The sequence below is a fragment of the Aeromonas sp. genome (assembly GCF_051657805.1).
Lineage (GTDB): Bacteria > Pseudomonadota > Gammaproteobacteria > Enterobacterales > Aeromonadaceae > Aeromonas.
On the sequence record NZ_JBOFLJ010000003.1, the window covers coordinates 340,529 to 396,378 of the forward strand.

General features: G+C 62.9%; 56 protein-coding genes (2 of these 56 running past the window's edge). 8 read left to right on the forward strand and 48 right to left on the reverse strand.

Annotated features, from left to right (window positions below; genetic code table 11):
• Positions 1–677, forward strand: the end of a protein-coding gene (locus ACRCYW_RS01915; protein ID WP_438548487.1) for an ABC transporter substrate-binding protein. It extends 904 nt beyond the left edge of the window; the window shows 677 of its 1,581 coding nt (coding positions 905–1,581); the start codon falls outside the window, past its left edge; the stop codon is at positions 675–677.
• A 61-nt stretch (positions 678–738) separates the two neighbouring features.
• Here ACRCYW_RS01915 and ACRCYW_RS01920 read toward each other — a convergent pair whose 3' ends face one another.
• The 3 genes from ACRCYW_RS01920 to ACRCYW_RS01930 form a co-directional block, all read right to left on the reverse strand.
• Entirely contained in the window at positions 739–2,292 is a 1,554-nt protein-coding gene (locus ACRCYW_RS01920; protein ID WP_438548488.1) for a methyl-accepting chemotaxis protein, read from the reverse strand.
• 125 nt (positions 2,293–2,417) lie between these two features.
• Positions 2,418–4,094 carry a fatty acid--CoA ligase gene (locus ACRCYW_RS01925; protein ID WP_438548489.1) on the reverse strand — a complete coding sequence of 559 codons (1,677 nt, stop codon included), beginning with the start codon at positions 4,092–4,094 and terminating at the stop codon, positions 2,418–2,420.
• Positions 4,095–4,182: 88 nt separating this feature from the next.
• Complete coding sequence (locus ACRCYW_RS01930; protein ID WP_438548490.1) at positions 4,183–4,782, reverse strand: RBBP9/YdeN family alpha/beta hydrolase; 600 nt, start codon at positions 4,780–4,782, stop codon at positions 4,183–4,185.
• A 276-nt stretch (positions 4,783–5,058) separates the two neighbouring features.
• On the opposite strand from ACRCYW_RS01930, the gene ACRCYW_RS01935 reads away from it, so the two are divergent.
• A complete protein-coding gene (locus tag ACRCYW_RS01935) occupies positions 5,059–6,111 on the forward strand; it encodes an AraC family transcriptional regulator (RefSeq protein WP_438548491.1) in 1,053 nt (350 codons plus the stop codon).
• A 71-nt stretch (positions 6,112–6,182) separates the two neighbouring features.
• On the opposite strand, the gene ACRCYW_RS01940 is transcribed toward ACRCYW_RS01935, so the two are convergent.
• The 12 genes from ACRCYW_RS01940 to ACRCYW_RS01995 all read right to left on the reverse strand — a co-directional run bounded on the left by ACRCYW_RS01940 (position 6,183) and on the right by ACRCYW_RS01995 (position 22,045).
• A complete protein-coding gene (locus tag ACRCYW_RS01940) occupies positions 6,183–8,744 on the reverse strand; it encodes an efflux RND transporter permease subunit (protein ID WP_438548492.1) in 2,562 nt (853 codons plus the stop codon).
• Positions 8,745–8,835: 91 nt separating this feature from the next.
• Positions 8,836–9,912, reverse strand: a complete 1,077-nt coding sequence (locus ACRCYW_RS01945) for a WD40/YVTN/BNR-like repeat-containing protein (RefSeq protein ID WP_438548493.1) — start codon at positions 9,910–9,912, stop codon at positions 8,836–8,838.
• A gap of 96 nt (positions 9,913–10,008) precedes the next feature.
• Positions 10,009–11,367 carry a DUF1329 domain-containing protein gene (locus ACRCYW_RS01950; RefSeq protein WP_438548494.1) on the reverse strand — a complete coding sequence of 453 codons (1,359 nt, stop codon included), beginning with the start codon at positions 11,365–11,367 and terminating at the stop codon, positions 10,009–10,011.
• Between the two features lie 28 nt (positions 11,368–11,395).
• Positions 11,396–13,318, reverse strand: a complete 1,923-nt coding sequence (locus ACRCYW_RS01955; protein WP_438548495.1) for a DUF1302 domain-containing protein — start codon at positions 13,316–13,318, stop codon at positions 11,396–11,398.
• A 532-nt stretch (positions 13,319–13,850) separates the two neighbouring features.
• On the reverse strand, positions 13,851–14,480 hold the full coding sequence (locus tag ACRCYW_RS01960; protein ID WP_438548496.1) for a CoA transferase subunit B: 630 nt from the start codon (positions 14,478–14,480) through the stop codon (positions 13,851–13,853).
• 93 nt (positions 14,481–14,573) lie between these two features.
• Positions 14,574–15,275 (reverse strand): CoA transferase subunit A, encoded by a 702-nt coding sequence (locus tag ACRCYW_RS01965; RefSeq protein WP_438548497.1) that lies wholly within the window; start codon positions 15,273–15,275, stop codon positions 14,574–14,576.
• Positions 15,276–15,353: 78 nt separating this feature from the next.
• Complete coding sequence (locus ACRCYW_RS01970) at positions 15,354–16,373, reverse strand: YeiH family protein (RefSeq protein ID WP_438548498.1); 1,020 nt, start codon at positions 16,371–16,373, stop codon at positions 15,354–15,356.
• On the reverse strand, positions 16,361–17,365 hold the full coding sequence (locus tag ACRCYW_RS01975) for a DsbA family protein (protein ID WP_438548499.1): 1,005 nt from the start codon (positions 17,363–17,365) through the stop codon (positions 16,361–16,363). Before ACRCYW_RS01975 ends, ACRCYW_RS01970 begins: the two co-directional genes overlap by 13 nt.
• Complete coding sequence (locus ACRCYW_RS01980; RefSeq protein ID WP_438548500.1) at positions 17,362–18,693, reverse strand: MFS transporter; 1,332 nt, start codon at positions 18,691–18,693, stop codon at positions 17,362–17,364. Before ACRCYW_RS01980 ends, ACRCYW_RS01975 begins: the two co-directional genes overlap by 4 nt.
• Before the next feature lie 188 nt (positions 18,694–18,881).
• Entirely contained in the window at positions 18,882–19,934 is a 1,053-nt protein-coding gene (locus tag ACRCYW_RS01985) for a 3-keto-5-aminohexanoate cleavage protein (protein WP_438548501.1), read from the reverse strand.
• Positions 19,935–20,145: 211 nt separating this feature from the next.
• Positions 20,146–20,994 (reverse strand): TauD/TfdA dioxygenase family protein, encoded by an 849-nt coding sequence (locus tag ACRCYW_RS01990; RefSeq protein ID WP_438548502.1) that lies wholly within the window; start codon positions 20,992–20,994, stop codon positions 20,146–20,148.
• A gap of 70 nt (positions 20,995–21,064) precedes the next feature.
• Complete coding sequence (locus ACRCYW_RS01995) at positions 21,065–22,045, reverse strand: quinone oxidoreductase family protein (protein ID WP_438548503.1); 981 nt, start codon at positions 22,043–22,045, stop codon at positions 21,065–21,067.
• 365 nt (positions 22,046–22,410) lie between these two features.
• Here ACRCYW_RS01995 and prpB point away from each other — a divergent pair, with 365 nt between their 5' ends.
• The 4 genes from prpB to prpF all read left to right on the forward strand — a co-directional run bounded on the left by prpB (position 22,411) and on the right by prpF (position 28,460).
• Positions 22,411–23,295: a methylisocitrate lyase gene (prpB, locus tag ACRCYW_RS02000; RefSeq protein ID WP_438548504.1), complete on the forward strand. Its 885-nt coding sequence runs from the start codon at positions 22,411–22,413 to the stop codon at positions 23,293–23,295.
• Positions 23,296–23,359: 64 nt separating this feature from the next.
• Entirely contained in the window at positions 23,360–24,520 is a 1,161-nt protein-coding gene (prpC, locus tag ACRCYW_RS02005) for a bifunctional 2-methylcitrate synthase/citrate synthase (RefSeq protein WP_438548505.1), read from the forward strand.
• The gene (gene acnD / locus ACRCYW_RS02010) at positions 24,517–27,141 is read left to right on the forward strand and encodes a Fe/S-dependent 2-methylisocitrate dehydratase AcnD (protein WP_438548506.1); all 2,625 of its coding nucleotides are present in this window, start codon (positions 24,517–24,519) and stop codon (positions 27,139–27,141) included. The genes prpC and acnD overlap by 4 nt, the downstream gene beginning before the upstream one ends.
• 131 nt (positions 27,142–27,272) lie before the next feature.
• Positions 27,273–28,460, forward strand: a complete 1,188-nt coding sequence (gene prpF / locus ACRCYW_RS02015) for a 2-methylaconitate cis-trans isomerase PrpF (RefSeq protein ID WP_438548507.1) — start codon at positions 27,273–27,275, stop codon at positions 28,458–28,460.
• Positions 28,461–28,551: 91 nt separating this feature from the next.
• On the opposite strand, the gene ACRCYW_RS02020 is transcribed toward prpF, so the two are convergent.
• The 3 genes from ACRCYW_RS02020 to ACRCYW_RS02030 all read right to left on the reverse strand — a co-directional run bounded on the left by ACRCYW_RS02020 (position 28,552) and on the right by ACRCYW_RS02030 (position 31,321).
• On the reverse strand, positions 28,552–28,806 hold the full coding sequence (locus tag ACRCYW_RS02020; RefSeq protein WP_438548508.1) for a DUF6719 family protein: 255 nt from the start codon (positions 28,804–28,806) through the stop codon (positions 28,552–28,554).
• 269 nt (positions 28,807–29,075) lie between these two features.
• Positions 29,076–29,756 (reverse strand): N-acetylmannosamine-6-phosphate 2-epimerase, encoded by a 681-nt coding sequence (locus tag ACRCYW_RS02025; protein ID WP_438548509.1) that lies wholly within the window; start codon positions 29,754–29,756, stop codon positions 29,076–29,078.
• 8 nt (positions 29,757–29,764) lie between these two features.
• A complete protein-coding gene (locus ACRCYW_RS02030; RefSeq protein WP_438548510.1) occupies positions 29,765–31,321 on the reverse strand; it encodes a PTS transporter subunit EIIC in 1,557 nt (518 codons plus the stop codon).
• Positions 31,322–31,484: 163 nt separating this feature from the next.
• Between ACRCYW_RS02030 and ACRCYW_RS02035 the strand changes: the two genes are divergently transcribed.
• Positions 31,485–32,327: a MurR/RpiR family transcriptional regulator gene (locus ACRCYW_RS02035; protein WP_438548511.1), complete on the forward strand. Its 843-nt coding sequence runs from the start codon at positions 31,485–31,487 to the stop codon at positions 32,325–32,327.
• Positions 32,328–32,705: 378 nt separating this feature from the next.
• On the opposite strand, the gene ACRCYW_RS02040 is transcribed toward ACRCYW_RS02035, so the two are convergent.
• The 30 genes from ACRCYW_RS02040 to sctW form a co-directional block, all read right to left on the reverse strand.
• On the reverse strand, positions 32,706–33,104 hold the full coding sequence (locus tag ACRCYW_RS02040; RefSeq protein WP_438548512.1) for a hypothetical protein: 399 nt from the start codon (positions 33,102–33,104) through the stop codon (positions 32,706–32,708).
• Positions 33,105–33,106: 2 nt separating this feature from the next.
• The gene (locus ACRCYW_RS02045) at positions 33,107–35,113 is read right to left on the reverse strand and encodes a patatin-like phospholipase family protein (RefSeq protein ID WP_438548513.1); all 2,007 of its coding nucleotides are present in this window, start codon (positions 35,111–35,113) and stop codon (positions 33,107–33,109) included.
• A gap of 102 nt (positions 35,114–35,215) precedes the next feature.
• The gene (locus ACRCYW_RS02050) at positions 35,216–35,848 is read right to left on the reverse strand and encodes an HrpE/YscL family type III secretion apparatus protein (RefSeq protein ID WP_438548514.1); all 633 of its coding nucleotides are present in this window, start codon (positions 35,846–35,848) and stop codon (positions 35,216–35,218) included.
• Complete coding sequence (locus ACRCYW_RS02055; RefSeq protein WP_438548515.1) at positions 35,827–36,453, reverse strand: Yop proteins translocation protein K; 627 nt, start codon at positions 36,451–36,453, stop codon at positions 35,827–35,829. The genes ACRCYW_RS02050 and ACRCYW_RS02055 overlap by 22 nt, the downstream gene beginning before the upstream one ends.
• The gene (gene sctJ, locus ACRCYW_RS02060; protein WP_438548516.1) at positions 36,453–37,190 is read right to left on the reverse strand and encodes a type III secretion system inner membrane ring lipoprotein SctJ; all 738 of its coding nucleotides are present in this window, start codon (positions 37,188–37,190) and stop codon (positions 36,453–36,455) included. The genes ACRCYW_RS02055 and sctJ overlap by 1 nt, the downstream gene beginning before the upstream one ends.
• 6 nt (positions 37,191–37,196) lie before the next feature.
• Positions 37,197–37,535, reverse strand: a complete 339-nt coding sequence (gene sctI / locus ACRCYW_RS02065; protein WP_438548517.1) for a type III secretion system inner rod subunit SctI — start codon at positions 37,533–37,535, stop codon at positions 37,197–37,199.
• The gene (locus tag ACRCYW_RS02070; protein ID WP_438548518.1) at positions 37,535–38,089 is read right to left on the reverse strand and encodes a YopR family T3SS polymerization control protein; all 555 of its coding nucleotides are present in this window, start codon (positions 38,087–38,089) and stop codon (positions 37,535–37,537) included. The genes sctI and ACRCYW_RS02070 overlap by 1 nt, the downstream gene beginning before the upstream one ends.
• Positions 38,086–38,439 carry a YscG family type III secretion system chaperone gene (locus ACRCYW_RS02075; protein WP_438548519.1) on the reverse strand — a complete coding sequence of 118 codons (354 nt, stop codon included), beginning with the start codon at positions 38,437–38,439 and terminating at the stop codon, positions 38,086–38,088. Before ACRCYW_RS02075 ends, ACRCYW_RS02070 begins: the two co-directional genes overlap by 4 nt.
• Positions 38,439–38,702, reverse strand: a complete 264-nt coding sequence (gene sctF / locus ACRCYW_RS02080) for a type III secretion system needle filament subunit SctF (protein WP_438548520.1) — start codon at positions 38,700–38,702, stop codon at positions 38,439–38,441. The genes ACRCYW_RS02075 and sctF overlap by 1 nt, the downstream gene beginning before the upstream one ends.
• Positions 38,692–38,907 (reverse strand): EscE/YscE/SsaE family type III secretion system needle protein co-chaperone, encoded by a 216-nt coding sequence (locus ACRCYW_RS02085; RefSeq protein WP_438548521.1) that lies wholly within the window; start codon positions 38,905–38,907, stop codon positions 38,692–38,694. Before ACRCYW_RS02085 ends, sctF begins: the two co-directional genes overlap by 11 nt.
• Positions 38,870–40,171: a type III secretion system inner membrane ring subunit SctD gene (gene sctD / locus ACRCYW_RS02090; RefSeq protein WP_438548522.1), complete on the reverse strand. Its 1,302-nt coding sequence runs from the start codon at positions 40,169–40,171 to the stop codon at positions 38,870–38,872. Before sctD ends, ACRCYW_RS02085 begins: the two co-directional genes overlap by 38 nt.
• Complete coding sequence (gene sctC, locus ACRCYW_RS02095) at positions 40,168–42,045, reverse strand: type III secretion system outer membrane ring subunit SctC (protein WP_438548523.1); 1,878 nt, start codon at positions 42,043–42,045, stop codon at positions 40,168–40,170. Before sctC ends, sctD begins: the two co-directional genes overlap by 4 nt.
• Positions 42,018–42,443, reverse strand: coding sequence for a YscB family type III secretion system chaperone (locus ACRCYW_RS02100; protein ID WP_438548524.1), 426 nt, complete (start codon positions 42,441–42,443; stop codon positions 42,018–42,020). The genes sctC and ACRCYW_RS02100 overlap by 28 nt, the downstream gene beginning before the upstream one ends.
• Before the next feature lie 15 nt (positions 42,444–42,458).
• Positions 42,459–43,274: a T3SS regulon anti-activator ExsD domain-containing protein gene (locus ACRCYW_RS02105; protein WP_438548525.1), complete on the reverse strand. Its 816-nt coding sequence runs from the start codon at positions 43,272–43,274 to the stop codon at positions 42,459–42,461.
• Between the two features lie 119 nt (positions 43,275–43,393).
• Complete coding sequence (locus ACRCYW_RS02110; protein WP_438548526.1) at positions 43,394–44,209, reverse strand: helix-turn-helix transcriptional regulator; 816 nt, start codon at positions 44,207–44,209, stop codon at positions 43,394–43,396.
• Between the two features lie 332 nt (positions 44,210–44,541).
• Entirely contained in the window at positions 44,542–44,943 is a 402-nt protein-coding gene (locus ACRCYW_RS02115) for a YscW family type III secretion system pilotin (RefSeq protein WP_438548527.1), read from the reverse strand.
• A complete protein-coding gene (locus tag ACRCYW_RS02120; RefSeq protein WP_438548528.1) occupies positions 44,940–45,170 on the reverse strand; it encodes a T3SS regulon translocated regulator ExsE family protein in 231 nt (76 codons plus the stop codon). Before ACRCYW_RS02120 ends, ACRCYW_RS02115 begins: the two co-directional genes overlap by 4 nt.
• Positions 45,171–45,173: 3 nt before the next feature.
• Positions 45,174–45,617 (reverse strand): type III secretion system chaperone, encoded by a 444-nt coding sequence (locus tag ACRCYW_RS02125; protein ID WP_438548529.1) that lies wholly within the window; start codon positions 45,615–45,617, stop codon positions 45,174–45,176.
• Between the two features lie 129 nt (positions 45,618–45,746).
• A complete protein-coding gene (locus tag ACRCYW_RS02130; protein WP_438548530.1) occupies positions 45,747–46,634 on the reverse strand; it encodes a YopD family type III secretion system translocon subunit in 888 nt (295 codons plus the stop codon).
• 12 nt (positions 46,635–46,646) lie between these two features.
• Complete coding sequence (sctE, locus tag ACRCYW_RS02135; RefSeq protein WP_438548531.1) at positions 46,647–47,804, reverse strand: type III secretion system translocon subunit SctE; 1,158 nt, start codon at positions 47,802–47,804, stop codon at positions 46,647–46,649.
• Positions 47,782–48,279: a SycD/LcrH family type III secretion system chaperone gene (locus ACRCYW_RS02140; protein WP_438548532.1), complete on the reverse strand. Its 498-nt coding sequence runs from the start codon at positions 48,277–48,279 to the stop codon at positions 47,782–47,784. Before ACRCYW_RS02140 ends, sctE begins: the two co-directional genes overlap by 23 nt.
• Before the next feature lie 15 nt (positions 48,280–48,294).
• Complete coding sequence (locus ACRCYW_RS02145; RefSeq protein ID WP_438548533.1) at positions 48,295–49,317, reverse strand: virulence-associated V antigen; 1,023 nt, start codon at positions 49,315–49,317, stop codon at positions 48,295–48,297.
• Positions 49,318–49,326: 9 nt separating this feature from the next.
• Entirely contained in the window at positions 49,327–49,614 is a 288-nt protein-coding gene (locus ACRCYW_RS02150; protein WP_438548534.1) for an LcrG family type III secretion system chaperone, read from the reverse strand.
• 39 nt (positions 49,615–49,653) lie between these two features.
• The gene (locus ACRCYW_RS02155; RefSeq protein WP_438548535.1) at positions 49,654–50,094 is read right to left on the reverse strand and encodes an LcrR family type III secretion system chaperone; all 441 of its coding nucleotides are present in this window, start codon (positions 50,092–50,094) and stop codon (positions 49,654–49,656) included.
• Positions 50,091–52,253 carry a SctV family type III secretion system export apparatus subunit AscV gene (gene ascV / locus ACRCYW_RS02160; protein WP_438548536.1) on the reverse strand — a complete coding sequence of 721 codons (2,163 nt, stop codon included), beginning with the start codon at positions 52,251–52,253 and terminating at the stop codon, positions 50,091–50,093. Before ascV ends, ACRCYW_RS02155 begins: the two co-directional genes overlap by 4 nt.
• Positions 52,186–52,530, reverse strand: coding sequence for a type III secretion system chaperone AscY (ascY, locus tag ACRCYW_RS02165; protein ID WP_438548537.1), 345 nt, complete (start codon positions 52,528–52,530; stop codon positions 52,186–52,188). The genes ascV and ascY overlap by 68 nt, the downstream gene beginning before the upstream one ends.
• 2 nt (positions 52,531–52,532) lie before the next feature.
• Complete coding sequence (gene ascX / locus ACRCYW_RS02170) at positions 52,533–52,898, reverse strand: type III secretion system protein AscX (RefSeq protein ID WP_438548538.1); 366 nt, start codon at positions 52,896–52,898, stop codon at positions 52,533–52,535.
• The gene (gene acr2, locus ACRCYW_RS02175; RefSeq protein ID WP_438548539.1) at positions 52,895–53,266 is read right to left on the reverse strand and encodes a SycN family type III secretion system chaperone Acr2; all 372 of its coding nucleotides are present in this window, start codon (positions 53,264–53,266) and stop codon (positions 52,895–52,897) included. Before acr2 ends, ascX begins: the two co-directional genes overlap by 4 nt.
• Positions 53,263–53,544 carry a TyeA family type III secretion system gatekeeper subunit gene (locus ACRCYW_RS02180; RefSeq protein ID WP_438548540.1) on the reverse strand — a complete coding sequence of 94 codons (282 nt, stop codon included), beginning with the start codon at positions 53,542–53,544 and terminating at the stop codon, positions 53,263–53,265. Before ACRCYW_RS02180 ends, acr2 begins: the two co-directional genes overlap by 4 nt.
• A complete protein-coding gene (sctW, locus tag ACRCYW_RS02185; protein WP_438548541.1) occupies positions 53,525–54,403 on the reverse strand; it encodes a type III secretion system gatekeeper subunit SctW in 879 nt (292 codons plus the stop codon). Before sctW ends, ACRCYW_RS02180 begins: the two co-directional genes overlap by 20 nt.
• A 188-nt stretch (positions 54,404–54,591) precedes the next feature.
• Between sctW and ascN the strand changes: the two genes are divergently transcribed.
• On the forward strand, positions 54,592–55,850 hold the 5' portion of the coding sequence (gene ascN / locus ACRCYW_RS02190; RefSeq protein ID WP_438548542.1) for a SctN family type III secretion system ATPase AscN. The gene runs 64 nt beyond the window's last position; only the first 1,259 of its 1,323 coding nucleotides appear in the window; its start codon is at positions 54,592–54,594; its stop codon lies beyond the right edge, outside the window.

Genomic DNA, 55,850 nt, shown 5'->3' on the forward strand with positions numbered 1-55,850 from the left:
AGATAGGTCTGATCCCGCGACCATTGCCCCTGGACGGCTTCCTCTATCAGGTTCCCTCCCAGCAGTGGGCCTTCTGGCGGCCCTGGTTCTTGCTGAGCCTGGGGGTCGGCGTCACCATATTGCTGCTGGCCATCTACCTCTTCGTCAGCAACAAACGGCTCAACCGGGAGGTGGCCCTGCGCAAGTTGCGAGAGCAGGAGATACTGCAGCTCGCCCGGCGCGATCCCCTCACCGGCCTGCCCAATCGCCTCTGTCTGATGGAGCAGCTGGAGCGGCAGATCCTGCACCCGACCCCGGGCTGCCTGCTGTTTTGCGATCTTGACAACTTCAAGCAGGTCAACGACAGCTATGGCCACAGCTACGGGGATGCCCTGCTCTGCCAGCTGACGGAGCGGATCTCCCACCACCTGATGCACATCCCCTTCTTCGCGAGGCTGGCAGGGGACGAGTTCATCCTCCTGCTGCCGGACCATGATCCGGTCCAGGCCGAGAGGGTGGCCGAGGGGATACGACAGGTGATCCTCACCCCCTTCGATGTCTATGGCCAGTCCCTCTCCATCGGGATCAGCGTCGGGGTCAGCGCCTATGAGTGCGACTGGAGCGCGGAAGAGTGGCTGATCAATGCCGATCAGGCCATGTATGACGACAAGGGAGGGATACGGCGACAAGGGACCTGAACAGGCCCTCTCAACGCAGCGAGGCCACCCCGGGGTGGCCTCGCTGCTTGCTGACCAGGGCTCAACCGAAGGTTTGCCCCAGCGATTTGAGCTGACGCGCCTTGGTGAGCAGGATATCGCTCGAGGCGTCCATGTCCTGCATCTTGCTACTGTTGGTGTGGGAGTGCTGGGAGATGACGTTGACGTTCTGGCTGATGTCCTCGACCACCGCCTGCTGCTGCTCCGCCGCCGCCGAGATCTGGGTCGACAGGTCCACCACCAGCTCTATCTCCGCCAACACCTGGTGCAGGCTCTGGGAGCCCTGTCGGGTCAGGGTCACGCAGGACTGGGTCTGCTCCAGATTCTGCTGCATCATCCCCTTCCAGCCATTCAGGGTACGCTGGATCTGGCCTATGCTGCCCTGGATCTGCTCGGTCGCCCTGTGGGTGCGGGTAGAGAGGGTACGCACCTCATCGGCCACCACCGCGAAGCCCCGCCCCTGCTCGCCTGCTCGCGCAGCCTCGATGGCTGCGTTCAGGGCCAGCAGATTGGTCTGATCCGCGATACCCTGGATCTCGCTCATCAGCACCCCGATGCGATCCGACTCCTCCGCCAGCGCCACCGCGGCCGTGAAGGCCTGCTCGGCCTGGGTGGCCAGCTCGGTGACCCTGTGCTGGGTATCCTCCAGCTGCTTGTCGGTATGCTGGCAATGCACCTTGGCCTGGGCTATCTGGTTGTCCGTCTCCTGGATGTTGCGGGCTATCTCGTGGGCGGTGGCAGCCATCTCTGTGATGGCGGTGGCCACCTGCTGGGTCTGGATGTCCTGTTCGGCGATGTCGGCGCTCGCCTCGCTGGAGGCCGTCTTCAGGTGCACCGCCAGATCCTGCAACGAGAGAGTGGCATCGTCCACCCGGCCGAGTACGGTCCGGATCCTGGCCTGCAACAGCTTGATGTGGAAGTCGGCGATGGCGCTGGGCTCATTGCCCGAGTAGATGAGCCGGGTCAGGCTGTCATACTCCTCGGCCAGCTGCTTGAGATAGCGGGGGGTGGTGAAAATCTCGTGGCGATAGAGGAGCCCGAGCCACAACAGCGGCAGCAACATGAAGAGGGGCTCATAGCCCCCCATCAGATAGGCCCCCGCCCCCAGCATCAGCAAGAGACCGACGAGGGCCAGCCCATGGCGTATCGCCCCCAGAGAGAGACCCGTCTTGCGCTCCCCCCGCTCCACCGCCTTCAGCCCCGCGTAGGTGCGCGCGGCGATGCGCTTCAGCTCGGGATCGGCCCGGTTGCGTACCGACTGATAACCGTTGATCCGCCCCTGCTCGAAGATGGGGGTGACATAGGCATCCACCCAGTAGTAGCGGCCGTCCTTGCAGCGGTTCTTCACCATGCCCCGCCAGGGCTTGCCCTGCTTCAGCTTGCCCCAGAGATCGGCGAAGGCCGCCTTAGGCATGTCCGGATGTCGCACCATGTTGTGGTGCTGGCCGACCATTTCCGCCTTGCTGTATCCCGCAACCCGGCAGAAATGGTCGTTGGCATAGGTGATCACCCCCTGCAGATCCGTGGTGGAGACCAGTTGTTCGTTGGCGGGGAAATCCACTTCTTCGTCGACAAGATGAACTTGATTTTTACCCATGGCGCACGCCTCTTATTTAATTACTCAATTAGCGTAGTCAAGCCCATGACGCCGAACAATGAGCCCCCTCAGACAATCACGATGATTGAGGGGACTCATGGCAGCTTTATGATGGAGCACTCAATTCAGGCCGTTCCCTCGTCGTGCAGCTGCTCACGAATGAGCCTCTTGTTCACCTTGCCGACGCTGGTCTTGGGGATCTCCCTGACCATGCAGATCTGCTGCGGAATGGCCCACTTGTTGATGCGACCCCGTTCGACAAAGCCCAGCAGGTGCGCCTTGATGACCTCGGGCTCCAGGAAGCTCCCCTCCTTGCCCACCACCAGCGCCAGGGGGCGCTCCCCCCACTGCTCATCCGGGACTCCCACCACGGCCACCGCATGCACATCGGGATGGGCGCTGATGAGGTTCTCCAGCGCGAGCGAGCTTATCCACTCCCCCCCCGTCTTGATCACATCCTTGATGCGGTCCTTGATCTCCACCGTCCCCCCCGGAGTGATGGAGGCCATGTCCCCGGTGTGCAGCCAGCCCCCCTCCCAGAGCTCGGCCCCCTTGGCCGGCTCCTTCAGGTAGCCCTGGGTCAGCCAGGGGGCTCGCACCACTATCTCCCCCATGCTCTGGCCATCGTGCACCACCTCCCGGCCCTGCTCGTCGACGATGCGCAGATCCACCAGGGGGATGGGGGTGCCGGTGCGGATCCGCAACCCGATCTGCTCCTCCATGGGCAGGGCCAGCTCCTCTTGCGTCAGATGCACCACACACAGCAGCGGACAGGTCTCCGACATGCCGTAACCGGCCTGGATCCGGATCCCCTGCCGATGGGCCTGGGTGGCGAGCCCGAGGGGTAGTGCGCTGCCCCCCAACAACATCTTCCAGCCCTGCAGCGAGCTGTGCTTCGCTTCCTCGCAATCGAGGATCATCTGCAAGATGGTGGGCACGCAGTGGGAGAAGGTCACCCCCTCGTCCCGGTAGAGGCGCACCAGCTTGTTCGGCTCGTAGCGGCCCGGGTAGACCTGCTTCACCCCCAGCATGGTGGCCGCATAGGGGAAGCCCCAGGCGTGGACGTGGAACATGGGGGTGATGGGCATGTAGACGTCGTCCGAGCCGAGGGGGGACTGGCCCGCATGGGCCGCCAGGGTCAGCTCGTTCAATGTGTGCAGCACCAGCTGGCGGTGGCTGAAGTAGACCCCCTTGGGATCCCCCGTGGTGCCCGTGGTGTAGAAGAGGGTCGCCACCGAGTTCTCATCGAAATCGGGGAAGTCGTAGTGGCAATCTGCCCCGGCCAGCAGGGCCTCGTACTCCCCGATCAGGGGCAGACTGCTTGGGGGCAGCTCCCCATCGGTCAGCCGGATGTAGCCGCGCACCGTGGGCAGCGACCCCTGGATGTCGGCCAGCATGGGCAGGAAGTCGTCGTGCACCAACACCAGGTGATCCTCGGCATGGCCCATGGTGTAGGCGATCTGCGCCGGCGAGAGGCGCACGTTGACCGTGTGCAGCACGGCCCCAATCATGGGCACCGCGAAGAAGCACTCGAGGGAGCGGTGGCTGTCCCAGTCCAGCAGGGCCACCGTATCGCCGGGCCCCACCCCCGATGCCGTCAGCAGGTTGGCCAGCCGGTTGATGCGCGCCTTGAGGGTACGGTAGTCGTAGCGCAGCCGGTCGGCATAGACTATCTCCCGCTCGGGATAGTAGCGCCCCCCCGACAGCAGCAGGCTCTTGATCAGCAGCGGGTAGGCATGGGCCCCCTGCGCCGGCGGTATGATCCGGGTCTTCACCATCTTCACTACTCCTTGTGGATCCATGCTCACCGCCAGGTGGACGCTCGTTGCGCTCCTGGCGGATGCTTGCTCATCCTGAAAGACGAGGGGCAAATACCCCCCGCCCGCTTGTTCATTGCCAACCGTCGAGCCGGCGTACCAGCTCGATGGCCTGGGGCCAAGGGCCGAAGCCACTCGCCGGGTTGAGGTGCCCCACGGCACCGAGATCCATGAGCTCGCTCCCCCAGTCCGCCGCCAGGGCACGCACCGCCGCCGGGCTCGCCAGGGGATCGTTCTGGCTCATGGCCACCAGGCTGGGAAACGGCAACGGCTGGCGTGGCAGAGGATGCCAGCCACCGGCCTCCATGGCTTGCGGGCTGGGGTACTGAGCGGGCCAGCTGGCCTCCAGATCCGGCGGCGTCACCAGCAGGGCACCCTGGATGTTATGTGCCTGTGCCTCCCCCCTCTTCTGCACAGCAAATTGCGCCGCCCAGTGCGCCACCATCAGCACACCCGCGCTGTGAGCCACCAGGATCACCGGCCCCGCTATGGAGGAGAGTGCCCCTGTGATGGCCTCGACCCTGGCCCGGCAGCTGAGCCTCTCCTTCGTCAGGGGCGGTACAGTGACCACCTTCTCCAGGTGAGCGGCAAGCAGGGTCTGCCAGTGATCGGCCACGTGATCCCTCAGGCCCGGCACGATCAACACGGTGGCGCGGGTTCGTAGTCTATGCATCTCAATCCTCTGTTCCGACGGCCCGACGATGACGGGTAACCTGGGAGCCACAGTAAGGTGCGCGCCGCCCCCTTGCTTTACCTTGGGTGTCATGGACTTGTCTTTTTATGACAGCAGCGGGGTCTGGCAGCAGAAACGACAGGCAAAGGGGGAACAGCTGAAACCTACGACCATTGACGGCTAACAAAGCAGTTAATAGCACTTCCCACCATGTAAATGAAATGATAAAAAACAGTTAACATTCGGCAGATGAGCTGTCGCCACGGGAATCGCATCATGACCCTTCTTGCCAGAGCCGCTACCCTCACCAACTACCTCGACGTCGCCCGCCAGCTGGGTCTCAATACCCCACAGCTGTTGTCACAGGCCGGCCTCAGCGCCTCCATCCTGGACGTCCCGAACCAGCGGATCCCGGTCGCTACCATCATCAAGCTGCTCGAGCTCTCCGCCCGCACCGGTGACTGCCAGAGCCTGGGGCTGCGCATGGCGGAGCATCGCCAGCTGTCGGACTTTGGCGAGGTGAGCCTGCTGCTGAGCTACCAACCCAACCTGCGGGAGGGGCTGCAGGTGATGGTGCAGTACATCCACCTGTTCAACAACGCCCTGGCCATCTTCATCGAGGAGGCGGGCAAGACGGTGATCATCCGCGAGGAGATCATCACGGATACCCCCATGCCCTCGCGCCAGGCCACCGAGCTCGCGGTCGGCGTCATGTATCGCTTCTGCGCCGCCCAGGTCGGCCTTGGGGCGAACTGGCACCCCATTAGCGTCAACTTCACCCACGACGCGCCGGCGGATCTCGCCATCCACAAGCGGCTGTTCGGCTGCAAGCTGGAGTTTGGCAGCGAGTTCAACGGCATCGTCTGCCAGTCCGCGGATCTGGATATTCCCAACCCCCTGGCGAACCAGGCTATGGCCCGCCACGCGCGCCAGTATCTGGACACCCTGCTGGTAGAGACCCAGCACTCCCTGCTGACCGACGTGCGCAAGGCCATCTACCTGCTGCTGCCCATGGGCCGCGCCACCATAGAGCAGATCGCCCGCACTCTCGGCATGAACGTGCGCACACTGCAGCGCCATCTGGAGGAGAGCGGCGCCACCTTCAGCGAACTCATCAACGACGTGCGCCGCGACCTGGTGATGCGTTACCTGCAAAACTCCACCTACTCCCTCGGCCACATCGCCGACATGCTGGGCTACTCCATGCCAAGCTCCTTCACCCGCTGGTTCAACGCCCAGTTCGGTATGCCGCCGGCCACCTGGCGTTCGCGCAACAAGGTGCAACCCAGGCCTGTGCAGGGCGCCCAGATCAGCCTGGCCTACGGCTGAACCGGCACCATTCGTCAGACGAGAAGAGGGAGGCATAGCGCCTCCCTCTTCTTTTTCTCTTGTTGATCCAATCAGGCCCCCTGGCGCAGATCCCGGCCCCCCGCCTGACCTTCCTCCATAACCTGGATCCCCTCGCGCAGGCTGACCGGACGCAGGTCCGGCTCATGTCGCCCCTCCCCCTGCCCGTTCGGCTGGGCGGCCGGGGCTGCCTTGGGATGACGAAGCAGGAAGTAGGAGAGCGCCGGCACCCCGATCAGGGCCCCCAGCATGTTCCACAGGAACATGAAGGTGAGCAGTATGCCCATATCCGCCTGGAACTTGATCGGCGACCAGGCCCAGCCCACCACACCGGCGGCCAGGGTGATCCCCACCAACCCCACCACCCGGCCGGTGAAGGCCACGGCGTTGCGGTAGGACTCCACCAGGGAGAGGCCCTGGCGCTGGTAATGCAGCTGCACGCTCAGCAGGTAGAGCGCATAGTCCACGCCGATGCCGACCCCGAGCGCAATCACCGGCAGGGTCGCCACCTTGACGCCTATCCCCATGAATACCATCAGCGCCTCGCACAGCACAGAGGTGAGCATCAGGGGCACTAGGGCCACCACGGTCGCCCGCCAGCTGCGGAAGGTGATGAGGCAGAACACTGTCACCGCCAGGTAGACATAGAGCAGCATGGTGCGGCTCGCGGCGTGCACCACCTCATTGGTGGCGGCCTCGATGCCGGCGCTGCCCGCGGCGAGCAGGAACTGGCGATCCGCCGTGCTGTTCTCCCGGGCAAACTGGTCGGCGATGGCCACCACGCCGCTCAGGGTCTCGGCCTTGTGATCTTTCAGGTAGGCGATCACCGGCATCAGGGAGCAGTCGGTGTTGAACAGCTCCGGGCTGTTGACCGAGGCCTGCTGGGCGGCGTAGTTCAGCACGTTCTGGTTGCGCTGTATGCTGGCGAGCTTGGGGTTGCCCTCATAGGTGCCGGCGGTGATCTGGCGCACCGCGTTCACCAGCGAGGTGGTGGCCTGCACCCCGGGATGTTGCTGCAACTCCCAGCCCAGGCGATCCGCCAGGATCAGGGTCTGGTAGTTCAGGCACCCTTCCGGCGCCGTCTTGACCATGACCGCGAACAGGTCGCTCGAGAGTACGTAGTGGCTGGTGATGTAGCCGTTGTCCTTGTTGTAGCGCGAGTCGGCGCGCAGCTCGGGGGCCCCGCTGTCCAGATCGCCGACTTTCAGGTTCAGGCTCACCAGGTAACCGCCGATCCCCATGGCCAGCCCCAGTACCACCACGACGGCGGCCCACTTGCGCTCGGTGCAGCGGTCCAGCAGATCCCAGAGCCGGCCAAACCCCTTGTGGGCGGCGGCGTTGTTCTCCATTCGCAAGGCCCGCTCGGCGGCCTTGCACCCCACCCCCACATAGGAGAGGGCCACCGGCATCAGCAAGAGGGAGGTGAAGATGAGCACGGCCACGCCGATACTGGCGGTGATGGCGAGATCCTGGATGACGGGGATGTCGATCAGCATCAGCACGGCGAAGCCCACCGCATCGGCAAGCAGCGCCGTGACCCCGGCCAGGAACAGGCGACGGAAGGTGTAGCGGGCGGCTACCTGGCGATGGGTACCGCGGGCGATGTCCTGCATGATGCCATTCATCTTCTGGGCCGCGTGCGAGACCCCGATGGCGAAGATGAGGAAGGGTACCAGCACGGAGTAGGGATCGATGGCGTAGCCGAGCCAGGCGACGAGGCCGAGCTGCCACACCACGGCGATCAGCGAACAGCCCACCACCAGCAGGGTGCTGCGCACGCAGCGGGTGTAGAGGAAGATGATGGCGAGCGAGGTCGCCACCGCCAGGGCGAAGAACATGATCACCTGGATTAGGCCGTCGATGAGATCCCCCATCAGCTTGGCGAAGCCGATGACCCGGATCTTGTACTTGCCCGTCCCCTCCTCTCCCGCCTGATGAGGCTTGCCATCGAACTCAATCTGGTCGCGCAACTTCTCGATGCGCTGGGAGAACTCGTGATAGTTGAGGGGCTGACCCGTGGCTGATGCCTTGTCCAAGAGCGGCACTATCAGCATGCTGGACTTGAAGTCGCTCGCTACCAGGCTGCCGACGATGCCGGCCCGGTTGATGTTCTGGCGCAGCTGCTCGATATCCGCAGGCTTGCCCTGATAGGCGTCCGGCATCACGGGGCCGCCCTGGAAGCCCTCCTCGGTCACCTCGGTCCAGCGCACCGCCGGACTCCAGAGGGACTTCATCCAGGCCCGGTCGACCCCTTCGGTGAGGAACAGCTCGTCGTTGACCCGCTTGAGCACGCCAAGGTAGTCGGGATCGAAGATGTCCCCTTGGGTGTTCTCCACCACCACCCGCACCGAGTTGCCGAGGCCGCGCAGGGACTGGCGGTTTTCCAGGAAGTTTTTGATGTAGGGCTGGCTCTGGGGGATCATCTTCTCGAAGCTGGGCCTGAGCTCCAACCTCGTCGTCGCCATATAGCCCAGCACCAGGGTCGCCAGCGTCATCAGCAGCATGAACAGGGGTCTGTGGTTGAACACCAGCCGCTCCAGCAGGTTGCCGGAGCGCCGATCGAAATCCGCCAGATCGCGGATCACCGGCATCGCATCTTGCTTCACATGGCTCATATCTGGGTACTCTCTCGTTATTGTTATCCGGCCACCCTTGGGCAGCCGTCCATCATTTGACGGCTCTATTTGACGGCTCTATTTGACGGCCCTATTTGACAGTCAGAGTGCGCACGCCGCGGCTGCCCACCAGCGCCAGGGCGCCATCTTGCGTCAGGGCGGCCCCCGCCACGGGTGAAGGCTCGGTCTGGGGAACCAGCTGCAGCGGCTGATTACCGTCGACCCGCAGCAGATGGCCCGCCTGGGTGAACAAACGTACCCGACCACCCCCATCTTGCACCGCCGCGCTGATGCTGATGGGCAGCGGACTCGCGAGCCTGGTCCAGCTCGCCCCCTCATCCGTGCTGCGATAGACGTGACCGCGCAGGCCATAGACGATCACCTGATTGTCCTGGCCGATGAGACCGAAGAAACTGCCCTCGTAGGGGGACGGCAGAGCCAGGAAGCGCCGCTGCCCCTCATCCCACTTGCGCAGCAAGCCCTGCTCGCCAGCGAGATAGAGGCCGCTGCCCGCCCGGGCGATGGCATTGAGATGCAGCCCTTGCGGGTTGTCGGTGCGATCCTGCATCGGCGTCCAGTGCCGGCCACCGTCGTCGGTGCGCAGGATCAGGTTGAACACCCCGACCACGTAGCCGACCCTGTCATCCTGGAACCAGACGCCGAGCAGCGGCTTGTCGGCCCCCTCCTCCACCAGCCGTTGCCCTTCTTCCACCAGCTGAGGCCAGAGCTCGCTCTGGGGTTCGGCCTTGGCGAGCGCCGAGTAATGATTGAGCACCAGCTCGCCTATCTGGCGGCCATCCAGCTGTTTCTGCCAGCTGGTACCGCCGTCCAGGCTGTGCAGCACCACCCCATCCCCCCCCACGGCCCAGCCTTGCAGCCGGGTGGGGAAGACGACGGCGGTGAGATCGACGCTCACCGGCACGCGAGCCTGCTGCCAGTGCTGCCCCTCGTCGTCGGAGTAGAGGATGTGACCTCTCTGCCCCACCGCCACCAGCCGATTGCCAGCCCTGGCCAGACTCAGCAATGGGCTGTGCTCGGCCAGGGGGCTGGCTTTCGCCGGCAAGTCCAGCACGTCCACATAGTCGGCCGCCTGCCCCGCGATCGCTTCGGCGCTCTGCATCAGCAGGGCGCAGCACATGAGTGGCGCCAACGTCTTGAATGAACCCATACCACGTCCTTGTCTTGAGCTGCGTCCAGGCACATGAGCCCAGGCGCCAACATCGGGGAGCCCGGCTCGCGAGGCGAACCGGGCTCCCGTTACGGCTTAGCGGATCCCGGCGCCAGCCAGGGACTCCGGCGACCACTTCGCCTTGGAGAGCGAATCGCCGTACTTGATGCCGCCATGGGGCCCCACCACACCGTTGATGTTGTAGGTCCCCGCTACCAGGTCATAGATCATGAAGGGGGTGGCGTCCGGGGTCTGCTTGTCGTAGCTCTGGCTCAGGAAGGCGAAGGAGCCGCGATAGAGCTGACCACGGGCGTCGTACTGATCCGAGGCCAGGGCCACCCAGCTGTCTTCATCCAGGTAGAAGCGACGCTTGGCGTAGATGTGGCGCTCACCGGCCTTGAGGGTTCCCTCCACCACCCAGACCCTGTGCTTCTCCCAGCGCACCTGATCCGGCGAGAGGAAGTTCGGGGTGGTCAGGGCCTTGGCGTCAGTCTGATAGGTGAGCTTGTAGGTGTTGTAGGGGACTATCATCTCCTGCTTGCCCACCAGCTTCCAATCGAAGCGGTCCAGCGCCCCGTTGAAGACGAATACGTCGTCATAGGTGCCGGCCCCGGAGGTGCCCGGGTTCGGGGTATCGTAGGCCAGGTTCGGTGCCAGCTTGACCCGGCGCTGCCCCGGCAGGTATTGCCAGGCCTTGCGCGGCTGCTCAAGGGGGTTGGCGGCATCGCGCAGCATGATGGCCTCACCGGCCCGGCGAGCCGGGCCCGTGTAGTAGAGCTTCATCTGGTAGTAGGTGTCCTTGGCCGAGATGGGCTTCTTCATGTCCTCGTAGATGGCGTAGTTGATGAACGCCTGCCCCGTGGTGGAGAGGGCCGCCACCCCGGCGGAGTCCACGTTCCAGGAGTCATATTTGGTGGCGATGTTCACCCCCTGATAACGCAGCAGGAAGTTCCACATGGCCTCGGCCCCCGTCTTGGGGATGGGGAAGGGAATGCCCGGCAGCACCTTGTCCACCGCCATCCCCCCTTCCAGGGTCTTGGCGTTCAGGGCGTTCTGCCTGGTGTTGTCCAGCACCGCCTGGGGCAGCGCCACGCTGCGGTGGGTCGGGTAGACATCGACGCGAAAGTCAGGGAAGCGCTTGAGCAGCTCCGCCGTGGTGGCGGTCAACAGCCCCTTGTACTGCCCCTCGTTCTTGCCGTTGATCACCAGCAGGGGTTTGTCGCCGGCGTAAGGATCCGGGCGCATGCTGTCACCGGCCTTGAACCCGGCGGGGGGCGTGGTCAGGCCGCCGCTGTAGGCGGGGATGCTGCCATCGGCGTTGGCCGCAGCCTCGGCGCCTATCTGAGTCAGATTGCTGCCAAGCTGCTGGGCTTCGCTGGTCGAGACGGCTGCCAGGGCCTGGCCCGCGAGGGCCAGGGTGAGGGAGGCGGCCAACAGGGTCTTGTTCAGGTTCATATCTCGTTCTCCGATGCGGTCGCGTGACTCAATAAGTGGTCTTGAGGGTCAGATAGACGGCGCCCCTGTCTTCCGTGGTGGCACCGCCTCCCGAGAAGGAGGAGTAACCGCCGGCGTAACAGGTGTTGCGCTGGGTGGCATCCAGGGCGTTGGGGGTGGATCCATCCTTGGCGCCGTCGTTGCACTCGGCGGATTTGCCAAAGGAGTCCACGTATTTCAGGTCGACGAAGTACTGGTTGTAAATGGTGGCGCCGAGGCCGACCGCGTAGTTGCCGGTGTCTTCCGCCCCGCCGCCCTGCACGGGGGAGATCCCGTTCAGGCCGAGGTTGACGGAGAGCGGCATGCTCATGTCCACCCCGGGGAAGACCTGATACCAGATCGGGGTGAAGTTGAGGGCCAGGCCCCAGTTATCCCGAGTCGACTTGTCGAGCCCCTGATAGCTGTCCTCCCCCTTGTAGAGCGCCTTGTTGTGCTCATCGAGGTGCAAGAGGTTGCTGTAGTAGAGCTCCGAGAGCAGCACGGCGGAGTCGAACAGCGGGGTGTCGGCTATGGTCATCAGGCCGTTGATGGTCCAGTGCAGGGTGTCGCCGGTGGCACTGTAGCCATCGCTGCCATCCACCAGGGTTCCCGTGTTGGCATTGCGCGGTGGCAAGGCACCGAAACCACTGGCCAGACTGTCAGCACCGGCGGCGCTCAGCAGCGCCGGGATGCTGGAGAGCGGCATATTATGGCGATAGTTCAAATCGCTGCCCACGCTCACCCCGGCCACATCTTTGGACAGGCTAAGGCCAAAAATGTCGATGTTTTCACCGTAAGCGAAGCCGTAGCTCGCCGTATCCACTGAGTTGCGCAGGGTCGGTATGCCTCTGAGCCCCTGTCCGCCTGTGTTCAGACCCCTGGCATCCAGCACCGCCTGGGGCAGGATGTCGGCGGTGCGGCGATAGTAGGCCCCCAGGGTGGCGTCCAGCGCCTCGGGGGACCACTTGGTCATGATGCCCCAGTCACCATGCTTGCCGGGCTCTATGTCCTCGCCGCGGCGGATGTTGCTCAGGGTACCGTTCGGCCCGGCCAGGCCGGGACCGCCGGTGTGGCCCAGCAGGAAGGACTGGGCGCCGAAGCCCACCAGATCGGAGCCACCGTAATAGGTGCCGGCTTCCGGCAATCGGGCGGCGTTCCAGTCCAGGAAATACTGGGCGGCGAAGGTCCATTCAGGGTTCAGGGTGAAGGAGGCGGAGATCTGGTTGCGGGGCACAAACAGCTCTTTCGCCTCCGTGCCGGGGGATGCCGCCAGCTTGGCGAGATCCAGGCCGGACTGGCCGTAGCTGACCGAGTGCACCGGGCTCAGCAGTGTCTCCCCCCAGAAGATGTTGTGCTGACCTATCTTGACCCCGAGCAGGGACTCGTCACCGATCTCCATGTTGTGGAACACGAAGGCGTCGAGGATCTCGCCGGAGGGGCCGTGGTAGTAGCGGTCGGCGTAGTCGCTCAGGTGCGCATTGCCAAACATGGCGGGCGCCGCGGGTCTGCCCGCCCAGCCGGCGATGCCGGAGCGCTCGTCGTTGCCATTGATGAAGGGATTCTCATCGGCGCCCACGCCGCTGTAGGCGTAGTCATACCAGCTGGCGGCGCTGATGCGAAAACCGGTATTGCCCTTGTTCACCACGTCGAGCTCGGTCAGCAGATCGAAGCGGGTGGTGACGGTGTCGCCGGCGTCCTTGAAGTTGTAATCCCCATCGTTGTTGTTCGGGGTGGCGAGCATGCGGGAGTCCGCACTCTCGGTGCGCATGCCGTAGTTGAATTTGCCGGTGTTGTCGAAGCGCACGGACCACTCTTCGCTGCCCGTGTCGATCTCCACCGCCTGAACGCCTGGCATGAGGACGGCCGCGATGGCCGTCGCCAGCAGGCTGACGCGCAATGCGCCAGCGCCATGACTCGTGTGCTTGTAATCCATTACAGTCTCTCCGAGTGTCATCTTTTGTTATTTGTTGTTGGTCTTGCTCTGTTTAATCGCCGTTTCCGTTGGCTTGATGGTGTTGCTTGGCTTCTTGCCTGGCGGTTGTGCCAGGGTCGGCGCTTCCCTTGGGGACGAGGGGGCGCTCTGTTTGCCTCCTCCCTTGCGGGTTCCTCCCCCGGGTGCGCTCTGTGTTGTTGCTACCGACTCTACGGCCAGCCCGGCCCCCCTGCTTGCCATTGAACGTCAGCCACTTTTCATTTGGTGACAGGCATTAGCCGCGCCGAAAAACGGAGGTGAAAGGGGTGCCGGACGGCTTCCGCGCAGGGGATAAGAGAGGCTCAGCCAGGGACCATGGCGAAGGAACGGGGTCTGCCAAGGCGCGGGCATGCCCAGTGAGTGGGTGATGGAAGCCTGTTATCGAGGGAAGGCGGGGCACCAGAGACATCACAGAAAGTATAAAAGCGGCGAAGCAGGCCCAAGCATCCTCACTTCGCCGTGAAAATGGCCGACGAGTCGGCCTGCACGTGAGTTAGCGGCAGATGCGGCAGCCGGTGGCGGCCTGCAACTGCTCGAATTCGATGTTGGGGGCCAGCTCCACCAATTTGAGACCGCTCGGGGTCACATCCAGCACGGCGAGATCGCTGATGATGCGGCTCACCACCCCGACCCCGGTCAGGGGCAGGTTGCACCACTCCAAAATCTTGTGCTCCCCGTTCTTGGCGCAGTGCTCCATCAGCACCACCACCCGCTTGACCCCGGCCACCAGATCCATGGCCCCCCCCATCCCCTTGACCAGCTTGCCCGGGATCATCCAGTTCGCGAGATCGCCGCGCTCGGACACCTGCATGGCGCCGAGCAGCGCCAGGTTGATGTGACCGCCGCGGATCATGGCGAAACTCTCGGCGCTGTCGAAGAAGCTGCTGCCGGGCAGGGTGGTGATGGTCTGCTTGCCGGCGTTGATGAGATCCGGGTCCAGCTCCTCTTCGCTCGGGAATGGGCCTATGCCGAGCAGGCCGTTCTCGCTTTGCAGCCACACCTCCATGCCATCAGGAATATAGTTCGCGACCAGGGTCGGCAGGCCGATGCCGAGGTTCACGTAGAAGCCGTCCTGCAACTCTTGTGCGGCGCGCTCCGCCATCTCTTCACGGGTCCATGCCATGGTTAGCTCCCTACTGAATACGGTTGAAAATAAGAAGCCACTGGCAACTCTTGGGCGAGACATTGCGCCATACCTTCACGGGTCCAGGCCATTTCAGCTTTTCTCCATGACGGTACGCACTTCGATACGTTTCTCTGGATTGGGGTTGAGTACCAGCCGCTGCACATAGATGCCGGGCAGGTGGATTTCGTCCGGGGCCAGCTCGCCCACCTCGACTATCTCTTCCACCTCGGCGACGCAGACCCGGCCGGCCTTGGCGCAGAGCGGGTTGAAGTTGCGGGCCGTCTTGTTGAACATCAGGTTGCCCGCCTTGTCGGCCCTGGCGCCCTTGATGATGGCGAGATCCGCGGTGAGCGAGCGCTCCATCACATACCAGTCCCCATCGAACTGACGGGTCTCCTTGCCCTCGGCAATCAGGGTCCCGTAACCGGTGCGGGTGAAGAAGGCGGGGATTCCGGCGCCGCCGGCGCGCAGCTTCTCGGCGAGGGTCCCCTGGGGGGTGAACTCCAGCTCCAGCTCCCCGGCCAGATACTGGCGTTCGAACTCCTTGTTGCCCCCCACGTAGGAGGAGATCATCTTCTTGATCTGGCGGCTGTGGAGCAGGGGCCCCAAGCCGAACTCATCCACCCCGCAGTTGTTGCTGATGATGGTGAAGCCGCGCTTGCCGCTCTCCTGCAGCGCCTCGATGAGTTGCTCCGGGATGCCGCACAGGCCAAATCCCCCCGATGCGATGGTGATGTCATCCTGCACCAGATCGCCGAGGGCGGCCTGGGCGCTGGGATATAACTTGTTCATAGATTCCTCTCTGGCTAATCCGTTGGCCATCCAGCATCGATGCCCCCCATAGAGAGTCATCGAGCACTCGTAACCGTCCTAAGGCTTGATCCCCCAGTGCATCAACAGCAGCACCAGGGCGGCGAGAAACACCGTCTCCCCCACCATCAGCAAGATGGGTTTGATCCCCACCGCCGCCAGCTCCCTGAGCTGGGTCTTCATGCCGATGGCGGCGATGGCGATCACCAGGCACCAGCGCGACAGATCATTGACCCCGCTCTGGACCATGGCGGGCACCCAGCCCGTGCTGTTGATGCAGGCCAGCACCAGGAAACCCACCGCAAACAGGGGCAGCAGGGGCGGCCGCTTGCCGGAGGCGGGATCCGCCCCCTGCATCCGGGTGATCATGGCGGCCACCAGGATCACCGGCAACAGCATGGCGACCCGCATCAGCTTGACCACGGTGGCCACGTCCCCGGTCTCGGTGGACATGCTGTAGCCCGCCCCCACCACCTGGGCCACGTCGTGGATGGTGGCGCCGAGGAAGACGCCAGACTCCACCGGGGTCAGCTCGAAGAAGCGGGCGATCATGGGATAGGTGATCATCGCAAGCGTCGAGAGCACGGAGACGCCGATGACGGTGAACAGGGTGGCGCGCTCTTTTTGCGGATGATTGGGCAGGGAGGCGGCCAGTGCCAGGGCGGCGGAGGCGCCGCAGATAGCCGTGGCACCGCCGGTCAGCATGCCGAACAGGCGCTGGAAGCCCATCAGTCTGGCGGCGACGACGGAGAGGCTGATGGTGACGACCACCAGGGTCACAACCAGAATTACCGGCATCCAGCCGAGCTCGGCTATCTGGCCCAGGGTGATGCGCATGCCGAGCAGGGCGACGCCGATGCGCAAGATGCTGCGCGCCGTGAACTCGATGCCCGCCTTGCAGCTCCCCTCGCCGCTGAGGAAGTTCAGCGCCATGCCGAGCAGCAGGGCAAACAGCAGCACGGGGGCACCGTAGTGCTCGGCCAGGAAGGTGGCGGCCGCGGCCACCACCAGGCTGATGGTCATGCCGGGGGCCAGCTCGCGCACCCGAGCGAAGCGATCCGTCAGGGCTAGGGCGTGCATGAGAGGCTCTCCTCGGGTGTCAGGACGATGAAGAGGCGATCCCCTTCCCGCTCCACCGGGTAACGACCGACCTTGAGCTGGGTCGACCCCTGCAGATAACCGGTACGCAGGTTGAAGCGCAGGCCGTGGGCGCGACACTGGATGGTCTCCCCCTCCAGCTTGCCGCCGCACAGGGAGGCGCCCTGATGGGGGCAGCTGTCATCGATGGCATGAAACTCGCCGTCAATGTTGAACAGCACCAGGCTCTTGCCCTCCCCTTCGATGAGAGCTCGCTGACCGGGGGCAGGCACCCGGCTGGCGGGCACCTCGAGGCGCGCTTTTTCCTTCGCCCGACTCTCCTCGGCCACCACCGCCAGGCGCAGGCTGGCGAGCAGTTTTTCCACTGGCTGGGCACCGGAGAGGGTCAGACCCCCTCCCATCACGAAGCTGGGTACCCCCTGACTGGCGGGCCCCTCGGCTATCCCTGAGAAGGGGCTACCATCCCCGTGCAGGCAACTGACCAGGGCCCCCAGTGGGAAACCGGCCCGCTCGGCCAGATCCAGCAGCAGATTACCATCCCCCAGATCCCCCCCTTGCAGGAAGTGACTGGCAAACAGCGATTCCAGCAGTGTTTCCTGCTGCTCAGGCGACCCCAGCTGGCAGGCCCGTTGCCACAGGCGATGGACATCGGCGGTGTTTGGCATGCGGGGGATTTTGTCAAAGTCCAGGCTCACCCCCACGGTCGCCGCGGCCTGCTGCACCTGGGCCTGGCGCAGCCGCACCGCGGATTCGCTACCGAGTCGGCGCAGATAAAAATCGTGAAAATCCTCCCCCTGCAGTGGCAGATAGGGCAGCAGCTGCACCCCGTGCCAGCGCGGCTCCACCCGCAATTCGGGTCGTTCGGCCCGCAGCAGGGCCAGGGCCTGATCCAGCTGGCGCTTGCCGATCAGGCACCAGGGACAGATGAAATCGAAATAGACATCTAGTTTCAGGGTTTGCAGGGAACGGCTCATGCCCTGACCTCCGTGTGACCTTCGTTGATGGCGGGATCGGGAGCGATGGACGGGGAGGACTCCCCCTCCAGTCGGGCCACGTCCTTGTGGTAGTGGCGCCTGGCATAGAGAAAGACCATGGCCGCCGCGATGCTGATGAGGGGCACCAGCCGGAAGGCATTATCCAGACCGATGTGATCGGACACCTTGCCGGTGATAAAGGGGCCAGGCGCCAGGCCGAGCAGGTTGTTGGCGAGCGTCAGGGTCGCAAAGGCGGTGCCGTGCACGCTGGCGTGGGTGAGATTTGCCACCATGGCGCCGGCGGGGCCAGAGGTGCCGGTGGCGATGAACATGCCGAGGCAGATCAGCACCAGCTGGGGCAAGCCGAACGGCAGGGCGAACGCCAGGGACAAGAGGGCGCAGCTGCCGATGCAATAAGCGATGGCGAGGCTTATCTTGCGATCCGGCCGCGCCTTGCACAGCCTGTCGCTCAGCATGCCACAGAGGATCATGCCGGCGCCGCTGCACAGCACTATGATGGCCGCCGCCGCGCCCGCCTTGTCGGTCTCCATGCCGTAGTAGCGGTTGAGGTAGCTCGGCATCCAGACGATGACGGTACCACCGACGAACAGTTGCAAGCCGCTGCCCACATAGGCCGAGATCACCGAGCGGCTGGAATAGAGGCTGCGCAGGGGATTGCGTCCCCCGGCAGCCCCCTTGGCGCCGCGGCACGGAGTCGAGATCCGCGACTCTTTCACCACCAGGGGGTAGAGCGCCGCCAGCAGCAGGCCGAACAGGGCCATGCCGGCGAAGGCCCAGCGCCAGCCGAGCCAGTGGGCCAGCAGGCCTCCGCTGGCCATGCCGAGCACTGAGCCAAACAGGCCGCCGGAGATGAAGGCGCCGGAGAGGGTGGCCCGCATCTCCCTCGGGAAGACGGAGACCACCACGGCGATGCCGACGCTGCCATAGGCGGCCTCCCCCACCCCCACCAGGAAGCGGGCGATGAACATCTGCTCGTAGTTCTGGGCCAGGGCGCAGCCCAGGGTCGCCAGACTCCAGAGCGCGGCCATCAGGGCCAGGCTCTTCACCCGGCCGAAGCGATCGGCGAGCAGAGAGAGCGGGAAGGTGAGCAGCCCGACCATGAGCGCCACTATGCCGCTCAGCAGACCAAGCTGGGTATCCGAGAGCACCCATTCCCCCTTGAGCATGGGGAACACGGCGTTGAGCACCTGGCGCGACATATAGTCGGAGATGAGCAGGCCGAAGGTCAGTGCAAACACTATCCAGGCGTAGCGACGGGGCACGGCAACCTCGCCGGCCGCGCCCTCATCGATATGATACGTAGCCATACAATCCCTCGCGCTACAACAAATTGGGTTAGAACCCGGTCGTGGTACAGGTGGCCGGAGCCGCCGGAAACCCATTACTGACACATCCATCAGTTTGCCGGGTGCTGCATAGTGCAAGGGCTGCGGCCCTTTGGCAAACGGAGTTGACGGGTCGCGGCGCTTATTTTTCACACCGCGACCCAACTGGCTCAGGAGCGCTGGGGCACCCCTTTCTGGCCCTGGGAGCGGTTCGGCGCCATGCCGTTGGCGAGCAGTGTTTCCTCGATGCTGTCGTACTGCACCCCGATGCGGTAGATGGCCCGTGCCTCCTTGCCGTTGGCCACCTCGCGGCCGAGCTCATGGGCTACCCGCACGCACTGGCGGATCTGCTCCACCGAGCTCATGCGCTGGCCGTGCTGACCAATGATGGTGTCCTCGATACCGCAGCGCGGGTGCAGCCCCATGGACATGGCCATCATGTTGAACGGCAGCACGTTCTTGAGCAGGGACTCGGCGGTCAGGGTGCAACCATCCGGCGCACGGTGGACGAAGTTCATGAAGTTGAACGGGTTGGGGCCATCGAAACCGCCGCCGATGCCGATCCAAGTCAGGTTCAGCGGCCCCATGTAGACACCCCTGCGCACCAGTCGCTCCAGGGTCTCCATGGCGTGCATGCCGGTCAGCTGGAAGTGGGGCTGGATGCCGTTGGCCATCAGCCGCTTCAAGTGCTCGGCCACCCAGGCCGGACCGGCCGGGACCGTCATCTCGCTGTAGGCGGCCTGATAGGCTGGATGGGCCAGGGAGGTGCCTTCCAGGTATTCCGGGTAGAGCAGCTCCATGATGTTCATCTGGGTGGTGTTGATGGCGACCGTGACCTGATCCGGTTTCGGGGTCAGCTCAGCCAGCATGTGGCGGGTGTCGTCGGAGAGCCACTTGGCCGCCTCCCCCTCCCCTTCCGGTGCGAAGGAGATGGAACCGCCGACCTGGATGATCATGTCCGGCACCGCCTTGCGCACCCCGGCGATCAGCTCGTTGAACTTGGACAGTCGCTTGGAGCCGGTACCATCGAGCTCACGCACGTGCAGGTGCAGCACGGTCGCGCCCGCCTCGTAGCACTCCACCGCCTTCTGGATCTGCTCCTCCATGGTCACAGGGATGTCCTCCGGGAAGTCCCCTGGCGCCCACTCTGGGCCATAGGGCGCGACCGTGATTACTACCTTTTCCATGTTCTCCGGGTGCAGGGAATCGTCAAAAAATTGCATCTGTTTCTCTCCTTGAGATGTGAAGTGGCGCCCGGGCTATCCACGCGCCCGGGGCATGCGGTATGGGTTGGAACATGTTCACGGTCTGTCGCGAGAGGCCGTCAACAAGGCAAAGAGCAGCGCAGGAACCGGAGTGTGTAGGTACACATGAGGATTCCGAGCAGCGCATGAGCCTTGATCACGACCTCGCAGTAAGAACGTGGACAAGTTCTTAGAAGGGCTTGTCGCCCATTATCCCGGCCCGCTCCATCTTGCGATGGCAGGGGGCATAATCCATGGCGGCATAGTGCTGGGTGCTGCGGTTGTCCCAGATGGCTATGCTTCCCGGCTGCCAGCGCCAGCGCACCTGGAACTCGGGGATATAGGCCTGGCTGATGAGGTAGCGCAGCAGATCGCTGCCCCCCATGCTGTAGTCCTGGCCGACCCGCACATGGGCCGGGGTGTGGTAATTGGTGAAGTGGGTGGCGAAGGCGTTGACGAACAGGATCTTCTCGTCCGTCTCCGGGTGGGTGCGCACCACGGGGTGCTCGGCGTCCGGGAACTGGGCCTTCAGGGCGAGGCGCTTCTCGATGGGCATGGCGGCGCCAAAACTCGCCTCTATGCTGTGACGGGCGCGCAGGCCGGCGATCTTCTGTTTGATCTCTTCGGGTAGCGCATCGTAGGCCACCGCCATATTGGCCCAGAGGGTGTCACCGCCCACGGGCGGGCACTCCACACAGCGCAGCACGCAGCCCATGGGGGGTTGCTCGCGCCAGGTGGCATCAGTGTGCCAGGCGTTCTCGTAGCGATCGTTTGGTACCTCCGGCGACTTGTAAATGCGCACCAGACCGGGGTTGTCCGGATCGCTGCCCGCCACGGGGTGATCCTCCAGCTCGCCGAAGCGACGGGCGAAGGCCACGTGATCGGCCCGACTGATCTCCTGATTGCGCAGGAACAGCACCTTGTGCCTGAGCAGCTGGGCGCGGATCTGTGCAAACAGATCCCCGTCGTGGACGGCATCCGCCAGGTTGACGCCAGACAGCTCGGCGCCGATATGGCAGGTCAGTTGTTCTACACGCATGTCTCTCTCCCTAGATGACAAGTCAGGCGACCGGACAAGTTCCCCCTCCATGGGGTGGGGAACTCGCGCCCTAGATAACGAAGATGGAGGAGCCTGTGGTCTTGCGAGACTCCAGATCCCGGTGCGCCTGCGCCGCGTCCTGCAGCGCGTACTTCTGGTTGATCTCTATCTTGATCCGGCCGCTGGCCACGTGATCGAACAGCTCCCCCGCCAGGGCGGCTTTCTCGGCGGGATCGGCTATGTAGTCGGCGAGTGCCGGCCGGGTCAGGTAGAGGGATCCCTTCATGGCCAGCAACTGGGGGTTGAAGCCGTCGATGGGGCCGGAGGCGGTGCCGACGCAGACCATGAGACCGCGGCGTTTCAGCGAATCAAGCGACCCCATGAAGGTGCTCTTGCCGACGCTGTCGAACACCACGTCGACCCCCGCCCCTTCGGTCAGGGTCCGCACCCGCTGGGCCACGTCCTCGCGGCTGTAGTCGATGATGTAGTCGCAGCCGTGGGCCCGGGCGACTTCCCCCTTCGCCTCGCTGGAGACTGTGCCGATCACCGTGAGTCCCAGCAGCTTGGCCCACTGGGCGACGATGAGACCCACACCACCAGCCGCCGCGTGCAGCAAGATGCTGTCCCCCTGCTTGAAGTCGTGGATGCGGCGCATCAGGTAGGCGGAGGTGAGGCCGCGCATCGTCATGGCGGCGGCGGTTTCGCAGGCGATGCTGTCCGGCAGCTTGATGAGCGGCGCGGCCGGGATCAGGCGCTCGGTCGAGTAGGCGCCAAGGGTATTGATAAAGCCGGTATAGGTGACGCGATCACCGACGGCGACGTTGGTGACCCCCTCGCCCACCGCTTCGACCACACCGGCCGCCTCGACCCCCAGGCCATTGGGCAGCGGGATCGGGTAGGTGCCGTTACGAAAATAGGTGTCGGCATAGTTGAGACCGACCGCGGCGTGGCGCAGACGCACCTGGCCAGGCCCGGGTTCACCGACACCTATCTCTTCATAACGCAGGACCTCGGGGCCCCCGGTTTCATAAAAGCGTATGGCGTTGGCCATGGCTGTTCTCCAATCCATTCGTGAGTGAAAGTCTTCGTCCGGATTGAATCTAGGGGGTTACGTAAACGTCCGCTTTGCATCGGGCGACAGCCACTTTTCATCTCATGACAGTCCTTTCGAATCCGTTGAAGCCCGGTAGTGAAGAGGACAGAATCCCCCTGAACCCCCATGGCGACGGCGCCATGACCAGGTTTTGCCTGGAGACGAAGAGCCTATCTGGTTGACTCAAAAGAGGTTATTGCAATGCCGCCGAAGACGGCGCCCCAAGGGCTCAGCCTTCGACCTAAGCCGCATTGACGTTGACGTAAACGTGGTATCAGATAGTGCTATCCGCAGCAGACAAGAAGCCCATGAAAGGAGTCACAATGTCCAAGCTATCCCCCTCGGCCGGTACCCGTTTTCGCAGTGCCCTGGCCAATGAGAACCCCCTGCAGATCGTCGGTACCATCAATGCCTACATGGCGCTGATGGCCGAGCGCAGCGGCTTCAAGGCCCTCTATCTGTCCGGTGCCGGGGTGGCCAACGCCTCCTTCGGCCTGCCGGATCTGGGCATGACCTCCATGAATGACGTGCTGATCGATGCCGAACGCATCACGGCCGCCACCCAGGTCCCCCTGCTGGTGGATATCGACACAGGCTGGGGCGGCGCCTTCAACATCGCCCGCACCGTTCGCGCCTTCGAGCGAGGTGGCGTGGCCGCCGTTCACATGGAAGATCAGGTTGCCCAGAAGCGCTGCGGTCACAGGCCGAACAAGGCGGTGGTCTCCATCGCCGAGATGGTGGACAGGATCAAGGCCGCGGTGGACGCCCGCCAGGACGAGAGCTTCGTCATCATGGCCCGCACCGACGCCCTGGCGGTGGAAGGATTGGGCTCGGCCCTCGATCGCGCCGCCGCCTACGTGGAGGCGGGCGCCGACATGATCTTCGCCGAGGCGGTCACCGAACTGGACCAGTACGATCGCTTCAAGCAGGTTGCCGGGGTGCCCATCCTGGCCAACATGACCGAATTTGGTAAAACCGAGCTGTTTGACAAGGAGGCGCTGGCCGCCCACGGCGTCGACATGGTGCTCTACCCCCTGAGCGCCGCCCGCGCCGCCAATCAGGCCGCCCTCAATGTCTATCAGCAGCTGCGCCGCGATGGCCACCAGCGCGCCGTGGTCGACACCATGCAGACCCGGGAGTCCCTCTACGACTTCCTCAGTTATCACCACTACGAGCAGACTCTGGACAGACTGTTCACCAAGGAATAAGCCCGCGACCAGCCGCCTCATGCTGGCGGCTGGCGCTTCAACGGACTGAATGAGGAAACATGTGATGAGCGCCATTCCCGAAACGACCACCGGCTTCAAGCCCAAGAAATCCGTCGCCCTCTCCGGCACCGCCGCCGGTAACACGGCCCTGTGTACCGTGGGCCTCTCCGGCAACGATCTGCACTACCGTGGCTACGACATCCTGGACGTGGCCACCAGCTGCGAATTCGAAGAGATTGCCCACCTGCTGGTGCACGGGCATCTTCCCAATGTGGCGGAGCTCGCCGCCTACAAGGCCAAACTCAAAGCCCTGCGCGGCCTGCCCACCGGGGTCAAGACCGCGCTGGAGCAGTTGCCCCCGAGCGCCCATCCCATGGATGTGATGCGCACCGCCGTCTCCGTGCTCGGCTGCCTCTCCCCCGAGAAGGACGATCACAACCACCCGGGCGCCCGCGACATCGCCGACAAGCTGATGGCCTGCCTGGGGTCCGTGCTGCTCTACTGGTATCACTTCAGCCACAACGGCAAGCGCATTCACGTCGAGACCGACGACGACTCCATCGGCGGCCACTTCCTGCACCTGCTGCACGGGCACAAGCCCCGTGCCTCCTGGGTGCGCGCCATGCACACCTCCCTCATCCTCTACGCCGAGCATGAGTTCAACGCCTCCACCTTCACCGGCCGCGTCATCGCCGGCACCGGCTCCGACATGTACTCCTGCATCACCGGGGCCATTGGCGCCCTGCGCGGGCCCAAGCACGGCGGCGCCAACGAGGTGGCGTTCGAGATCCAGAAGCGCTACGAGAACCCGGATGACGCCGAGGCAGACATTCGCACCCGGGTCGAGAAGAAAGAAGTGGTCATCGGCTTCGGCCACCCGGTCTATACCGTCTCCGACCCGCGCAACCACGTGATCAAGCAGGTGGCGAGCGATCTCAGCCAGGAGCAGCACAACACCAAGATGTTCGACATAGCCGCGCGCCTCGAAGCCGTGATGTGGGATGCCAAGAAGATGTTCCCGAATCTCGACTGGTTCAGCGCCGTCAGCTACCACATGATGGGGGTGCCCACCGCCATGTTCACCCCGCTGTTCGTCATCGCCCGCACCTCCGGCTGGTCCGCCCATGTCATCGAGCAGCGCATCGACGGCAAGATCATCCGCCCGAGCGCCAACTACGTCGGCCCGGAGGATCTCAAGTTCGTGCCGCTCAAGGAGCGCCCATGAGCCACATCAACAGCCAATACCGCAAGCCCCTGCCCGGCACGGTGCTCGACTACTTCGATGCTCGCGCGGCAGTCGACGCCATCGCGCCCGGCGCCTGGGACAGACTCTCCTACACGGCGCGCGTGCACGCCGAGAACCTGGTTCGCAAGTGCGATCCGGCCATCCTCGATGAGTGCCTGGGTCAGATCGTCTTCGGCAAGCGTGAGCGCGACTTCCCCTGGTTCCCGGCCCGGGTGGTCTGCCACGACATCCTGGGCCAGACCGCCCTGGTGGATCTCGCCGGCCTGCGCGACGCCATCGCCGATCAGGGCGGTGATCCCGCCCAGGTCAACCCGGTCGTGCCGGTGCAGCTGATCGTCGACCACTCGCTGGCCGTCGAGTGCGGCGGCTTCGATCCCCAGGCGTTCGAGAAGAACCGCGCCATCGAGGATCGCCGCAACGAGGATCGCTTCCACTTCATCAACTGGACCAAGCAGGCGTTCAAGAACATCGAGGTGATCCCGCCAGGCAACGGCATCATGCACCAGATCAACCTGGAGAAGATGTCGCCGGTCATTCATGCCGATCGTGGTCTCGCCTACCCGGACACCTGCGTCGGCACCGACAGCCACACCCCCCACGTTGACGCCCTCGGCGTCATCGCCGTCGGGGTGGGCGGGCTGGAAGCCGAAAACGTCATGCTGGGGCGCGCCTCCTGGATGCGGCTGCCGGAGATCGTCGGCGTGGAGCTGACCGGTAAACCGCAGCCCGGCATTACCGCCACGGATCTGGTGCTGTCGCTCACCGAGTTCCTGCGCCAGCAGAAGGTGGTTGGCGCCTATCTGGAGTTCCGTGGGGAGGGCGCCGCCGCCCTGACCCTGGGCGATCGCGCCACCATCTCCAACATGGCGCCGGAATACGGCGCCACCGCGGCCATGTTCTTCATCGACGACCAGACCCTCGACTACCTCAAGCTCACCGGCCGCGATGACAGCCAAGTAAAACTGGTGGAGACCTATGCCAGAGAAGCCGGCCTCTGGGCCGATGCCCTCGCGAGCGCCCAGTACGAGCGCGTACTGCACTTCGATTTGTCGACCGTGGTGCGCACCCTGGCCGGCCCCTCCAATCCCCATCGTCGCCTGCCGGTCTCCGCCCTGGCGGAGCGCGGTATCGCGGTGGATCTGGACAAGGCCCGCACCCAGGAGGCCGACGGCCTGCTGCCCGATGGCGCCGTCATCATCGCGGCCATCACCAGTTGCACCAATACCAGCAACCCGCGCAACGTGATTGCCGCAGGCCTCCTGGCCCGCAACGCCAACAGGCTCGGTCTGGTGCGCAAGCCCTGGGTCAAGTCCTCCCTGGCGCCCGGCTCCAAGACAGTCGCCCTCTACTTGAAAGAGGCGGGACTGGATGCGGAGCTGGAGCAACTCGGCTTCGGCGTGGTGGCCTTCGCCTGCACCACCTGCAACGGCATGTCCGGCGCCCTGGATCCCGCCATCCAGCAGGAGATCATTGACCGGGATCTGTATGCCACGGCGGTGCTCTCCGGCAACCGCAACTTCGACGGCCGCATCCACCCCTACGCCAAGCAGGCGTTCCTCGCCTCCCCGCCCCTGGTGGTGGCCTACGCCATCGCCGGTACCATTCGCTTCGACATCGAGAAGGATGTGCTGGGGGTGGTGAACGGCAAGGAGATTCGCCTCAAAGACATCTGGCCGAGCGACGAGGAGATCGACGCCGTGGTCAAGGCCTCGGTCAAGCCATCCCAGTTCCGCCAGGTCTATATCCCCATGTTCACCATCGAGGAGGATCAGGGTCCCAAGGTGGCGCCCCTGTACGACTGGCGCCCCCAGAGCACCTATATCCGTCGCCCCCCCTACTGGGAGGGCGCCCTGGCCGGCGAGCGCACCCTGCGCGGCATGCGCCCGCTGGCTGTGCTGCCGGACAACATCACCACGGATCACCTGTCCCCCTCCAACGCCATCATGCGCAGCAGCGCGGCGGGCGAATACCTGCACAAGATGGGCCTGCCGGAGGAGGACTTCAACTCCTACGCCACCCACCGCGGCGATCACCTGACCGCCCAGCGCGCCACCTTCGCCAACCCCCAGCTGGTGAACGAGATGGCAGTGGTCAACGGCGCCGTGAAGAAGGGATCCTTGGCCCGGGTCGAGCCGGAAGGTCGGGTGATGCGAATGTGGGAAGCCATCGAAACCTACATGGAGCGCAAGCAGCCGCTGATCATCGTCGCCGGCGCCGACTACGGTCAGGGTTCGTCCCGGGACTGGGCGGCCAAGGGGGTACGGCTGGCCGGGGTGGAGGTGATAGCGGCAGAAGGTTTCGAGCGCATTCACCGCACCAACCTCATTGGCATGGGGGTGCTGCCCCTGGAGTTCAAACCGGGCACCACCCGCCTGACCCTTGGACTGGATGGCACCGAGACCTATGACGTGGTGGGGGAGCGCAAGCCGCGCGCCGATCTCACGCTGGTCATTCGCCGCCGCAGCGGCGAGGTGGTCGAGGTACCCATGACCTGTCGCCTCGACACCGCCGAGGAGGTCTCTGTCTACGAGGCGGGCGGCGTACTGCAACGCTTCGCCCAGGACTTCCTGGAGTCGACGGCCCACAAGGCCGCCAGCTAATATCGGGCCAGGTTCCTCTTCCTCTGGCAGAGGGTTGGGTGAGGGAAAACAGGTCCCCCTCACCCGACTCCCCTTTTCGGGCACCTTCTCCCCAAAAGAGAAGGTCTAACACCCTTTTTTGGACAATTTCTATGGCCCATACACCACAAGTCAAAATACCGGCCACCTATCTGCGCGGCGGCACCAGCAAGGGGGTCTTCTTCCGTCTGCAGGACCTGCCAGAGCGCTGTCAGGTGCCCGGTTCGGCCCGGGATGCGCTCTTCTTGCGCATCATTGGCAGCCCGGATCCCTACAGTGCCCATATCGATGGCATGGGGGGCGCCACCTCTTCCACCTCCAAGTGCGTGATCCTCTCCAAAAGCAGCCAGCCCGATCACGACGTGGACTACCTCTACGGCCAGATTGCCATCGACAAGGCATTTGTGGATTGGAGCGGCAACTGCGGCAACCTCTCCACCGGCGCCGGCGCCTTCGCCATCCACGCCGGCCTGGTAGACCCGGCCCGCATCCCGGACAACGGCACCTGCGTGGTGCGGATCTGGCAGGCCAACATAGGCAAGACCATCATCGCCCACGTGCCGGTGACGAACGGTCAGGTGCAGGAGACAGGCGATTTCGAACTGGACGGGGTCACCTTCCCCGCCGCCGAAATCGTGCTGGAGTTTCTCGACCCCTCAGATGATGGCGAGAAGGGCGGCACCCTCTTCCCCACCGGCAATCTGATAGACGAGCTGGAAGTCCCCGGCATCGGTGTGCTGAAGGCCACCATGATTGCCGCCGGCATCCCCACCGTCTTCGTCAACGCCGAGGAGATTGGCTACACAGGCGCAGAGCTGCGCGAGACCATCAACACCAATCCCGAGGCCCTCGCCCGTTTCGAGCAGATCCGCATCGCCGGCGCCCTGCGCATGGGGCTCATCAAAACGCCAGAAGAAGCCGCGACCCGCCAGCACACCCCGAAGATCGCCTTCGTCGCACCGGCGAAGGACTACCGCACCGCCAGCGGCAAGGAGGTGAAGGCGGGCGAGGTCGATCTGCTGGTGCGGGCCCTCTCCATGGGCAAGCTGCACCACGCCATGATGGGCACCTGCGCCGTGGCCATAGGCACCGCAGCCGCCATTCCCGGCACCCTGGTAAACCTGGCGGCGGGTGGCGGCGAGCGGGAAGCGGTGCGCTTCGGCCACCCCTCCGGCACCCTGCGAGTCGGCGCAGAGGCGCGTCGGGTGAACGGGGAGTGGTCCATCACCAAGGCGGTGATGTCTCGCTCCGCCCGCATCCTGATGGAGGGCTGGGTACGGGTACCGGGAGACGCCTTCTAGCCCGGCGACTCCCAGATTCCCCATATAAAAAAAGCCAAGGCGACGGCCCTGGCTCTTTTTTACAACCTCTTTTGCAACCAAAACCCACTTATCATTGCGGTCTGGGCACACATTCCACCTGACGCGGGATATCTTTCTTGGCATCGCCACCGACAATTCGCTTCACCTGAGCGTCCGGGCAGCGGCCATCGTCCACGTAGACCTGCTTGCCATAAGGCACGGCCCCCGGCGGCGGATCCTGCGGCAGATACTCGATGGGCACGGGCGCCATCACGGCGCAACCCGATATCGGGCCAGCCACCAGCATCACGGCGAGCCAGCCCCTCCTCTTCCATGCAACCCTCATAGGCCACTCCCTCTGTGTGATCGGATGTGGGCAGTCGTGTTCCCCTGCCCCACATTGACCCAGCCAGTGTAGCCAGCCCCTCCCCCGCGCCGATAGCCACCAAGAGCCTCACTGTGACGAATTCAGACACAAAAAAAGCCCAGGAGATTGAGCCCCTGGGCCAGCAATACCACGGATTGATGGGCTGCCGCCCCTAGCACCAAGTCACTCCACACCTTGTCTAGCCGTGGAGCCCGGCAGGCCAGAGCGACTGAAGCCCTTGGGTATACTTACAGCCCCATCGCCTCGATGAATCGCTCTGTGATCTGCTGGGGACGGGTGATGGCACCGCCCACGACGACCGCATGGGCACCGAGTTGCAGACAACGGGTCGCCATCTGCGGCGTCACCACATTCCCCTCCGCAATCACGGGCACAGTGACGGCGGCCAGCACGGCGCGCAGGAAGGCAAAGTCATCGTCATGGAGCTTGTGGCCTTTCGTCTCCCGGGTGTAGCCGTGCAGGGTGGTGCCGACGCAGTCAAAGCCGAGCCGCTCGGCATGTGCTGCCTCCTCCAGGGTGGCAATATCTGCCATCAGCAGCAGTTCTGGATAACGGGCCCGGATGGCCTCGACCATCTGCGCCAGGCTCTGTCCATCAGGCCTCGGATGCAGGGTGGCATCCAGGGCAATCATCTCGGGCGAGGCCGTCATCAGCTCATCCACCTCCCGCAAGGTGGCGGTGATGTAGACCTCGGAGCCCGGATAATCGCGCTTGAGGATACCGATAACCGGCAGGGATACTTGCTGCTTGATGGCCTGGATATCCACCACGCTGTTGGCCCGGATGGCACTGGCGCCACCCCGGGCGGCCGCCAGCGCCATGCGCCCCATGATGAAGTCGCTGTGGAGCGGCTCATCTTCCAGCGCCTGGCAGGAGACGATCAACTTGCCCTTGATTTGGTTCAGCATTGTACAACTCATGCGCCCAATAACTCCTCAATCTCGTTCTTGATGATGGTGACGTGGGGACCGTAGATGACCTGGATGCCATTGCCCTTGGTGATCACGGCCAGTGCCCCCGTCTGTTTCAGCAGTGCCTCCTTGACGGCATCGCCGCGATGGACCGACACCCGCAGTCGGGTCGCACAGCAGTCCACATCCTTGATATTGATGGCGCCACCCAGCCCCTCGACGATCGCCTTGGCGCGGTCGACGCCCACTGTCTCGCGGATCTCCTCCTGCTGATCTTCACGTCCCGGCGTCTTGAACTTGAAGCGCTGGATCATGAAGCGGAAGGAGAAGTAATAGAGGCAGAACCAGGGCACACCCACCAGGGGCACCAGCATCCAGTTAGTCTTGGCCTGCCCCTGCAACACACCAAACAGCATGAAGTCGATGAAACCGCCGGAGAAGGTCTGGCCTATGGTGATGTTCAGCATGTGCGCCAGCATGAATGCCAGGCCGTCGAAGACCGCATGCAACACGTACAGGGGCGGCGCAATAAACAGGAAGGAGAACTCGATAGGTTCGGTGATCCCGGTCAGGAAGGAGGTCAGGGCGGCCGAGATGAGCAGGCCCGCCACCCGCTTCTTGTTCTCGGAGCGAGCGCAGTGGTAGATGGCGAGGCAGGCCCCCAGCAAGCCGAACATCATGGTGATGAAGCGGCCGGACATGAAGCGGGCCGTCCCCTCGTAGAACTGCACCGTAGCGGGGTCCGACAACTGGGCGAAGAAGATGCGCTGGGTGCCTTCCACGAGATGACCGTCGATCAGCGCACTGCCCCCCAATGCTGTCGTCCAGAACGGCAGATAGAAAATATGGTGCAGACCGAACGGGCCCAGCATCCGCAGCACGAAGCCGTAGATGAAGGTGCCAAGGTAACCGGTGGCATCAACCAGCCCGCCCATGCCGAAGATCAGCTGCTGGAAGTGCGGCCAGACCACGTACATGAGGCAGCCCAGCACGATCGCCGCCAGCGAGCAGACGATGGGCACGAATCGCGAGCCGCCGAAGAAACCGAGAAACTGCGGCAGTTGCACCTTGTTGTAGCGGCTGTGCAGCCAGTAGCTCATCAGCCCCACCACAACGCCACCGAACACCCCGGTTTCCAGCGTCTGGATCCCGAGGGCCATACCCTGGCCAGAAGCTCCCAGGTTAGTGCTCGCCAGGGTATCGGACAGCTTCAGCAGGGTGCTGATGCTGGCGTTCATCACCAGATAGGCCAGCAGGGCGGAGAGCCCGGCGGTGCCCTTGTCGGAGCGGGCCAGCCCCACCGCCACCCCGACGGCAAACAGCACCGCCAGGTTGGCAAAGACGATGGCCCCCGCATCGGCCATCAGAATGAAGAGCCCCTGCAGCCAGGGCACATCCAGGAAGGGATAGGCCACCAGCGTGTTCGGATTGGAGAGCGAGCCCCCGATCCCCAACAACAGGCCGGCGGCGGGCAGCACGGCGATCGGCAACATGAACGACTTGCCAAAGCGCTGCGCCTTCTCGAAAAACGGGCTGCTTCCCGTCTTCTCGGGCTGTGACATGATAAAAATCTCCATGAGTGAATTGCATTGGTGATAATTTTTACCAAAACAATGAACAAGTCATGATAATTATTTTTATGGTGTGACAGCTCTCACATTCGGCCGGTAAATAACGCTAGAATCACTGCCAGTTTGCATCAAGCCAGTTCTGAAGGAGTCTTCATTGAACCAAGCCGCAGAGGCCCCTCGCGTACTGCTCATGCTGCGCCACAGCCTCACCACCTATAGTCAGACCCTGCAACGGCTCGGCCAGTTCGTGCTGGATCAACCCCAGCGGGTGCTCTACCTGACCATCACAGAGCTGGCCCGCGAGAGTGGCACCAGCGAGGCGAGCGTGACCCGCCTATGCCGTGTCGTGGGTTGTCGCGGTTATACCGAGTTCAAGATGGCATTGGCGCTGGAGACCCAGCAGGAGCAGGCCAGCCAGCCTCAGCCGCTGACCACGGATGCCACCAGCTGCCTCATCGAGGAGAGCGTCTCGGCCCTGCGGGATACCGGGGCCCTGCTCAGTGAGACGGCGCTTCGGCAAAGCGCCAGCCTGCTGAATCAGGCTCGCCAGATCCAGATCTACGGGGTGGCCGCCAGCGCCATCATCGGGGATTACCTGAGCTATCGTCTGCTGCGCATGGGGATCTCGGCCCAGCAGTTCAGCGACATGCACCGCGCCGCCATGAATGCGGCCAGCCTGGCCGAGGGGGATGTGGTGATCGCCGTGTCCAGCTCGGGGTCGACCAAGGATCTGCTGCACACGGTGCAACTTGCCAAGGGACGAGGAGCCCATGTCATCGTGCTCAGCAACACCAGCCGCAGCCCGCTGGCGGCCCTGGCCGATCAATTGCTGGTGGCGGCCAAACCGGAAGGGCCGCTCACCGCCGGCTCGTTTCACTCCAAGATCAGCGCCATGCTGATCATAGAGCTGCTGGTGCAGCGGCTGCTGGAAGACCACCCGGAGCGGGAAACCGCCATCTCGGACAGCGCCAAGGCCACCCTGCCCTGGCTGATATAATGCGGAGCCACAGACACCTTCACATCAATGAGGCTGTACGCGGTCCTGAAAAGATAAAGGTATGAACGGGGGATGCCCCGAGCGGGGCAAGAAGAGAGTACGCCGGCGGCATGGGAGCACCAGCCGGCGTATGCTGGAAATCGCAGATATAAAAAAGCCCAAACGACGCAGTCGCTTGGGCCATGAAGATGGCGAAGTCCCCGCCCTTAATGGGTTCGATTCTCCCAAGAGTTGCTTCATATCGGGGGTCGAAGGGCTAGGCGATGTCGCTGGGTGTTTCAGCAGGCAGATAGCCAGGTCCATCGGACTTTATGGATAATCACCTGCATCTGACAACGGCGCTCGCCAAAGACCCGCACGACATCCGATGGATCTCATTCAAACAAAGAGATTGCCTGTTTGAATCACTATGCTCTCTTCCGGCTCTTGCAACAGAGGCTGTAACGCACCATGTGCGCTATGGAGCAAATCACAGGCCGATTGACATGCCTCAGGGCTGGCCAACTCCTCTAAAGGCAGCCATAACAACAGCTTGCCACTGCTGTCAGCCGTCAGCCTGGTCGGTTGCAACGCCGACATCGGGCTGTTGACCTGCAGCAACAGCAGCATGACCCCCGAGAGTCCATTCGAGGGCAAGGGAGCCATCGGCAACGCCAGCACATACTGATCTCCCATTCTCTCTAGCCACAACTCTGGCGATGCCTCGAATCGGATGCGCCGACTCTCACCGGCCACGGGCAGGGTTTGTCCCAACCCCTCTAACCATTCAATCAGCATGCTTACTCCTTCATCATCCAGGCTTGAGCCTGGCTGACCGTGGTGGAGGAGCGGGGTTTGCTCCAAGGTTTGTTGCGAGCACCGTAATTGTCTGCCAGCTCCTGCAGGGCCAGGTTCACCTCAGAGGGCGTCTTCGCATTCACCAGTGCATGCTCTGTCCGGCGCAGCAATGCCACGTTGCTGTCCGGCTGCCCTGGGCGGAAGAGGGAGGGATAGATCACCTCATGGATAATGTTGTGAGCCACCGTCATCACCTCACGGTGCCTTGCCTCACCTTTGCTCTGATCCAATATGGGGAATTGGCCAGCTGGGCTAGCCGTATTGAGCAAGCGAGCCAGTGCTGTGTTATCCGCTTGGTTGAACTGAGCCACAAGCCAGTCTCGCCGGGCCGGGGAATTGGCCAGTGAATCGAGTTGTTCGAGCGCATCGGATAATGAGCCAGACAGTTCCAACCGGGCAGATGGGTCCTGGCTCAACACAGATGCCACTATGACGGAGATCTGCTCCTGAGCCGTCTGTTGAAAACGAACGGTTTCCTGTATCTCCGCATTACCTTCCAGCGCAACGGCCGCAAAGTCCCGCTCCGGCAGGGCCAGCAAGGCTGACTCCAGATCGTGGAACTGATATTGCTGCCGATCGCTCGCCCTCCCCGCCAGATGCCCCGTCACCGCATCCGCCAGCTTGTCTTGCAGATGCTGCTTGTCGGCATCACTCATGGTGAAATTAAGCGTGCCGCTCAGGGTGCCGGTGAAGTCACCGCGCTCGGTTTTGAGCGGCACTGTCACCATCTGATCGGCGAATGCGGCCAGTCCTTTGGTTTGCAACGCAGAGCGTGCCCCGACCGGTGCACCGACCACCCAATCCGCAATGGCGCCTTTGCGAGTCCCCCGCTCGGCGGGCTCGTCGCTGCCACCCTCAAATTTCAGGATCAGATTGTCATGTTCAGAAATGGGCGAGTGCCTGACAACGGGGTTGATCAACTCAGGGACAGGGACATTGAGCATGACGCCGCCATCTTGCAGCGACAGCCGCTCATCCTGCATCAAGAAGGGTTGATGCTGCTCCTCGGGGCGACTGAAGACCACAGGGAAAGAGCCGGAAATATGGGCAGCACGGGCAATTTCCATGTCCGGTGTCAGGCTGGCATTGAACAGGATCATTTGCGGGCGGCCATCGAACATGCCTGTCCCCGTGATGTTCAACTCCTTGATGGCCGGGATATGGCGGTTGAGCAGGGCCAGATCACCGAAAGTCACTCCCCCCCCCTGCTGCAGGCGTTGCCGGATGGCGACGATCTCGGGTCTGGAGCTCAGCTCAGGGTGTGCGCCAAGCTGGGTCAATACGGAGCGGCTCGACTCCTGTTTAAGCGTCTTCTCGAGGGGGGCGGCTTCGGACTGCAGGCGGGGCAAGATGTTGCAAAGCAATTGCACGAAGCTACCCAACTTGCTGAGTTTTATCTTATCGAGCAGTCCGGCGATCGTCTTGCCATTTTCCCCACTCAGATGTTGAGCCAGCCTGATTTTTTTCACTGGGGAATCGAGCAAATCAATGAGATCCATCTCATCGGACAGGCTCTTGAATTTATCGGCATTCATCCCAGCCGCGAGCAAAGACGCCGTAATCGCCCCGGCGGAGGAACCGGACAGAGTGCATACCTCGGCTAACTTGCCCTGCTGCTCCAACGCCTTGATGGCCCCCGGATAGGCTGCCCCCTTGGCACCCCCGCCGCTGAGCACCAGGCTGGTGAGCGGAGGATGCTGGAGTGTGACTGAGGTTGAGCCATCCTGATGACGAGCGATGCTGACCTGACGCGGCCCGCTGCCCTCGCAGATCACCTCTCCCTTCGGCGACTCGGTGAGAGGGGACTGCCTCGGGGTCAGCGGCAACACGGCCCCCGTTCCCAGCGTACTCACCAGGCTGGGCAGCTGCTCCCGCGGCTCATGATGGAGTGGCTCGGACGCCGCGGTCTGCGTCGTGATGGACTGTCTGGCAACCTGCTGGATCTGCATGGGCAATTCTCCTGTGACTGTGGAATTGAGCCCATTCTAGGGAGAGTCGCCGTGGTCGTTTGGCAACATCGGCCGCAATTTTGTCGATGTGACGCTTTATTGTCAGGAGTGGGCGCCGGCTCGCTCGAGCGTCGTCGAGATGGCCCGCGACAGCGCCTCCAGCTGGCCATCCAGACTGGCATCGATGATCCCCACCTCGGTTTCCAGGATGCAGCCCCCCTGATCGAGCCGGGCGTCGGCAGAGATCTCCAGATAGCCGATCTCGGGAAAGTCTTTATGCACTTTGGCTATCTGGTCGCGTACCGCCTGCACCTGTTCGGGCGCCACCCGCACCGTCACCTGCTTCTGGTTGCTCACCAGGGAGAGCGCCTCGCGCACCACCTTGAGGGTGAGCGCCACCTGATCGTAATCGTGCAGGATCTTGCGCACCGCCTGCAGCACCACCTCGCTCATCTGCCCTTCGACCATGCGGTAGTACCCCTGGCACTGCAGCTGGGTCTGGTGGATCAGCACCGCCTGTTCCCGCCGAGCCTGCTCCATACCGGCTTGCCAGCCGAGTTCCTTCTGTTGCTCGTACACGGCACGGGCCTCTTGCACTATCTCGGCGGCCTGCACCCTGGCCGCATCCACCAGCGCCTGTGCACTCAGATAGGATTGATAATCCTGACTGCGCAACAGGCGCTGGCCGGGCACCAGTTGCAGGTGTTCACTCTTTATTTCAACAAATGGCAGCATTGTGGCGTTACCTGTTTCGCGATTTTGAGACAGAGCACCCTGGCCAGCGGCAACCGCTCGGTGGCCAGATGCCAGGGTATCACGGCTGGCGCAGGCGGCAGGCGCAAGACGAGCCGCCGAGCCCAGCCGGGATCCGCCTCCCCCGTCGCCGCCAGCCAGAACTGCAGCCCGGTCTGCTCCAGATAGGCGCCGTCCGGCTGCGCCGGCAATGAGCGCTGCCAGCCGTCTGGCCAGGGGCCGATCAACAGATCGAGCTGGGACAACAGGGTCCTGTGACCCTCTTCGCCCAGCAGGCCGATGAGATGGCGCAGCATGGGTGCCTGCAGGCAGTGACGGATGGCTTCGCCGTGCAGCACGGCACCGAGGCGGCGCAGCAGCAGGATAAGTTCCGCTTGGGGAAAGAGCGCCAGCCCGCCGAGTGGCACGGGTAGATCGTATTCGATCCCCAATGCCAACTCATCGAGCAGGGCGCCATTGAGCGCCGGGAGTGTGCGCCACGCCGGCAAGGCCTCCCGCAACCCACACCAAGTCTTCGGAAAGTATCCCTCGTCGAGGTAGCTTGCCGGACAGAAGCGCAGCTGGTAGGGCGTCAGACCGGCCGCCATCAGCGATTCCGGCGCCGGTGCCACAGGTACTGAGCCAGGTTGGTGGTCACTACCAGCGTCAACAGCAGGGCGATCAGGCCGGCCAGGCGCCACTTCGAGGCCTCGCTCACCTCGATGGAGAAGAGGCTGGCATTGCGCGCCACCAAGGGCATCTGGCGGATATCTGCCGAGGGTACCAGCACCACGCTGATCCTGTCGTAGGCCAGTCCCTCGATGCTGTTGTTGACCAACTGCTTGATCTGCGGGATATAGGTGTCCAGCTGGATGTCGGCGGCATGCTTGATGAAGACAGAGGCCGAGGCGGGAGAGGGCTTCTTGCCGATCCCTTCATTACCCTCCGGCAATACCACATGCACCCTGGCCACCAGCACCCCGTCTATTTCGGAGAGGGTATGGGAGATCTCCTGTGCCTTGGCGTAGTTGAGACGGGCCCGCTCCTCGGTCGGCGAGGAAATGAGGCCATCCTTGGGAAACACGTCCTGCAGCGTGGAGAAACTTTCGCGCGGGTAGCCCTTGCGCTTGAGGGTCTCGATGGCCTGCGCCACGTCGGATTCCTCCACCAGCAGCTTGATGTTGCCGTCCTTGTCCGGCTGCTTGTCCGAGGAGATCCCCTCGGTACGCAGCAGCGCCAGCATCTCGTTCCCCTCTTTCTGGCTGACCCCGGTATAGAGCTCTACTTTGCAACCACTGAGCAGCAGGGCACTGAAAAGCACCCCCATCAGCATCGTTCTCTTCACACTACCTCACTGAGTCTTCAACAGGGTTTCTACGTTCTGGCTCATCTTGCCGACGGTCTTGGCGATCAGTTCTTCCTGCATGGTGATGCGCATCAGCGACCACTGCATCTGCATCAGGCTGTTGGGATCGTCTCCCGGCGTGGAGAGTTCAGCCTTCAGGCTCTCCTTGGCCTCGGCGAACTGCTGCTTGATCTCCCCCAGCTCCCCCAGCAGGGAGCCGCCGATGCCCTGGGACGAAGGCCCCATCGCCTGCTCGAAACTAACGACATGGGAAGCGGGCGCCTCGGTTGCCTTCAGTTCATCCAGGCTGGTCACCAGGGCCTGCGCCGTTTGTGAAATCTCCATCACCCCTCCAGATCCAGTTTGTGCGAGTTGCGCATCAGATTGTTCACCATGCCGTTGAGCGGGATCAGGGTCATCAGCTCGCGGCGAGCCAGCTCGTCGAGATAGGCGAACTCGGCGGGTATAACCCCCTGCTCACCCTTGATCGCCGCCATCACGTTCAGCAAGACCTTCTCCCGCCGCGCGGCCAGCGGATCAAACTCCCGCATCAGGGCGCGCAATTCGGGCTGATCGATGGCGGCCATGACGGGTGGTCGACGTTCGCCAAAACGCTCGATCAGCCTGTCGAGCACCGGCCGGGACAGCCGTTTGCCGATCTCCTGTGCCGACTCATCTCCCCGTTGATAGATCTGCCACAGCAGATCTCGCTGGGCGGCAGGAGGAGCACCATCCAGCAGCCCCTCGAGCGGCGCTCCCTGTTGCCAACGGGCGAACAGGCTTGGCTCCTCCGGTTTGTCCAGCAGGCGTTCAAACTGGCGCTGCGCCCCCTGCCCGGGTGCCGGTGCGGGGGGCTCGACCCCGGTTCTCTGGGCGGCCTCACCGCCATCCACCCTCATGACGCCATCTGCTCGCGCAGGCCCGCCGCAAACAGCCGCAGGGCGGGTTGATCGCTGTCCTCCAGCCTCGCCAGCCGCGCTGCCAGCTCGTCATGTTTGCCGAGCCGCCATTCACACAGCGCGAGCCAGGGCTCCACATCCGGCGTACCCTGGGTTTCCCCCAGCAGCAGCGCCTCCTGATAATGCCCCTGGTTCATCAGGGATGAGAGGCGGATCAGGGTCACGCATTCCCCCATGCCGGGATCGTCCGCCAGCCAGTCGGCGATGGTGGTGGCCTCCCGGTGACAGTGATGCCCAGTGCCCGCCAGCGCCAGCTCGGCCAGCCATCGTTTGAGTTGGATGTTCATCATCAGATCTTCTGCAAGATGCCCTGCATCAAATCCTTCATGGCGCGGGTCACGGTGGAGTTGATGTTGTAGATAACCGACCACTTGTTGATCTTGTGCTGCAGCTCTGCCAGCAAGGCCGGGTTGTCCGGGGCATTCTTCATGTCCTCGATGGCCTTGTTGACGGCTTGATTGCTCTCATTAGCCTGATCTTTCAGCGCCTTGGCCACGCTATCCAGCGTGTTGTTATTGAGTCCACCGTCGGTAAAAAATCGTTCACTGGCCATGGTTATTCCCCTCTATTTTCTCAATGATCATGAGCCCCGCCTCGATGGCGTCGGCCTCTCGTTCCCACTGTCGATACTGCAGTTGAGTGCCTCCACGCAGCAGTTGCCGCTTCACCTCCCCCTGTGCCTGGATGAGCCTGTCGTGCAGCTCACGGGCAAACTCGGGGTCAGCGCCGGACAGTCGTGCTTCCAAATTGGTCATCATGACGCTCGACTCCTGTTAACTTGACGATGTATTGTTGCTTGCCCTTGCTGACCACCACGGCATCGGGACGAATGGCCAGCACCCGCACCCCGCCCGTGGTCGCCCCCCCGACCGGATAGCGTTGGTTGTCCTTCAGGATCACGTAGGGCACTCGGCCCAGCGACACGCTGCGCACGTCGAACTCCAGTTCATCCTGGCGTGGGGTCCGCTCCTGATTGACCAGTTCCAGCACGGGATGAGAGCCAAACTCCCGGCGAAATTGCTGCTGAGCCTGCTGGAATTTGCCGAGCCGGGCGCCGTCAAGCGCACCGGAAACCTCGATGCGATCACCCGTCTCCCGTATGCGCAGCAACCCGGCCAGGCCCTGCTCCTGCAGCAGGGTATCCAGCCGCTTGCGATAGGCGCCGGCAACCTGCACCTGGTTCTCTATGCCCAGCACCCCGGGCACCTCCTGCCTGAGGAGGGACTCCAGCCTGCCCCACTTCGGATCCTGCGCATCGATCTCGCCGCTGAGCCGCAGCCAGCCCGGCTCCTTGCCATTGCGGATCTGGAGCTGCTCGTAGCCGAGCTTCTGCAGGATGAAGCCAGCCCCCTGGCGCAGATCCTCCATGGAGCGGATGTCCAGCCGGTAATTGAAGCCGTTGCCGTCGAGGTACTGCTGCAGGGCGAGACGGGTGCCGTTTTCGTCCACATAGCCCGACAACTGCCAGAGCCCCTGCCCGCCACCGCCGAGCACCACCTGCTGATAAGCCGGGGCGACGAGGAAGCGCCGCAACGCCTGCTCCTTGCGGGCGGCATCATTCTCACCGTTGCCCTGCCACCAGCCGTGGCCAAGCAGCGCGATCAGGGCGACCACCAGGGTCAGGCAGAGCCCCACCACCCACAGCTCGGCACGACCGGCACGCCGTGGTTGGCGCGGCGGCGCGACCATGGCAACCGACGGTTCCCACTGCTCGGGGAGCGAGAGACTGTCGTCGCAGAAGCTCCAGAGCAGGGGACCGGCCTCCAGCCGGGTGGCGGCCTTGAGCAGGGTGCCGGCGGCCAGGGCGATGCCGTCCTGGGTCGGGGTGATCCCCTCGGCCCACTCCTGCAACGCGATACCCTCGGCCGTCACCATCAGCACCAGATGGACCGGCGCTACCCCCTCATCCACCAGCACCAGATCGGCCTGGAGGGGATCGGACCCCATCACCAGGCGTCCCTCCGGCAGCGGTACTTCAGCCCCGCGGTTCAATCCGCGATACAGACGGCACTTCCAGCTCATCGGGTTTCCCCATCTTTCATCCCTTGCACGCACCAACTGGCGGCAGGGCTGCATTTTTTATCCTTGCTCATCTCAACCAGACGCCACCCCAGCTCTTTCCCCATCTGGCACTGAGTCAGGGACGAACTCTTGCCCCCCTGGCGCAGCAGTTGCTGCACCTCGCGAGCCGCCGCCAGCGGCTGGCATTGGGCACCGCCCAGCACCTTGCCGAGGGAGAGGCTCTGGTTTGACAGCTCATCGGCACCCAGCACACCGGCGCGCAGATCCTGGCCATGGCCCAGGGACAGATAGTGGGCGATGCCGTCGTCGATCACCCTCGGCTCTATGATGAACAACCGCACCGCGCGCCGGGTCTGGCTCTCCTTGCTGCGAAACAGGGCTCCCAGGTAGGGGATATCTCCCAGGAAGGGAACCTTGCTCAGGCTCTCGCTCAGCTCATCGCGATAGATGCCGCCGATCAGCAGGCTCTGACCGTGACCGACCCGAGCTATGGTGTCCACCACTGTCCGGCTGATGGTCGGAATGCCGTCGATGCCGGAGCTGTTGGGTTTCTGATTGCCATCCTCGATGTGCAGGCTGAGGCTCACCTCCGATCTGTCCCCCAGCTGGATCAACCGCGGCGTCATCCGCAACATGGTGCCGTAGGTGATCCCCTTCAGCTCGGCGACGCGCTCCCCGCTGATCTTGATGTAATAGGTCTCGCTGTGATCGATCACCGCCTGGGTGTTCTCCTGGGTCAGCAGGGTCGGGCGAGAGATGATCTGGGCATTGCCCTCGTTCTCCAGCAGATTAACCCGGGCCAGCAGGTAATCGAGCCCCTTGGCATCGACCAGGCTGCCGAGCGCGGCCCCGCCTTCGATCCCCTTGCGATCTCCCGTGGTCTTGATGATCACCTGCTGGTTTTTGCCCGTGCTGATCCCGACCCGCCAATCCACCCCCAGCTGGGAGAGATCCTCGGCGTTGATGTCGATGATGGAGAGCGCCACTTCGATGCGGGCGGCGGGCTTGTCGAGCGCCGCGATCAATTTGCCGTACATCGCCATCCGTTCCGGCGCGTCGCGCACTATCACGGCATTGAGCGCGGGATCGGCCTGGACGACGGCCTGTCCCGAGGTGGACACAGCCCCCTTGTTGCCCTCCCCGTTGACCACCTGTACCCCGGCATCGCTCAACAGGCGGGCCAGTATGGTGGCCACACCCGGCGCGTCCACATCGGTATCCCGGTACTGGATGGAACGATCGACGGCCGAAGCATACTTGAGCGGAAATACCTCGATGGCCAGCGGTCCCGTCTTCTCGCTGCGCAGCTGAAACTGCTGCTCCAGCGCCACCGCGGTCTGCTCGATCAGCTCCAGATAGCGCGGAGGGCCGGAGACATAGACCAGGCGATTGTCCGCGTCTGGACGCCAGCCGAATCGGGGCTCCCAGATCCCGGCGCGCTGCAGCGCCTGCTTGAGTTCCGCCGCTCCCGTCCGCTCCAGGTTGATGAGGCGGGACTGCACCTCCCCGTTCTTGAACACATAGAGCACGCTGCCGTCGTAGTACCAGACCAGGTTGTAGAGGGAGGCAAGCTGCTGCAGAAAGGCCTGAGGCTCATCGTGTTCGAACTGGCCGTTGACCTGATCGTTGACCTTGTCGCTGACAACGACCGACACCTCGTAGTTGGCTCCGAAGTTGACCAGCACATCGCGCAAGCTCTCCCCTTCCGCCACATAGTTGTAAGGCATGGGTAGCCAATCCAGCTCCTGGGCCGTCGCGGGTCGCAGCGCGAGCAGGGTGCCGATGCAGAGTGTCAGCAGAGGGCCTGTCAGGCGCAGCACACTCAGCCACACTCTCGGCCGCACACTCAGGGGTGCCATATCATCTGTCTCCATTGGGGGGCCAGGGCGGCCTCGGTCAATTGGGGCTCCAGTCGCTCCAGCAGGGCGATGTGCTGGCTCAGACGCTCTTCCAGCCGTTGCTCGTCGAGCCACTCCAGGCCGAGCCTGGCCTCCAGCTGCAGGTTGCCCAGACCATCGAGCACCAGCGCGTGGGGGGCCTGACGTCCCCAGGCCACGACCTGTTGCAGCAGACGCTTCAACAACGCCGGATCATGGACCTCCCCGTGCGCGCTCAGGCTGCTTGCCAAGGGGGTGCTCAACAGCAGCTCGCCGGCTCTGGGGGTCAAGAAGAGGGGGTAGCCATCAAGCCGCAGCTGATACTTTCCCTGGGCGTCGGCAACGAAAGCCCCTTGGCCGAGCTTTGCGGCCAATCGATTCAGTAGAATTTGCATAGTTCCTCGGGCTGGCTAACGCTCGGGCGGCTGCCAGTAGAAGTGATCCTGACCCAGGGCAAGCCCCCTCTCAACGAGCCAGGTGTGCAGGGTCCGGGCCGCCGCCGGTTGCTCCGGCAAGGCGCACAGGGCTTGCCAGAATGTGCCGAGCTCGATGGGGACAGGCATCAGGCAATCCGGATCCCCCTCTTGGGCCTGCCTGGCATACCAGGCAGGCCACGCCAGCTGGAGACGCTCCTCGCATTGCGTCCTCTGCAGTTGCAGCTCCTGCTCACGCCTCGACAGCTGGGCAAGCTGCTCGGTTATCCGCGCCTCGAGATCCGCCGGGGCCTCGACGACCGTCTGCCAGAACACCGACTGGGCATTCAACTGCCTCCGCATCACCTGCAGCTGCTCCAGCTCGTTGAGCCAGCTGCCGTAGAGAGGTTCCAGGCGTTGAACCCACCAGCGGTGCAAGGGATGGAGCACCCAGTGCCACAACAGTGGCCACTCGGCCAGGTTGATGGGATCACCCAGTTGCTGCAACCAGTCGCTGCGCTCACTGCCCGCGGCACGCAGGATCTGCTGCAGCTCCTGGCGTGACAGGACCAGGGCAGCATCCAGACGGCGCTGAAACCAGATGGATTCCAGCAAGCTCTCCAGCCGTGCTCTCGGCACGAGGCGCTGCAACAGCGCCATCTGCTGCGAGGTGATCACGCCGGCCTCCTGATAACAGAGCGCGGAGAGCCGCCCGACCAGACGATCTCGCTTCAGACTGTCTGACTGGACAACGGTGACCCGACGACCTGCAAACAGGCCCTGGTTCGGTGAATGGTGATCTTGCTGGCTCATGCTATGCCTTGCTCATCTTGCTGCGGGCAACGATGGGATGATGTGTCGTTATGGGGGCCATTCTATCCATTGCGTCCTCCGCTGGCTTATAAAAAACGTCAGATTATTTTAGTCCGGCGTTAATCCTTCCCATGCCTGGCACGGCTCGGAGTACAACCGAAACGGCGGCGATAGCTCTGGGTAAAATAGGACTGGCTGGAGAACCCGGCCTCCATGGCGATATCGACGATGCTCATCTCGCTATTGAGCAATAACTGATGAGCATAGAGAATACGGCGCTCGCTGATCCAGGCTCGCGGGGAGACGCCATAAATAGAACCAAATAATTCCTTGAAAGTCGTCAGCCCCATCCCGAACTCTCTGGAGAATTCGCTCAATTTCCACTCCATCAAATAATGCTTCTCCATGAAGTGCTGCAGTCGCTCGACCTGGCGGTTGCTCAACTGGCGCAGTATGGACATTAATTGAGGGCCCTGTTCACCGAATGCCAGCAGGAACAGCAGTTCCTCGGTACGCAATTGGGAGAGCGCAGGCGGATATTCATGTTCGGTCAGGCCTCGAAGTCCCTGAATACATTGCTGTAATAGGGGAGAGGCATGGAATGGCAACAAGCTGGGTGCCATGCCATCTATTCGGGGTACCTCGCTCAGCAATGCACCGAAGCGTTGCAGGAATCCCTGCAAAAAACCACTCGAAAGGGGTAGCCAAAGCAGATGGCAGGGAGCGTTACCGGTGCGGACCGCATAATTGCCACGACGCACGAAGATCAGCTCGCTGGAGGATAATTCATGGGTCTCGGTGCAGTCCTGCCAGGTCATCTCTCCCTCCAAAAGGATATATATCCCCTCTTGTTGATGTTCGATGACGCTAACATCAGACATGCACCATTGGAGCTGGGTTATATCACCCTTCTCTGCGGTAGAAATGCCCTTCATATTTTTGTTTTCCTGAATCTGCGCGTGATGCCAGTGACACCTCGGCGAGATCAGGTCTTCGCAGGGTGCCTTATTATTGGCGTTTTATTTATTTGTTTAGAATTAACTGATTCCAATGTGAACGGTTAATTAATCGACATTGAAATAGGGGGAGGCATCCTACAACAGCTATTAGCAGAAAAACCAGCCAAAAATTAGAGCCAATGCACTACAACCGCTCTTATTAAAAACAATTGCCATTTCAAGAGATAGTTCGTTAAAAAAATAAACATCTCATTTGATTCAACGAATCGGCAAGCATTTGATTTCAATGTTATTTACAAGACACTCATCTACCGACATTGTGGATAGCAGGATCTTGGTTTCAAATTAATAACGACGGACTCGCCATTAAACGCCTTAAAAACTTCCTGCTGATGGGCGGCTTGTATCGCCGAATTGCCAATAAAACGCAGCCGGGTGCGCACATAAATTTGCCCCTCGGCCAGTTGCAAGGGGGCCAGCCGCAGATCAAACATCAGTGGCAATACTGTCACCTCGTATTCGGTCGCCGCCACGGGCAATGGGCGACCGTCCATCATGCTCAGCACAACAACCTCTACCCTGGCCGGGCGCGGCAGGGGGCCAACGAGACGCACCTCTCCCTTCAATTGCGGGGAAGAGGGGGGCACCACCGGGGTCGCCACACAGCCACCGAGCAGGGTCAGCAGCCCCCACACCAGCGGGAGCCTCATATCGCACGGATCCTGCGTTCGGTCAGGGGCTGGTGCTCCCCCTGCTGCAGGCGCTGCAGCGTCAGCTCCTGCGACCTGTCCAGGCTGATGCTCCCTCGCAGCAGCGTCGACAGGGGCAGTTGCCTCGTCGTGACCGGCACAGCCGTCATGGTTCGGTCGGCAAAGGTTCCCATCGTCTGCTCCACCGCCTGAAGCACGGTGCCAGCTTGTGATTCCTGTATCTTCATGGCTTACACCCTGACCCCCATCATCTCATCACCGCAGTGCTCCGACTGCGGTTGAGGCAGCAGCAGTTCCTGCCAGAACTCGGCATGATCCAGCATGCTGGAGAGACTCTCTTCGAGGTGCGCCAGCGTCAGCCGACTCACGTTCATCTGACGATAGAGCTGCACCGTCAGGCTCTCCTCATCGAAGCCGAAGTGCAGATTGAACTGATACCAGTGGCGATTGAAGCAGGCCAACTGGCGAAAGATCCCCTCCCCCACCTGATGCAGCTCGGCCACATCGACCTGCAACACCAGATGATCCCGCTCGGGGACCAGGATCAGGCTGAGCTGCAAGCGCTCGTCAAAGCACAGCGCCGCCACCCCCTCCGTATTGAGGGACAGGGATGGCAACCCGTATTTGGCCGCAAATTCAGTGAGCAATCGATTGATGGTGGCAGTTAGGTCCATGATGTCCTCCAGCAGAGAGAGGAGGATGTTAGCCTGCCGGCGCGGCGCGGGCTGTCACTCAAGGGCGGCACTTTTAAGAAAAATGGCCGAAAAAAGGCGCCAGAAGGCGCCTTGAAGATCACGTTGCGTTTATGCGACGCCAAATGCGGCGCGCATGGCCTGATTATGGCTCTGGGCATATTGCTGCATCATCTGCAGCACATCCTTCATGAAGCTGGCGTTGAAATTCATCAGATCTTCCACCTTCTGCTTCTGGGTCTGGGCAATGCTGGAACGCACCTCATCTTCCTTGGCATCCGCCTGGGAGTAGCCCTGATGCAGCTGGATGGCGCTATTGCCCATCTGGGTGCCTCCCTGCAGCACGGTACTGGCCAGCTGCTGGCGGCTATTATTGGCTTCGAACTTCTTGTTCAGGGTCTTCAAGGCCGCCTTGTCATGCTGGTTCCTCGTCGCCAGTTCCTGGCCCGCATCCCCCACATCAAGGCCTGCCGCCTTCTTCATCTCCCCCACCTGCTGCAGACTTTTCTCTCGCCCGGCGATGTTGGCGTTGAGGGCCTTGTCCTGCTTGATGGCCTTGACCGATTTGCTCATGGAGAAGCCCCCCATGACAGCCGAGATCCCCGTCATCACGCCGGACACCACCGCCATGGCGATCATCAGCTTGGCGCCGCTGCGCATCTCGTTCACCTGATCCTGCTGGGCGGAGATCACGGCCAGATTCTCCATGTCCCGCTGCAGCAGCCCCATCTCGCGAGCCTTGCGCGCCATCTCGAACAACAGGCTCATGATGCTGAGGACGTTGTCGAGCTCAGAACCGCCTTTGGTCAGCAGGCCCACATCCGGCCCCTGCCGTGGCCGGATCAGTTCGGGCCTTGGCTGGGATTGGGGTCCCTTGGCGGGTTGGTTATTGCCCGCTTCATGGGACGTTCCCTGTCTGATGACGCCTTCCTTGCCCTGGATCCCTTCACCGCCGACGGAGATGGTGTTGTTAGTCTGGGTATTGCTATTGATCTGCATATCACAGTCTCCTTAAATGGCTGCCGGCCTGCTGGCGAGGTTGTTGAGCATGGCCCCCTTGGCCGTGATCATCTGGAAGATCATCTCCATCACCTGCTGGAAGGCCTCCGTCATCTGCGACAGAGCCTCCTTCAGTTTCTCCATGACCCCTTGCAGCAAGGTCATGGCCTGACGGTTCTCCAGCAGATCCGCCTGCTTGTTCTGCACGTTGGCCTGCTGCGCGCTATCGACCGTCTTGGAGACGCCATTGCCCACGTCGAGCACGAGATCCGCCGTCTGGGTACCAAGCTTGACGGTCTTGGCGACAGTGCTCGCGGCCGAACTTCCCAGCTTGGCGGACAGATCAGCGGCTTTGACGGCCATCTTGGCGGTCACATCGGCCACCTTGCCGCCTATCTTGGCGCCCGCCTTGGCGATGGCTCCGGCGGCCCCGGCGCCAAAGGTGACCACGGCAGACAGCACGGCAAGGGCTATCTCTATGCCCATCAGGGCGGGCCCCAGTTTGTCCATCACCTCCTTGGAGATGAGGCCATCTGCGGCGGCCTGCTGCACCGCCATGTTGACCACACCGACCACACCACCGGCGATCATCAGGGCGCCGGCTGCGGCACCGACCCCGGTGGCAACCAGGATGGCCCCGATGACGATGGAGGCGATGGCGCTGATCCAGCCGAAGATCTTGGAGGCCAGGCCGGACTTCTTGGCCTTCTCGGCGGCCTCGCTGGCCTCCTTCATCTTGGTCTGGTTTTCATCGATCTTTTTCAGGTTCTCGGCGCGGGTTCGCTCGATATCGGCCAGCTTCAACTTCTTCTGGGTCTGCTCCAGCTCGCTGGTCATCTTGCCCAGCTCGATCTCGAACGCCTCGGGGGAGGTGAAGGCCAGCCTGGTCAGCAGGGTACTGCTGCCCAGCAACTTGGCGGCGTTGGCGGCCCCCTGCTGGACCGTCTTCATCAGCTGGCCCAGTTCCTGCTGCTGAGCCGCACTCACCTGCTGGTTGATACCGGGCTTGGGTTGCGGCAGAGCCACCCCCTGAGCGCGCCTCCCGTTTCTGCCGTTAATCTCTCCGGCCGCCACCTGGGTAGTCTGACCGGCGCCCTTGTTGCCCTCGATCAGAGGAAGTTGAGTCCCTCCGATGGTGAGAGGACGATCACTGCTTATCGGATGCATCATCCATATCCTTTTTTGCTTTGACTGCTTCCAACATGATGCCGGAGCGAGCGGCCAATTCCGCCAGCTCCGGCTTTGCTGCCGCCAGCAATTGGGCCGAGTGGAAGCCACTCTCGGCCCCCTCGAGCTCCCCCATCTGCAGGAGACACTCGGCGGCATGGAAGGGGTAACGAGGCTCCTGGAGGTCCATCATGGCGCCATAGCTGTAGCTGTCGATGGCCAGCTGGAATTGGCCAAGCGCCTGGCGGCAAGCCCCCAGCCCCAGAAAGAATCGGGCCTCGTAATGATCCAGCACGCAGAGGGCCTGAAAGATCTTGTGCGCCTCCTCATACTTGCCGGCGTGATACTGGTTGAAGCCCAGGGTGTAGAGCTGCTCAAGGGTGTCGCTGGAGACCTCATTGAGCATGGCAAGGGTGCCCCCCTCCTGCAGGAAGGCCTCTACCGCCTGTTCGTCCACCTGGGTCATGTCGTGTTCCATTGCTGCTCCTGAAAATTAAATGGCCTGAAGGATCTGTTGCATGACGCTTTCATATTTCTGGATAAAGCGATTCAATGCTTCTATGACCGAGTTATAGCGAGAGCTGATGTCATTCAGTTCGGTGGTTTTCTGACTTAGCTTGTCATTGAGTGGTTTGGCTCTGTCGCCGACCGTGGTCGCAAAATTGCTCAGTGGATTATTATCTTTCTCATAGCTATAAGAATCTTTCACCTCACTCAAGGCACCGGTATCTTTCTTAGGTGAAAGCAGAAAATCTTTTATCGACAGGAATACAGGGCTGTCTTTCGACAAATTAGCTGGATCTATATTTCTCTCGGTTGCGATGTCTTTCAGCAACTGATATTGGGGATTGTGCTGACCATTCGCATCTTTTCTGGCAAATTCCGCATGACTGCTATAGCCATACAGTTTGTAGTCAAAGAGATTGATGCCATCCTTCCCGGTGTACAAAGTACCATTGTCCTTTTTGGCTTGCGCCGTGCTGATCTCCGACTGTATGACCGAATAGGTGCGTAACTCGGCGGTCAGCTTGCCCACCTCGTTCTTGAGCACATCCCGCTTGCTGCTGTGACTGCTCATGGCATCGTGCATGGCCCCGATGACATCGTCATCGATCCGATCCGGCGTCAGCGAATAATGGGTCGCGGCCAAGAACTCTCGCAGGGTATAGCTCGTCTTGCCAGTCGCTGCCGCAGCGTTAATTAATTTCTTGAGCTGTTCAAAGCCGGCTTTTATCTGGGCGTCGTATTGCCCCCCTGGATTCACCGAATCGGCCGGCATAAAATAGGCGAGCACTTTTTTCAGCAGTGCTTCATTGTCGGTCACGACTTGGCTGTCAAAATATTTACTGTCTATTTTAGGGTCATGGGTGGCGGTAATTATTATTTTCTTGTCTTTGATAAGCTTGGCCAGCTCATCCAATGCCGACGAACTGCCGCCTTGCAGCTGATCCAGTTCAACCTTTCCCAGATCCGACAGGAACAGTTGGGGATCTCTTTTATATGAGCTAATTTCCATCGCTATATCCTATATGACCAAACCGCGCATCATGGCCGGGCGCCTGGGGCGGATGCCGTTGTTATTCTCTGGCGGAGCAAGCTGGCGGCGACGATAAAGCTCCCCCAGCAATTCCTGTTCGGCCTGAGATTTTTCTGCCACCGACCCCTGTGCAAACAGCAAGCCGGTCACCTGCGGACTGATACCGAGGGAGTCCCACATCTCGTTCAACAAGGCCGTGCGGTGATCGCTGTCCCTGATCGCCAGCTCAGCCTCTGCAATCGCCGCGTCGTGCTCAGCGTCCCGGTGCTCTTTCATCTTGCCTCCTAGTCTAATTTCAGGTGTCGAACGTGCCTATCAAGGGAAGTCGTCGTTTTGTTGTTTTCTCATGGATGTCAACGAGATAACCTCGGCGACATCGAGTGAGAACCAACCCGGTGTGGGCTCTGCCGCCCCGGTCCAGCGACGATAGAAGCGGGACAGCCGTTCGCTGCTCAAGGGGCTGCCATTGAGCACGCTGACATTGCCATAGAGGTGGTAGCCTGCCCCCAGCACGGCAAAACCAGCCTGAGCCAGGAGATAGAGGGCGGCGAAGGGGTTGGTCAACCCCTGCCGCCCCTGCACCCTCTCGATGAACACGATCCAGATGCGGCGCTCCCCTCGTTCGACACGCCAAGCGACCCGCAGGCCGGCGTGCTCAAACAGATATCCCAGTGGGATCGGGGTGTTGCACAGGGTGTGCCTGGCGCAGGCTATCCCTCGCTCCGCAAACCAGGGCAACAGTGGATCACCGGTCACTGGCAGACCCTCCCGAGCGGCTGGATGTTGATCTGCTGGGTCAGCTCCTGATAGGAGAGCACCGGCAGGGCGTGGTAGTCCCCCTCGATGAGCTTGCGCACATAGCGGCGGATATCCATGGAGACGATGAGTACCGGCTTGTTCTGCATCTGGGCCAGATCCCCCACCGTGTGGCGGACCTGATCCAGAAAGCCCTGGGTGATGGTGGGATCGAGCGCCAGATAGCTGCCGGCACTGGTCTGGCGAATGCCGCCACGGATCTGCTCCTCCACCTGCTGATCGAGCAGGTAGGCGGGCAATATGTTGTTGCCGTTCGCGTACTTGTAGCAGATGTAGCGCTTGAGGCTGCTGCGGATGTACTCGGTGAGCTGCACCACATCCTTCTCCTTCTGCCCCCACTCCACCATGGCCTCCAGGATGGCGCGCATGTTGCGAATGGAGATGTCCTCCCCCACCAGCCGCTGCAGGATCTCGGTCATCCGCTGCAGCGGTATGATGCGCTGTACCTCCTTGACCAGCTCGCCATAGCTCCCCTCCATCTGCTCAAGCAGATAGCGGGTCTCCTGAATACCGATGAAGTCCTCGGCATATTCCCGCAGCACGTGGGAGAGGTGCCAGGTCACCACCTGATCCGGGGTCAGGGCCGCGAGACGAGACTTCTCGAGCCGCTCCTGATGTTCGTTGGTCACCCAGAGTGTGGGCTGGCCCGGCAACAGCGGCGCCCCCTCCTCGAAGGGGATCCCCAGCAGCTCGAGCTGTGAGGCATTCTCCTGCACCAGCTGGTGGCCGGGTCGCAGCAGCCCGCGCGCCACCGGCACCTCCTGCAGCTGGATCAGATATTCACCGGGTCCCATCCCCTCGTTGAAACGCAGGTGGATCCCGGGGAACGGTACCCCCAGATCCAGATAGAGGGCCCGCCTGACCCGTACCAGCTCGTCGTTGAGGGCGATGGCCTCCAACTCGGCCTGCAGGGTCGCATCCACATCGATGAGCAGGGGCACCGTCATAGCAAACTCCTCCTTCTCGCCGAGCTTGCCCCTCGGCTTGCCGCCCGGCTTGGGCTTGCTGCGAGCCGCCGGGGCTCCGGCCCCCTGAGCCAGCACGGTCGGCAGATCCTGGCTGCCGTTCAGCACCTTGCGCTGGCGCAGTCCGATGAAATAACCCCCAGCCGTCACCACGACCGCCAGGGCGAAGAAGGTGATCATGGGGAAGCCCGGGATCAGGCCGAACAGCACCAGCAGCACACCGCCGATCAGCATCGCCTTGGGCTGTGCCACCACCTGGGCACCGATGTCGGAGCCGAGATCGGAAGACTCCTCGGACGACACCCGGGTGACTATGATGCCGGCGGTGATGGCGATGAGCAGGGCCGGCACCTGGGAGACCATGCCGTCCCCCACCGTCAGGATGGAGTAGAGCTGCAGCGCATCGGCGGCCGACAGCCCCTTCTGGGTCACCCCTATGGTGACCCCCCCCAGGATGTTGACGAAGATAATGATGAGGCCCGCGATGGCGTCCCCCTTCACGAACTTCATGGCGCCATCCATGGAGCCGAACATCTGGCTCTCCTTCTCGATGATGCTGCGGCGCTCCCGCGCCTCGTGCACGTCGATCACTCCGGCGCGCATGTCGCCGTCTATGCTCATCTGCTTGCCGGGCATGGCATCGAGGGAGAAGCGGGCGCTGACCTCCGCCACCCGCTCCGAGCCCTTGGTGATCACCAGAAACTGGACGATGGTGATGATGAGGAAGATGACGATCCCCACCACCAGATTGCCCCCCACCACGAAGTTGCCGAAGGTGTAGACGATCTGGCCGGCGTCGGCCTGCAGCAGGATCATCCGGGTGGTGCTCACCGAGAGGGCGAGCCGGAACAGGGTGGTGATCAGCAGCACCGCCGGGAAGGCGGAGAACTGCAGCGGGGAGTTGATGTAGACCGCCATCATCAGCAGCACCACAGAGATGGTCATGTTGATGGCGATGAGGATATCGAGGGCTACCGGCGGCAGCGGCAGGACCATCATGAAGACGATGGCGAGCAGCAGCACCGCCAGCATGATGTCCTTGCGCTCGCCGATGCGGCGCAGCAGCTCAAGGGAGCGTTGATTCATTCTGCTCTTCCAGTTCGAGATAGTGTTGATAGGCGAAGCGGGCTTCATCCAGCCGGCCCATCAGCTGACAGGCCCGGCTACGGCAGAGCCAGAGCGGCCCGTCCGCCTCCCCCGACCGCATCAGCAGCTCCACATGGGACAGCGCCTCCTCCCCCTTGCCCAGTCTGAGCTGGGCAACCAGCAGGGTGCGCCGGCCGGCCTGATGCTCGGGATGCAGTTGCAGCAGGGCGGCCAACAGGGTGCAGGCGCGATCGGGGTGGCCGTATTGCAGGTGCAACCAGCCGGTGAGCAGCAGCAGATCCTGCTGCCGTGACGAGAGGGTCATGGTCATACCTTGTGCAGCAGATGCAGCGTCATCTGCATCAGTTGTTCATCCTGATGCATCTGTTCGAGCAGGCTGGCGGCCGCCCGCAGCTCGGCGGAGTCTCCCTGCGACAGCAGGGCTCTCAGTCCCTGCATTCCCTGGTTGAAGTCCCCGGGCCGCAGCAGATCGTGAAAGCCGCTGGTGGGGGTCGCGAAGGCGAGCAGCGCCCGCTCCGCCAGACGCTCGGGATAGAGGCGGCTGATATGGGGCTCGATGGACTGGCCATCCGGCAGCAGGGCATAACGGCCTGGCAGACTGGTTTCCAGCTCATCCAGGGTGATGGCGCTGAGCCGTTCGATGCCTATATGGGCGGCGGTGATGCGACTCATAGGGCCAGCACCTCCCGCTGCAGCTGGGTCAGGGTGCGCAGCGCCTGGTGCAGCAATGGCAGGGTGAGGGCCCGCTCGTCCAGGGTGACGAACAGGATTAGCCGATCCTCGGCCAGCCAACCGACCCGCACCGGCAAGGCGGGGGCCTGGGCCGCCGCCGTCAGGGTCATGGCCCGGCGGATGGCGTCGCCGCTCTGGTGCCAGGGCAGGTTGCGGGCCAACCAGAGAGTCAGCTGTCCCTGGTGCTGCTCCAGTTGCAAGGTGCCGCTCTGCTCCAGCTCAAGCTGGATCAGGGGCTGAGGGTCATCCCCCAGGGTGAGGCCCAGATCCTGGCAAAACTGCACCAGCAGGGGGTCAATCCAGTTCATGATGGATCTCCAGATAGCTCGTCTTCTTCTCGTTCTATGGCACCATCGAGCGCCCCCTGGCAGCACTGCAGCAGGTTATGGCGCTGCTCCTCTTCGCTGAACAGCTCCACCGGCAGCAGGCGGATCAACCGTTTGAGCTCCTGGTAGAGCAGCACCTGCTCGCGGGGGCTTTCCAATTCGAGCCGCACGCCGATCTGTTCCACATCCAACACGCTGGCCCAGCGTTTCTCGACCAGGGCGATCAGATCCCCCATCAGATCAGAAGGCCCGTATGCCATGGGCCGACCCCTCCTTCACCCGCTGCCACAGATCGTCCACCTGAGCCGAGAGGGAGTTCAGCAGCCGCAGCTTGTGCATGTCGCTCATCACCCGCTCCAGCTTGACCGGATCGAGCCAGCGTTGCTGGGTGTCGAGATCGGCGCTGAGCGCCTTCATCATGAAGCCGGTCACCTTCTCCAGTGCACCGTTGCCAAACCGGCTGTGAATGTCGCGCCAGGCGGACGCGAGCGTGCGATAGTCCTGCACCGCATCGCGATAGAGATCCCGCAGCGCCTGCTCGCTCCCCACCCCCTGCCTGGCGGCTTCGGCCGCCGGCGCCGTGATCCTGGCCCCCAGCACGATGGCAGTGCCCTGTTCGTCGGCCAGCTTTGCCAGCGCCTGCTCGACCAGTTGCAGGGTGCCCTGCAGCTCGGGTCTTCCCGCCAACGCATCGCGGGCCCGGCAGAGCGCCTCGAACTGTTCGCTCACTTCCCCCGAGAAGCTCTCGAGGTAGGCCAGCAACTGGGAGAGATTGGCCAACCGGCCGCTGCCGAGGTGGCCGATCATCTCCTTGAGCTTCTGCTGGCGCTCGAGTTCCGGCACCTTCTCCAGATAGTCACCCACCAGGGCCTCGATCTCGCTGATCCTGGCGTGGCTGTCGCTCAGCTTGCGCTTGGCCAGGGAGAGTTCGGAGCGTTCGGAGAAGACAAAGGTCAGCTCTTCGGCCGCATCGGCCAGGGATTGAGCCGCGCTGGCCAGCACGACCCGCTCCCCCTGAAACTGGCCGCCCTGGGGCGCAATCTGGCGGGATGCCCCCTCCGCAACGCGCGGCTCCGGCTGGGTGGCCGGGTTATAGGGGTTGTTCTGGATAATGGCCATGGACGCTCCCGTGATGGGTGGATTGAGGAGGCGGCATTATAAAAATCCCCCCGGATCCCCTATGCCAAAATCGGCCGTGAATTTTTAGCCCGCTCCCAACGGTTTTCTAAAAACTCCCGGCTCGCGCTGAAATCCCGCGCGACCGTCCTCCCCTATAGTGGCCGCCAGTTTCATCAGCCCCTATCCCTATGACCCTCTCCCTCGACCACATCGCCGACCAGCTCAGCCACGCCATCGACGACTGCCGGCTGATCCAGATCCGTGGCCGGGTCACGCAGGTGACCGGAACCCTGCTCAAGGCCGTGGTGCCCGGGGTGCGTATCGGCGAGTTGTGCCATCTGCGCAACCCGGACAACAGCCTCTCCCTGCAGGCGGAGGTGATAGGTTTCGCCCAGCATCAGGCCCTGCTCACCCCCCTTGGGGAGATGTTCGGCATCTCCTCCAACACCGAGGTGAGCCCGACCGGCACCATGCATCAGGTCGGGGTGGGTGAGCATCTGCTGGGGCAGGTGCTGGACGGGCTAGGCAACCCCTTCGGGGGCGGCCACCTGCCGGAGCCTGCCGCCTGGTATCCGGTCTACCGGGATGCCCCGCCCCCCATGAGCCGCAAGCTGATCGAGCAGCCCCTCTCCCTCGGCATCCGGGCCATCGATGGCCTGCTCACCTGTGGTGAGGGGCAACGGATGGGGATCTTCGCCGCCGCTGGTGGCGGCAAGAGCACCCTGCTCGCCTCCCTCATCCGCAGCGCCGAGGTGGATGTGACCGTGCTCGCCCTCATCGGTGAGCGGGGACGGGAGGTGCGGGAGTTTATCGAGGCGGATCTCGGCGAGGAGGGGCTCAAGAAGGCGGTGCTGGTGGTGGCGACCTCGGATCGCCCGGCCATGGAGCGAGCCAAGGCGGGCTTCGTCGCCACCTCCATCGCCGAATATTTCCGGGATCAGGGCAAGCGGGTGCTGCTGCTGATGGACTCCGTCACCCGCTTCGCCCGCGCCCAGCGGGAGATCGGTCTGGCGGCCGGGGAGCCGCCGACCCGGCGTGGCTATCCCCCCTCGGTGTTTGCCGCCCTGCCCCGCCTGATGGAGCGCGCCGGTCAATCGGACCGGGGTTCCATCACCGCGCTCTACACCGTGCTGGTGGAGGGGGATGACATGACGGAGCCGGTCGCCGACGAGACCCGATCCATTCTGGACGGCCACATCATCCTCTCGCGCAAGCTGGCGGCGGCCAACCACTATCCGGCCATCGACGTGTTGCGCTCCGCCAGCCGGGTGATGAACCAGATCATAGGGTCGGACCACAAGGAGCAGGCCGGCCGACTGCGCAGCTGGCTCGCCAAGTATGAGGAGGTGGAGCTGCTGCTGCAGATCGGCGAATACCAGAAGGGACAGGATCCGATCGCCGATGAGGCCATCGCCCGCATCGAGCTCATTCGCCAGTGGCTCAGGCA

Coding starts and splice junctions, on each gene's coding strand:
- ACRCYW_RS01920 (WP_438548488.1), bottom strand. CDS start 2,292: ATGGGTAAAAATCAAGTTCATCTTGTCGACGAAGAAGTGGATTTCCCC.
- ACRCYW_RS01925 (WP_438548489.1), bottom strand. CDS start 4,094: ATGGATCCACAAGGAGTAGTGAAGATGGTGAAGACCCGGATCATACCG.
- ACRCYW_RS01930 (WP_438548490.1), bottom strand. CDS start 4,782: ATGCATAGACTACGAACCCGCGCCACCGTGTTGATCGTGCCGGGCCTG.
- ACRCYW_RS01935 (WP_438548491.1), top strand. CDS start 5,059: ATGACCCTTCTTGCCAGAGCCGCTACCCTCACCAACTACCTCGACGTC.
- ACRCYW_RS01940 (WP_438548492.1), bottom strand. CDS start 8,744: ATGAGCCATGTGAAGCAAGATGCGATGCCGGTGATCCGCGATCTGGCG.
- ACRCYW_RS01945 (WP_438548493.1), bottom strand. CDS start 9,912: ATGGGTTCATTCAAGACGTTGGCGCCACTCATGTGCTGCGCCCTGCTG.
- ACRCYW_RS01950 (WP_438548494.1), bottom strand. CDS start 11,367: ATGAACCTGAACAAGACCCTGTTGGCCGCCTCCCTCACCCTGGCCCTC.
- ACRCYW_RS01955 (WP_438548495.1), bottom strand. CDS start 13,318: ATGGATTACAAGCACACGAGTCATGGCGCTGGCGCATTGCGCGTCAGC.
- ACRCYW_RS01960 (WP_438548496.1), bottom strand. CDS start 14,480: ATGGCATGGACCCGTGAAGAGATGGCGGAGCGCGCCGCACAAGAGTTG.
- ACRCYW_RS01965 (WP_438548497.1), bottom strand. CDS start 15,275: ATGAACAAGTTATATCCCAGCGCCCAGGCCGCCCTCGGCGATCTGGTG.
- ACRCYW_RS01970 (WP_438548498.1), bottom strand. CDS start 16,373: ATGCACGCCCTAGCCCTGACGGATCGCTTCGCTCGGGTGCGCGAGCTG.
- ACRCYW_RS01975 (WP_438548499.1), bottom strand. CDS start 17,365: ATGAGCCGTTCCCTGCAAACCCTGAAACTAGATGTCTATTTCGATTTC.
- ACRCYW_RS01980 (WP_438548500.1), bottom strand. CDS start 18,693: ATGGCTACGTATCATATCGATGAGGGCGCGGCCGGCGAGGTTGCCGTG.
- ACRCYW_RS01985 (WP_438548501.1), bottom strand. CDS start 19,934: ATGCAATTTTTTGACGATTCCCTGCACCCGGAGAACATGGAAAAGGTA.
- ACRCYW_RS01990 (WP_438548502.1), bottom strand. CDS start 20,994: ATGCGTGTAGAACAACTGACCTGCCATATCGGCGCCGAGCTGTCTGGC.
- ACRCYW_RS01995 (WP_438548503.1), bottom strand. CDS start 22,045: ATGGCCAACGCCATACGCTTTTATGAAACCGGGGGCCCCGAGGTCCTG.
- prpB (WP_438548504.1), top strand. CDS start 22,411: ATGTCCAAGCTATCCCCCTCGGCCGGTACCCGTTTTCGCAGTGCCCTG.
- prpC (WP_438548505.1), top strand. CDS start 23,360: ATGAGCGCCATTCCCGAAACGACCACCGGCTTCAAGCCCAAGAAATCC.
- acnD (WP_438548506.1), top strand. CDS start 24,517: ATGAGCCACATCAACAGCCAATACCGCAAGCCCCTGCCCGGCACGGTG.
- prpF (WP_438548507.1), top strand. CDS start 27,273: ATGGCCCATACACCACAAGTCAAAATACCGGCCACCTATCTGCGCGGC.
- ACRCYW_RS02020 (WP_438548508.1), bottom strand. CDS start 28,806: ATGAGGGTTGCATGGAAGAGGAGGGGCTGGCTCGCCGTGATGCTGGTG.
- ACRCYW_RS02025 (WP_438548509.1), bottom strand. CDS start 29,756: ATGCTGAACCAAATCAAGGGCAAGTTGATCGTCTCCTGCCAGGCGCTG.
- ACRCYW_RS02030 (WP_438548510.1), bottom strand. CDS start 31,321: ATGTCACAGCCCGAGAAGACGGGAAGCAGCCCGTTTTTCGAGAAGGCG.
- ACRCYW_RS02040 (WP_438548512.1), bottom strand. CDS start 33,104: ATGCTGATTGAATGGTTAGAGGGGTTGGGACAAACCCTGCCCGTGGCC.
- ACRCYW_RS02045 (WP_438548513.1), bottom strand. CDS start 35,113: ATGCAGATCCAGCAGGTTGCCAGACAGTCCATCACGACGCAGACCGCG.
- ACRCYW_RS02050 (WP_438548514.1), bottom strand. CDS start 35,848: ATGCTGCCATTTGTTGAAATAAAGAGTGAACACCTGCAACTGGTGCCC.
- ACRCYW_RS02055 (WP_438548515.1), bottom strand. CDS start 36,453: ATGGCGGCCGGTCTGACGCCCTACCAGCTGCGCTTCTGTCCGGCAAGC.
- sctI (WP_438548517.1), bottom strand. CDS start 37,535: ATGGAGATTTCACAAACGGCGCAGGCCCTGGTGACCAGCCTGGATGAA.
- ACRCYW_RS02070 (WP_438548518.1), bottom strand. CDS start 38,089: ATGAGGGTGGATGGCGGTGAGGCCGCCCAGAGAACCGGGGTCGAGCCC.
- ACRCYW_RS02075 (WP_438548519.1), bottom strand. CDS start 38,439: ATGATGAACATCCAACTCAAACGATGGCTGGCCGAGCTGGCGCTGGCG.
- sctF (WP_438548520.1), bottom strand. CDS start 38,702: ATGGCCAGTGAACGATTTTTTACCGACGGTGGACTCAATAACAACACG.
- ACRCYW_RS02085 (WP_438548521.1), bottom strand. CDS start 38,907: ATGATGACCAATTTGGAAGCACGACTGTCCGGCGCTGACCCCGAGTTT.
- sctD (WP_438548522.1), bottom strand. CDS start 40,171: ATGAGCTGGAAGTGCCGTCTGTATCGCGGATTGAACCGCGGGGCTGAA.
- sctC (WP_438548523.1), bottom strand. CDS start 42,045: ATGGAGACAGATGATATGGCACCCCTGAGTGTGCGGCCGAGAGTGTGG.
- ACRCYW_RS02100 (WP_438548524.1), bottom strand. CDS start 42,443: ATGCAAATTCTACTGAATCGATTGGCCGCAAAGCTCGGCCAAGGGGCT.
- ACRCYW_RS02105 (WP_438548525.1), bottom strand. CDS start 43,274: ATGAGCCAGCAAGATCACCATTCACCGAACCAGGGCCTGTTTGCAGGT.
- ACRCYW_RS02110 (WP_438548526.1), bottom strand. CDS start 44,209: ATGAAGGGCATTTCTACCGCAGAGAAGGGTGATATAACCCAGCTCCAA.
- ACRCYW_RS02115 (WP_438548527.1), bottom strand. CDS start 44,943: ATGAGGCTCCCGCTGGTGTGGGGGCTGCTGACCCTGCTCGGTGGCTGT.
- ACRCYW_RS02120 (WP_438548528.1), bottom strand. CDS start 45,170: ATGAAGATACAGGAATCACAAGCTGGCACCGTGCTTCAGGCGGTGGAG.
- ACRCYW_RS02125 (WP_438548529.1), bottom strand. CDS start 45,617: ATGGACCTAACTGCCACCATCAATCGATTGCTCACTGAATTTGCGGCC.
- ACRCYW_RS02130 (WP_438548530.1), bottom strand. CDS start 46,634: ATGCAGATCAATAGCAATACCCAGACTAACAACACCATCTCCGTCGGC.
- sctE (WP_438548531.1), bottom strand. CDS start 47,804: ATGATGCATCCGATAAGCAGTGATCGTCCTCTCACCATCGGAGGGACT.
- ACRCYW_RS02140 (WP_438548532.1), bottom strand. CDS start 48,279: ATGGAACACGACATGACCCAGGTGGACGAACAGGCGGTAGAGGCCTTC.
- ACRCYW_RS02145 (WP_438548533.1), bottom strand. CDS start 49,317: ATGGAAATTAGCTCATATAAAAGAGATCCCCAACTGTTCCTGTCGGAT.
- ACRCYW_RS02150 (WP_438548534.1), bottom strand. CDS start 49,614: ATGAAAGAGCACCGGGACGCTGAGCACGACGCGGCGATTGCAGAGGCT.
- ascV (WP_438548536.1), bottom strand. CDS start 52,253: ATGAAGCCCGCTTCGCCTATCAACACTATCTCGAACTGGAAGAGCAGA.
- ascY (WP_438548537.1), bottom strand. CDS start 52,530: ATGACCCTCTCGTCACGGCAGCAGGATCTGCTGCTGCTCACCGGCTGG.
- ascX (WP_438548538.1), bottom strand. CDS start 52,898: ATGAGTCGCATCACCGCCGCCCATATAGGCATCGAACGGCTCAGCGCC.
- acr2 (WP_438548539.1), bottom strand. CDS start 53,266: ATGAACTGGATTGACCCCCTGCTGGTGCAGTTTTGCCAGGATCTGGGC.
- ACRCYW_RS02180 (WP_438548540.1), bottom strand. CDS start 53,544: ATGGCATACGGGCCTTCTGATCTGATGGGGGATCTGATCGCCCTGGTC.
- sctW (WP_438548541.1), bottom strand. CDS start 54,403: ATGGCCATTATCCAGAACAACCCCTATAACCCGGCCACCCAGCCGGAG.